Raw genomic sequence first — 57,207 nt, 5'->3', positions numbered from 1 at the left:
CTACGGTGAGGACTAAAGTGGCATTTCGCCATAATTGCAGTTTCATTTTGCTTAATTTTGTTCAACAAAACTATGGCTTAAGCAGGGTTGAATAATAGAGGGTTACCAAAAGGTTAACCATAAATATTTTGTAACGGATGAATTTTGAAGAATTTAAAAACTGCGGACTCAGACGGAGCCTTGATATTCTTTCCGGAAAATGGAAGCCTCTGATCTTCCAGAATCTTTTTGAAGAAGAGCAGGTGCGTTTTATAGAATTGTGGCGTAATATGCCCAGGGTTTCAAAAAAAGTACTGTCTGAGCAGCTTAAACAACTGGAGGAAAATCATATGATTCAACGGATTGAAGTCTATAATTTTCCTCCGGAAGTCTATTATAAGCTTACGGATAAAGCCCGTGAACTGGGACCGATTCTCCAACAGCTGCACCAGTGGGGCAATGAACTTAGTTCCGGAACAGGTTCAAAATCTCAAGAATATGCTGATAAATAAAATCCAGCTCTTCCGAAGTGATGCAGTACGGCGGAACCAGATACATAATATTGCCCAGTGGACGCATGATAATCCCCCGCCGCAGAAATTCATCGTACAGGATTTTCCCGGTCTCATTAAAATAAGAGGTATTCTGATCGGATTTATACTCAAAAGCGAGGATTGTTCCTGTCTGGCGTACATCTCCAACGTTCGGATGTATTTCCAGTACTTTTTTAAAATCCGAATGCTGCGTGCAGATACGGTCAATTGCTGATAAAGTTTCCTCCTGTAATAAAAGCTCCATACTGGCCAGCGCTGCAGTGCAAGCTAACGGATTGGCTGTAAAAGAATGTCCGTGAAACAGGGTTTTATATTTATCATCGGACAGGAAAGCATTGAAAATCTCCTGTGAACAGGTGGTGATTCCCATAGGCATTGTTCCGCCGGTCAGCCCTTTTGAAAAGCACATGATATCCGGCATTTCCGTCAGGTGATTGGCGGCAAACAGTTTTCCGGTTCTTCCGAAGCCTGTGAAGACTTCATCCTGAATCATCAGAATTCCTTTGTTTCTGCAGAATTTCATCAGTTCATCAAGATGCTCTGCTTTATGCATCAGCATTCCTGCAGCGCCCTGTATCAAAGGCTCATAGATGAAGCAAGCCGTTTCGTCCGCCAGATCTTCAAGCTGAATTTTTAATCGATCCAGGTTTTCAGCATTGGGAGTATCAATAAAAACAACTTCAAACAACATGCTCCCAAAAGGTTTTGTCCAGACACTCCTTCCGCTCACAGACATCGCTCCGAAAGTATCGCCATGATATGCCTCTCTGAATGCTACGATTTTTGTTTTTTCCTGTCCCAGGTTATAGGCATACTGGATGCATATTTTCAAAGCTGCTTCCACTGCGGTTGACCCATTATCAGAATAAAAAACCTTTTTCTGGTTCCCGGGAAGCAGTTTCAACAGGTTTTCTGAAAGCTGAACGGCCGGCTCATGGGTAAAACCTGCAAAAATAACCTGCTCCAGGGTATTGAGCTGCCGGAAGACCCTTTCTGCAATATAAGGATGGGCATGCCCGTGTAAAGTCACCCACCATGATGAAACGGCATCAATATATTTTTTCCCTTCGTCATCATACAGATAAACTCCCTTTCCTTTCATAATAGAAACAGGATCTCCCGCGCTTTTCATCTGGGTGTAGGGATGCCAGTTGACCGCTTTATCCCTTTCGGTAAGAGAGGTTTGTGTTAATGTATTCATGTATTGATGTATTAAAGTATTTATGTAAAATGTATTTATGATGATAAGCTGGTTGTAAAATGATAATATAGAGAAGAAGCTCTATTCCTTAGCTATAACCCGAATCCCGGATTTCACAACTAACAACTAGCAACTGGCAACCCAACTCATCACTCATAATTAATAACTTATAACTCATGCCAACAAAACTAGCAACAAGAATTCTCTTTCACTTTCATCGGCTTCAGACCCAGTTTTTCCAGCATCTGCATGTCTTCAGAAACGCCGGGATTAGGAGTGACCAGCAAGGTTTCCCTTTCTCCTGTGAAAATAGAATTGGCTCCTGCCATAAAGCACCAGGCCTGTTCTGTTTCGGACATTTCAATACGTCCTGCACTTAGTCTTACCATGGAGGAAGGCATTACAATTCTTGCGGTAGCAATCATTCTTACCATTTCCCATGTATCCACCTTCTCATTATCTTCAAGCGGTGTCCCTGCTACCCTCGCCAGTGCATTGATAGGAACAGATTCCGGATGTTTCGGCATGGTGGCCAGGGTTAAAAGCATTGAGATACGGTCTCTGTGCGTTTCTCCCAATCCGATAATTCCTCCCGAACACACTGTAATTCCGGCTTTTCTTACATTATTAATGGTGTTAATCCTGTTATCAAAAGTTCGGGTTGAAATGATTTCTTCATAGTATTGTTCGGAAGTATCCAGATTGTGATTATAGGCATATAAACCTGCTTCCTGAAGGCGTATCGCCTGTTCTTCGGTGAGCATTCCCAGAGTACAGCAGACTTCCAGTCCCAATTCATTAACCCCTTTTACCATATCAATTACCCTGTCGAAATCCCGGTTGTTCCTTACTTCACGCCATGCAGCAGCCATGCAGAAACGGGATGAGCCGCTGTCTTTAGCTTTCTGTGCGTGAGCAATAACGGTTTCCGTGGGAAGTAATGCCTGCACCTTGATATTGGTGTGATAACGGGCCGCCTGCCCGCAGTAGGAACAGTCTTCAGGACATCCTCCTGTTTTGATGGATAGCAATGTGGAGATCTGCACTTCTGAAGGGTCGTGCCATTCTCTGTGAACCGTTGATGCTTTATAGATCAGTTCCAGCAAAGGCTGGTGATAAATTTCTTCAATTTCTTCTTTCGTCCAGTTGTTTCTGACGGTTGTTTTTTGATCCATTATCATAAATTTTGTTTTTTTGTTAATTGTTCTGCAGCAGTTGTAATGCTGTCTTTTTCAAGTTGATTCATTTCAGGAATACGGATGATCCCGGTTTCGTTGTTGATAAATCCGGTGATTACTCTTTCCGTATCCGGAGGGAAGTTCCCATTGAGGATCAGGAATTCCAGTTTGATTTTTCTTTGCTGTAATGCCATGACAGAAAGCAAGGTATGATTGATACATCCTAAATAATTACGGACAACCAATGCCACGGGAAGCTCCAGTTTTTCAATCAGATCGATCATGAAAACTTCGTCAGAAAGAGGAACCATAAGTCCTCCCGCCCCTTCTGCAATGAGCTTATTATCAGTTTTCGGAAGGGTAAAATCTTCAATATTTATTTCAATATTTTCTTCTCTCGCCGACTGATGTGGTGATGCGGCGAGCTTAAAACGATAGGTTTCAGGATGGCATCTGGTGTTTTCAGTCCATGATGCTATTTTTTGACTATCGGTATTGTCAAGATCCCCGGACTGTACGGGTTTCCAGTAATCCGCTTTGAAATACTGCACCAGAACAGCTGAGCACACGGTTTTTCCTACTTCGGTTCCGATACCGGTGATGAATAGTTTGTTCATTTTAAGTTATATGTTTTGTGAAAAAAGCAAATCAGCTTATCTGCCTTCTCTGCTTCCTTAGCCCTTTCGCCCTTTTGCATTTTAGCCTTTTAGCCTTCAAAAAAATCCCCTGATAATCCCCGCCATTTCAACAATCTCTCCCTCCGTATTGAAACTGTGAAGGCATATCCTGAGTCTTTCAGTTCCGGCTTTTACAGCAGGACTGTAGACTGCATAGGTCAAAATTTTTTTGGCAGATAACGTTTCCTGTAGGGCTTTCAGCTGATGATTGTCGGGGATTATTATAGCTTGTATTGGGCTTATTTCAGATGAAGGTGTTTCTATGTTTTGATTTCTGAATATTTTTATGTTTTGAGAAAGTTTATTCTCTAATTCAGGTCTTTGTTTTATAAATTCATAGCCGGTTTTGATACTCAGCCACAGGAAATCCTGGGCAGATGTGGTATAGATAAACGGAGAAGCAAAATTCACCAGGTATGATTTTACGGTTTCATTACAAAGGATTGCTGCTCCATGCACGCCTAAAGCCTTACCATAGGTTATTACCGCTGCGAAAACATGATGCTGCAACTGATATTTTTCAATCAATCCATATCCGAAAACTCCAAAAGCGTGAGCTTCATCCACAATCAGCGCGGCATTGTATTTCTTTGCTAAGGCTGCAATATCAAGAATCGGTGTCAGGTCTCCATCCATTGAATACAGACTTTCTATGGCGATATAACATGTAGCCGTCTGTGTTTTTAAGATACGTTCCAGATCTTCCGGATCATTATGTCTGAATTTTATTTTTTTTGCATAAGACATCTTACAAGCATCATGAACCGAGCGGTGGATCTTTTCATCTACGATAATCACATCATGACGGTCCGGCAAAGCTGAAAACAAGGCAAGATTGGCATTGTATCCGGAATAAAAAAGAAGTGCTTCAGAATAATGATGCTGTGCGGCAATATAGTTTTCTACTTCAGTCACCGTATTGCTGTTTCCACTGATTAACCTTGAACCGGAGCTTCCTGTAAGCAGTTTCGGGTTTTCCTGAACCAACTGCAACAGTCTGAACTGAAATTCTTCATTCCTTGCCAAACCAAGATAGTCGTTGGAAAAGAAATCAACACCAGTTAGTTCAGGTTTTAAAGTTCTTAATATTCCGGTTTCTTTTCTTTGATCAAGCGCTTCCTGAAATCTTTTAAGCATAATCCAACGGCGCTACATCCTTTGCAATAGCATTGATCCACTGATCGTGCAGTTCTTTTTCTATCATCAGAATATGTTCAGCGTGCTGTTTCCATTCAGGAGAAAATTCATTGAGCTGATGGATCATTTCTTCAAGGTGCCCTTCTTCTTCCAGAATAATGGATTTTACCATAATTTTTGAAGATTCTCTGGTTAGAATATCCTGATAGACCGGATACAGCTCATCCGCACGAACCTCAATGGCATAGGTCACAAAAAGATAAGCGGCATATTTCAATTCTTCCTGACTTAAATTGAAAACCGTCTGAAGATACCGGCATGCTTTCACATCCAGGGAGTGGAGATACTGTCTGGTGGCCACCGGAGCCAGAAGTTCTTCAGCTTTATACGTTTTGCATAATTCAGGGTCTATTTTTCCGATCTGTTTTTTCAGATAATATGCGTGGCGGTGTTCTTCGGCAGCATGTTTCAGCTGGATCAGGGTAACGGAAACGGGATGCTCACATTTAGAGATCTTTCTGGCGCCTGCATTTTCCATAAAGGAAAGGGTATTCAGCCATTTCGCATGGGTCTGTCCGTCTTTTACAATCTTTTCAAGCAATTGATCAAATTCCATAGATTTATCGATTTTTGATTGGGTTGGGGTTTGGATCTTATCTGATAATGAACTTGAATAATCACACCCGAATCCGTCCCTTTAATTTTATTCCGTTCAAAAGTAGTATCTTTCCGGACCATTAAAAGGTGCCAGTTTTAATATTATGGATAGTCCGGTTAAGATTCCTTATCAAAGTTTTATCGAAATTGACAGAAATTCAGAGACATCAATCTATATGCAGATTGCGAACCAGCTCATCAATGCTATTCAAAGAGGTTTTCTGCCGTACGGGACCAAGCTTCCCGGAACCAGAATGTTCAGTGAAGTCCTGGATATCCACCGGAATACTGCCGTTGCAGTATATGATGAGTTATCGGCACAGGGCTGGGTAGAAAGTCTTCCGAATAAAGGAACTTTTATCATCGGAGAAAATCAGAAGAAGCCTGTCCAGGTGAAGGATTTTGAAAAGAACAGCCTGCAGAATTATCCTATAACCACGGGTTTTCCTTTTAAAACCTCAAATATTTTAGACAACCCTTTTGAACATTCAGACTGTGAATATATTTTCAATGACGGAGTTCCGGACATCAGGTTGACGCAAATCGGCCAGCATTCCAGGTTTTACAGCTCTATTCTTAAACGGAAATCCAACCAGAAAATGCTGGGCCACTATAATCATGACGGAAGTGAATTTTTTAAGGAACATCTTTCCCGTTATCTTAATCTTTCCCGAGGATTGCCTATTTCAAAGAACAATTTGCTTATTACAAGAAGTACGGAGATGAGTATTTATATTGTTTCCGAGATTCTTCTTTCTGAAGGAGATACTGTATTGGTGGGAGCATTAAGCTATTTTTCCGTTAATATGATCTTTCAGAAAGCAGGCGTAGATATTGTGTCTCTCCCTATAGACGAAGAGGGAATTATTGTAGAAAACGTCCGGGAAATCTGTAAGAAACAAAAAATAAGGATGCTGTACCTTACCCCGCATCACCACTATCCTACTACCGTGGCATTAAGCGCCCAGAGAAGGCTCGAACTGCTGGATCTTGCCCATGAATACGGTTTTATAATCCTTGAAGATGATTACGATTATGAATTTCACTATGATAAAAGTCCTATCCTCCCTTTAGCAAGCGCAGATACCCATGGAATGGTAATTTATATCGGGTCTTTTGGTAAATCACTGGCTCCGGGCTTCAGGACGGGTTTTATTGTGGCCCCCGAAAATCTGATGGCAGAAATGAGGAAATACCTCGGAATTATAGACCGGCAGGGCGATATTCTGATGGAAAGGGCTTTGGGAGAAATGATTGAGGAAGGTGAAATCAACCGCTATCTGAAAAAGTCGCTGAAAGTGTATCAGGAAAGACGTGATTATTTTGCAGAGCTCCTTGAAGGGCACCTGGAAAAGCTTGTGAAGTTTCAGAAACCATCGGGAGGTCTTGCTTTCTGGCTGGAATGGAATGTCCCGATTAACCTGATGCAGCTTAGCAGGAATTGTTCCAGAGACAATCTTTTTATTCCGAAAACGCTGCTTTATCAGACGAAGGAGCTTACGGCGATGAGATTGGGATTTGGGAATTTCAATAAGGAAGAAATGGAGAAAGGTGTGGGGATTTTTGCTGAGAATGTGAAACAGCTTTTGATGTAATCTCTCGCGGATTTTGCAGATGGAGCGGATTTTTTCATGCTGAAAAAGAATTAGAAGGTTTGGGAATTTGAGGGGGTAAGATTTTGTTGGAAAATGCAATGGCGCAAGGTTTTTAATATGAGGCTGTTTTAAGGGCGCAAGGAAATCAAAGATTTCCGGCAAGGATGGAATTAGAATAAAACGAGATTACTTCGTTCCTACAATGGCTGCCATATACCATTTTATCGGAGATAAAATCCTTGCGCCTTAATAGCATGAAGTATGTGAAATTTAGCGCCTTTGCGTTTTTTCAACATTATTTATATTATATTTTCCCACAGAGGACACAGATCACACGAATTTTAATCTGTGAAATCACCAAAATCTATGGGGAAATAAAAAAAGTGCAACGAATTACCCTACACTTATCTAAATTATTTTTGTTTTTTTAATTCTATACTTTCACTTTCTTTTTCTTGGGTTTCTTCTTTTTCCGGTTCAGATAAATAATAAATCCTGTAACAGGAAGTGATGCTGCAATTATGCCGGCAAAAAGATACAGGATTCTGCCCGTCAATCCAAAGATACTTCCCATGTGGAGATCATAATTCCTTGCTCTTAATGCACTTCCATATCCGATATTTTTGTCTGTATAGTTTTGATGTTTTAATATCTTTCCCGAATACTGATCAAAATTGAACTGTTCGTTCTGATACTGTTTGTTTCCGTAGGTTACTTCAGCGTAATAGGTTCCTTCTTCCTTTTTTGGAAAGGTGATAAGTGCTGATTCTTTATCTGCCAGGCTTTTCTCCACTCTGTTTCCAACCATATCCAGAATGTTCTTTGCATCTGATAACTTTTCGGCAGGTACGATACTTTTGGCTTTCTGTTCGGTTTTTGCTTTTCCGTTGAGTGTTTTTTTCACCCATTTGTCAAAGCCTTCAAAATTCCAGATCAATGCAGAAAATGTAATCAGAAGTAGAGGAATAACCGCATAAAATCCCAGGACATTGTGCATATCATAATTGATTCTTTTCCATTTTGCTGATGTTTTGATCAGAAACATGCCTTTCAGTGCATTTTTGTTCATTTTGCGGGGATACCAGATCAGCAGTCCGGAAACCAACATAACCACTAATATCAAAGTTGAATATCCGGTGATGGTTTTGCCGATTTTTTCACCGAGTAAAAGCCTCCGGTGAAGATCCATTACGATCTCAAAAAAATCATTTTTTGCATTTTCCACTTCAAGGATTTTTCCGGTATAAGGATCTACATATACCCTGTAATAATGGATGTAAGTTCCCCAATAGGTCAACGCTTCCTCATTCATTTTCAAAGAACGGAACGCATAGCTTCTTGAAGGATCGGAGGATATTTCTACCCTGCTTACTTTCAGGCTGTCCGGTAAGGCCTGTTCAGCTTTTAACTTAAGAACTGAAAAAGGCAGTTTTTCTTTTTTAACGGTTTTAACAAAATATTTTTCAGGGTGTATGGCATGTTTCAGCTCTTTTTCAAATGCCAGAATACATCCTGTTGCTGCCATTATTACAACTATAAGCCCGGACGTTAGTCCGAGCCATAGATGTAACTGATATGCTGTCTTTCTCAGTATAGAATTCATATTAAAATTTAAGCGTAACCTCTGCCACAAAGTTACGAGGCATTTGGGCAACTATTACACCCTGCCCTGCAAAATACTGGGTATTTCCTAAATTATTCATTTTAAATCCTAATCTGTATCTTTCTTTTTCAAGTGACACAGCAGCATTCACTAAAGTATATGCCGGGAAAGTAAACTGTCCGGTAGTTGTATTATCTACAGTAATCTGCTCACCCACACGGTTCACCCCAAAGCCTAAACCAAGACCCGAAAGTCCTTTGATCGGCAGTATGTAGCTCACCCATGAATTGAATACATTGGCAGGACCTGAAGACGATGGACGACGGCCTTCTACGTTGGCGGCAGCTCTTACAAACTTACTGTCGTTATGAGAATATCCAGCGATAATGTTCAGACCCTGGATCGGGTTCATCGTCGTTTCAATTTCGAAACCTTTACTTCTCTGCTCTCCATCCTGGATCGTCACATTGTAGTTCTTTCCGTCACGGGTTATTGGTTCTACTCTTAACATATTGTCAACCAGAATATCATAATATCCTACGGTAAAATTCACTCTGTTTCTCCAAAGATTTCCTTTGAATCCTGCTTCCCACTGATTGGATCTCTGCGGTTTGAAATCTCCGCTATAATCTGCAAGTGGCTGCGCAACAGGAACTACATTGCTGAAACCATTCATATAGTTGGCATAGGCTGACAAATGCTCTTTGATGATCTGATAAGATAAACCTAATTTCGGAGACAGTGCATTCTGATTGAATGTGCCTGTATTGATATTTGTATTCAGATCCAGCTGTCCTTTGCTTTCATAATGGTCAAAACGTAAACTTAGCAAAGCAACCAAACGGTCCGTAATATATACCGCGTCAGAAACATACGCACCATACATATTGCTTGATGCTGTATTTCTCACCAAAGGTGCTGTAGAACTTTGAATTTTCTGTAATGCCAGATCTCTGGATATATTGCCATATGTACCTGTTACCGGGGCTGCTATTGGCGCAGTAGGATTTCTAGGGTCAATGTAATCGAATACAACAATCGGAGAAAGGTTATTATTCAAAGACTGGTTTAAATAATCTAACCCGATAAGCACTTTATTTTTAATGCTTCCTATTTTGAATTCCCCGTTAAAATTCTGCTGAAAGCTGGTAGAGGCTCCTTCGCCATTCTGCCACTGTACATTACGCTCTAAAAGATTATCAGTAGCACCTCTCATGAACTGATACTGGTACAATCCTTCCGTTTTTCTGTAATTTCTCGAGAGTAAAGTCTGTGAAGTCCACTGATCTGAAATTTTGTAATTCACCTCAGCTTTTACATTGATGGAAGGAGCCTTTAAACTCATGTCATTATTGGAATAAGATTTTTTCCAGTCATACCCAAGCTGATCAGGGGTTGTTGCGATGAACGGTCTTGTTCTTGGCAGGAAGATGATCGGAGTGTTCGTTCCCTCATAGGTATAAATCTGTGCCCCAAGATTGAACTTTAATCGGTCATTCACCTGATAGCTGAATGTAGGAGCCACAAACATAGATTTTCTGAACTCAGAATCCCTGAACCCGTTCTGATACTGATAGGCAGCATTCAAACGGAACAATGTTTTTCTTGAATCCGTGATCGGGCCATAAACATCAGCTGTCACACGGTTCAGGTTATAGCTTCCCAAAAGGTATGAAGCCTCCCCTCCGAAATAATCTTTCGGTTTTTTGGTCGTTACATTGATTAATCCTCCGAAAGAGTTCACCGTACCTCCGTACAGAGTTCCGGAAGGTCCTTTAATCACATCGATACGTTCGATATCAGCAGGGTCAATTTCAGAATTCGTAGTAGCTGGAACTCCGTCTACCATGGAAATTCTGGTAGGAAATCCTCTTAAGTTATAATAGAAACTTCCGTCTCCTGCTCTACCCGCGCTTCCCTGCATTTTTACAATTCCCGGAGCGTTTTTTACCGCATCCGAAACATCATAAATAAGCTGCTCTTTCAGGATCTGCTGGTTGATACTTGTGTAGAACTGAGGGTTTTCTATGTTTTTCAACGGCATTTTAGCGATGGAAGTACTGTCCTTATCCAGAAATTTGTTTCTGCTGAAGGCATATACCGTAATTCCTTCGATGACGTTGTTTTCTACTGAAGAAGTATAGATTGCGGGAATTTCAAAGACATCTTTTTCAATGCGGATCTGCTCCCGCATTAATTCAATATCATTCAAAACCACCTGAAGCGTATATTCTCCCGGCGGCACATTATCAAAGTGATATTCTCCTGAATTGTTGGTCTTGGCCTGATACGGTGTATTGACTAATCTTAAAAGTGCGTTCTTCACAGGCACTTTTTCAGACAGCATAATCTTTCCGTTAACGCGTTCACTCTGCTGCGCAGAAACAACCATTGGAAGACCGATAAGAAATAAAAGTAATATAGGGGTTTTAAATATTTTCATGCTGTAAGTTTTGTAGCAGTGGGTAATTGATTTTGCCGTTTTGTGATAATGGGAATGATTCTATGTGCTCTGTGCGTACGTATTGCGGGTTGATGCGCAGCTTATTCTTGATGGTTTCCGTAATGATCTGGGGATCAATATCTTTATTGTCATACAACACAATGATTTTTTTGTCATTGGCATTCAGACAGACAAATGTATTTCCTTCCAGCTCATTTTTAAGGATAAATTCTACCTCATCCAGGTTAAGACGGATCCCGAAAAGCTTCATAATCCTCTTGATTCTGCCTGTAATGTAGTACAGTCCGTTCTGACCTCTTCTGGCCGTATCCCCGGTACGAAGAAGCTTAGACTGCTCATAGTTAGCCAGATCTTCCAGTTTATTGGCATAGCCGCCACTGATGCTGGAATGTAAGAAAAGGAGTTCATCAGTTTCAGAATCAATTTCAAAACTACCTCCATATACAGGAGTTCCGATAGAAGTTTCTTCTTCAAGAAGCCCGTCCGTGGTAAGATAGGCCATTCTTCCGCCTGCCTCAGTCTGTCCGTACTGGGCGAAGAACTGTTTCTCAAACTCATGGCAGTAATTGAAGATGGTTTTTCTTAATTCAGCATTGATCACGCCTCCTGTATGGGTCATATATCTCAGGCTGGCGCTGTCTTTTCTGAAGAACCCGATTCTGTTCAGGTTTTCATACAGGTAAGGCACACCGCCAAGCGTGCTGTAGCCATACTCTTCCATTTCGTCCCAGAAAGCTTTCTGCATGATGTCCTTGTCCGTGCATACTATTCTTCCCGCCCGCATACAGTTGGTGGTAAAAATTGAAAAACCGTACACGAAATTAATCGGTACGTTAAGTGGGACTACGTCTGTTCCCTGGATCGGCATGTACTGGAGGATGCTGATGGCGTTCTGATAAAGGTTTTCATCTGAAAGCTTAACCAGTTTCGGAACTCCGGTGGTTCCGGAAGTGCTCAGCAGGATCTTGATTTCGGGATGAATAACCACCTCCGGCTGATAATCTTTTTTAGCAAAGATCTTCACTGTTTCCGAGAATTCCTTCAGTTCATATCCCTGAACTTCTTCTCTTGAAGGGTCAAAGATATACTTCGGACGGTATTCTGCTTCCAGGCGTTCTTTGAATTCAGGATGCAGCTTCTGTCCCAGAACGGCAATGGCATGCGCTGTTCCATAGAAATTGAGAAGAACCTCAACACTGGGCAGCTGGTTGTCATTGTACAAAAAGATCAATCCTTTTTCTACAGGATTGAGGCCTAAAGACCGGTACAGCGTTCCAACGGGCGTGGTGGCACCGCTGGAAGCATCTGTAAACAACAGGTTCTTGTTGGCAATTACATTTTCTAAAATTTTCATATACTTAGTTTTCTACGAGTACATCGTATTTTTTCATTTTTTCGCGGATCTTTCCGACAGTTCCCATTTCCAGGATGTCATTAAAGTCAAACTTGACACGGTAGAACTGCTCCAGAGCCTCTACAATAAGCAGGTGCGACATGGAATCCCATTCAGGAATCTCCTGATAGGTTAAGTTTTCGTCTACCAGTTCCTTTTTCACAGCGATTGCTGAGGCTATAATTTCGTAAAATTCGTCTGTTGTGTGCATTTTAAATTTTTATAGTTTTCCATTTACCATTTTTGAAAATCATTAAGAATAATACGGCCAATACGATTTCCGAAGAAACAATCGCCGTAAATATTCCTTTCAGCTCCCAGTGAAGCCTTACCCCAAGCAGGTACGCCAAAGGAAGCTGAATAACGTAGAACATGATCATGTACAGCAGCGTTACCTGCATGATATTACCTGCGGCATTAAGCGCACGGCTGATCACCATTGTAAAGCCCAGTAAGAGATAGGCCATCGATACCACATGGATATACTGAATGGCATACTGTGCAACCTCAGCTTCCTGGGTGAAGAAAGTCACCACATATTTAGCGGCAAACTGCCAGAATATGGCAACTGCTACCAGATACGTCATATTGATTCCTCCGGCTCTCCACACGGTTTTTTCTGCGCGGTCCGGATTTCCGGCTCCCAGGTTCTGTCCGGTAAGAACACCGGCGGCGTTTCCTATTCCCCAGGCAGGCATCGTGGCTACCGAAGCAATCCTCTGGGCAATAATATAGCCCGCCAATGCCGTAGTCCCGAAAGTGGCGATAATCTTCACCATAATCAGCCAGCTGGAAGCAGGAATAATGTACTGAACCAGCCCGCCAAAAGTAATTTTCAGTATTTTCCTGATTAAAGGCAGGTCAACGTGAAATTTCGTAAGAATATTGACACTTGTCCTGCGGGTAAGAAGAATAAAGAACTGGTACAGTACCGCCAGCAAACGGGATAAAATGGTGGCATAAGCCAGACCCATCAGCCCGTACGCAGGAATAAAGCCTAGCCCGAAGACCAGGATCACGGCAAAGATCATACTGGAGGTATGACAAAGCCAAAGTGACTTCATCGCAAGATCCGCATCTCCGGCACCTCTGAACAATCCATTAATCGAGAGACGCAGAATCACCAGGCCAATACTTAAAAAGACCAGTTTTGAAAATAAAAGACCGTTCTCCACGATTCCTGTATTGAACCCGAGGAAGCTGATGATTTCCCCGGCAAAAAGGAATGAAAGACCGCCAATCAGTAATGCAAAAGCCGCGGCCAGCAATATGATGTAATGGGCAGTACGGCTCATTCCTTCCTGATCTTTTTCTCCGGCCCTTCTTGCCGTCAGTGTTGCAGCAGCGATCCCTAAACCAATGGCAATTGCATTGGCAAAATTGATGTAGTTGTCTGCAATTCCTACAAGCCCAAGGACTTTATCGCCGAGTTTTGCAATAATCAAAAGGTTGATACTCACAAATACGGATTCCATCACCAGCTCCATCACCATAGGAATGGCAAGGCTGAAGATAGAACGGTTGATGCTGCCTGAAGTAAGCTCGACCTTTTTCCCTGCCATTGCTCCGTACGCAAATACAGAGCCTTCTTTTACAAGATGCAGAAGCTTTCTCATACTTCCGCTACCGAGTTTTTATTCACAATCTGATACAGCGGATTCGGCAGTGCACCATCTTTTTTCGGGATTGCAAATGCCTTATTTTCGCTGTAACCGCCATTCTTCAGTCGCACACTGTTGATGTAAAACCTTTTAAATGCAGGCACATACAGATCATATTTTTCGTAACGTTCGTTCAGATGAGGGTTGTGATTTTTGTAGTTCTCAATACATTCATGAACAAGGGTCCAGAATGTTTCTTCCTGAAAACCGGAATGTGTATGCAGGACATTGGCTAAATACCTGAAGAATGCATCAAAAACGCCCAGAAGAATAGACAACGGTACATTTTCTTTGTTGGAAGACTGGATCAGTCCATCTGCCAGATGATCAGGAAGTTTTTCCCTTGCTTCCGGGGTCAGAACGATATCATCCACGAAATCTTTGATGACAATTCTTTGTGGCAATCCGTTTTTCAGGACGACCATAATGTTTTCCCCGTGAGGCGTCACACAAAGAGAATGGGTATAGTAGATATGAAGCAGCGGGGTAAGATAAGCGTCAAGATAATCTGTAATCCACTGTCTGATGCTGGTACCCGCTTTTTCTGCAAAAGCCTGAACCAAAGGAACTCCATTCTGATCCACAAAAAGCAGTGAAGCCATGGTGAACATTTCTTCATCCTCCTTTAAGTATTTGCAGGCACTTTCACGCCATAAGGCACCCAGGAATTCATTGTACTGGTAAGGAACTCCTGTAATGGAACTGTATTGGGGATGCAGATAGGCAATAGAAGCTTCTTCCCCCAAAAATATGGTTCCTTTGTCTTCCAGATAAGCATCATCTTTGATCAGGCCTTTTACCCAGTCTGTAATAGCAGGAGCAATTTTCATCTGTTTTGGTGATAATCCCCTGATATTTCCCGTGCTTAAAATAGATACTGCAGTTTTAAGGTATCTTTTTTCAGGATGATTAATATTGAATAAGGTACGGATACTCTGCTGCGGACTGTAGATATCATTTCCTTCTCCCAGCAGTATTAAAATACCGCCAGCAATATCCCCTGCAAAATGAATCTTCAGTTTATGTTCCCACTGCCACGGATGCACCGGAATTAAATTATAATCCTGAACGGATTTCCCTTCACTGATCAGCTTTTGCTGGAATTTCTCAAATAATTCATTTCCCATTTCGGAACGGTAGAATTCTTCCTGATCAATATGTTCCAGCGACTGGAAAGCAGATCTGTCTTTGTGGGCTGCCAGCCAAAGCACTTTTAAATCCTGTGCTGCTTCGGGAGCAAATGTTTCAAGATCGGTCGGGGAAAATCCTAATCGGCTTTTGTTTACGATTACCCACGGATGTCCAGTCATCTGATGCTCTACCGTCTGGTAATTGCTGGACGCCAGATCTTTTGAAGTCATCACGCCTCTTGATAAGATTAAAGCATCGCAATATAAAGTATACAGTAATTCTTCTGTATATCTTGCTAAAGTATTGGCATCAAGATCAAGTACGGTCTGCATTTCAAGGAAAAATTCAGGGATATTCAGAACAGCAGACGATACACTGTCCGTGATTTTCTGAATGCTGTCTTTATCAATATGCCAGTAATCCATCATCCTTTCCTGACCGCGGAAGCTGTATTCTATACTTCCAATTCCTGTTTCAAGTTTAAAAACAGTAAATCCCTGTTCATCCTGAAGGATTTCAACAGGTTTCAGCCGTTCTTCATGCATCAGCTCTGCAATGGTTTTGGCCATAAGATCCCTGTTGGCCTGGAGCCATATTTCCTGACTGATGATTGTATTATTTAAATTGGTGTTCATTGTTTCTTATATTTTCGCAGTGGGCATCGCAGCATGTTTTTCAACGTCAAAATCCTGGAATGCTATTTTCTTTTCGATCTTATAATGTTCCCTTCCTAATATGTCATTGATGATATAGGAATTACGGTACGCAGCCATTCCAAGGTCCGTTGAAATATAGCTGTGGGTATGTACTTCCGCATGAAGGACGTAAATTTCGCCGCCGTTATGGTCTATGGAATAATTCCTGTTTACGGCAAATAGCCCGCCTGAATCTCTTTTAATCCTGGGCTGGATATTCTTCAGGAAAGCAGGTTCATGGTAACGGTATCCGGTTCCTACCACCAGATAATCAGCTTCCTGTTCGTAAGGAACTTCCTGCTCCAGTTGTGTAAATTCAAGGGTTAAACGGTTCGGATCGCTGTTATCTACTCTGTCCAGCTGGCTGTTTGGAATAATCGTCAGCTTCGGATCAGCATTATCGATATTCAGGTCGTAGATAAAATCGTAGATTTCATTGATCAGGTCATAATTGATTCCTTTAAACTGTGCCTGCTGCTTGCTTAAAATTGTTTTTCTGGCCGATTCGTCTCTGCCATAGAAATAATCTACATAATCAGGAGAAGTAAGCTCTAAGGTCAATTTTGAATACTCCATCGGAAAGAAACGGTCCGGACGGGAATACCAGCCCAGCTGGGTGTCTTCATCGCGGCTTTGAAGCAGGTCATAGAAAACCTCTGCGGCACTCTGTCCTGAACCGATCACCGCAATTTTCTTACCCTGAGCCAGAAGTTCTTCCTTGCGGTACAAATAAGAACTTGTATGAAGAATACGCGAATCTTCTTTCGGAATAAATGAAGGTATATGCGGCTGTGTTCCTGTTCCCAGAATCAGTCTTTCTGTTCTGAAAACTTCTGTTTCTTTTGTTTTGGTATGTACCGTTGTGATTATATACAATCCGTCTTCATACACAATATCCACAACCTGCGTGGAAAAACGGCACTGCGGAAGCTGGCTTACGACCCACTGGCAGTAACGGTTATACTCTTTCCTCGGGATGAAAAAATCTTCCCGGATAAAAAATTTGTACAATCTGTTCGTTTCTTTTAAATAATTCAAAAGGCTTAACGGATTGGTAGGATCTGCCATGGATACGCAGTCGCACAAGAATGGCGTCTGCAGAGTTACATGGTCAATCATTAATCCCGGATGCCAGTCGAAGCCGTCTCTCTGGTCCAGGAAAAGGGTTTTTAATTCAGAAATCGGGTTGGATAAAGCGGCCAGTCCTAAATTAAAAGGACCAATTCCAATTCCAATCACATTGTATATATTCTCGTTATTCATGTTCAGTAATTTTTACGGTAAATTCTACGTCTTTGTTCTGAGGGAATTTTTCCCAATACCATTCCCTGTAGCAGAAGTTCAGGTTGGCTTTTTTATGAGGCATTTCAATGACTTTATCTACTTTGAAACCCACATGGGCTTTATTCATCATAGAAGCCAGGGAATCCACAGAGCCTTCCCCTACCATTTTTCCTACCTCCGGCTGGGCAAATACATAATCTACCATTGATTGTGTGGATGGAGAAACGAATTTTTTCTTCGGATCTGTTGGTGCAATGAACTGGTGGGTTCCGTAATCGGTAGGCAGCACGTCATAGTAATCTCCTACGATATCCCTGGACGGCCAGTAGACCTCAATATTACAGGTAGGTTCACCGTTACTCATCACAATATAGCTATGGGCTTCATCCCCCGGAAGCATCAAACGGTAATACGTTTCCAGCTCATCAATCGGCCAGTTCATCTGCCAGATTTTGATGGCATGCTCGCGGTTAAACCATTCGTGAAGCATTTCAAGGTCTTCATCTAGATCTATCGGTCTCATGGTAACTGTAACATCATCTTTCTGGAAATAACGGCTGAAAAACACCCCTTTTCCTTTCGGCTGAATCAGCTGGTCAGAGAAATAGTGGTAATGAAGAAGATTAGGAACTCTGGCGTAAGAAATAGCGCCTGCACTGGTAATTCCGTCAATTTCATTAGCTACCGCTTTAAAATTGGTTTTCGTACCCCAAAACCGGTTTTTAAGGGCATAACGCGTGAAATCTGAAGGTTCTTTCTGGTGAATTTTTTCAAATTCGTCATGTAAAATATTGATCAGATCCCTTTCCTTTGCCCATCCGGTTTTCCCTAAAGAAGCAATCAATGCCGCAAGATTGCTCACCAGTACATGATAAGAGATAATGTCCAGAAGACGCTCATCCCTGATGAAAAGATCTTCAATCTCAGGATATTCCTTTGAAAGCTCAGTGTATTGTTCTCTTGCACTTTCTCTCAGTAAATAGCCCTGCGCATCCCTTACAAAAAGAGTCTGTGGCATCAGCTGGTCATCCAGTTGTATCAGAAGGTTCTGCTGGTGCGCTTCAGGAGCCATTCCGTATTGGCTGTAAAGATGATTTAAAGGAGTGATCAGTAATTTAATATACTTCTCAAACCATAATTTCACAGTTTCTTCCGGACCTGTTCCCTGTTTTTCCGAAACTTCCGTAAAGAATTTCTGGATAAAATTCTGTCCTTCCGAAGGCTCATCCTGACAAAGTCTTGCTAATAATACAATTTTGTCCTCCGGTGAAAACGGATTTTCACGGATCAGAAGATTAAGGCTTTCGATATTTTTATCTTCATGATAAACCCCTAATGTTACCGGCTCCAGAAGCAGTCTGAACTGATTAAAATCCTTTTCAAATGATCCTGCGGCATGCTTACGCCATAATGCTGATGCATAGCCTCTGGCCAGATCTTTCTCCGTATTGATTCTTATTGATCCCGTTAAAAGGACATTTAACGAAAATTTAGGCATCCATGGAATATTCTCGCTGTACATGCTACGGATGGAAGATGTGGAATAAAATTCTTCTCCCAAAACTCCAATATGGATTAATGTACGGTTGCTGACCATTTCTGCGCCTTCTTCCGTAGATAAAAGGTAGCTGGCTTCCCACGGATGGCATGGCACGGTATAAAAATCTGAAACAGACTCGCCTTCATTCAGGTATTTCTGTTCAAGGTTTTCCGGTAATGAAATCAGGCTTTTCAAAAACTCTTCATAGGAAATATCCAGCACTGAATTTTCTTTTACACAGCTCTTATGAACCAGAAAATATTCAAGCAGGATTCCTTTATTGAATTCCGGACCGTAAAGAAGCTGCTCTTCTCTGGAGAATCCCATTCTCGCTTTTGTAAAAGGGTGAAGGTTGTGTCCTACAGGAAGCTGCTGTTCAGATTCAAGGAAAGAATACGTTAATGCATCTTTATCTTTTAATCCTTCATTCATGATCATCTGAAGATTCCTGAAGCTGTTTTGAACTCTCTTGGTGAACAGTTCCTGTCCCTGTTGGGTAGCTCCTTCAGAAAGCTCCTGATACACCAAAGCAGTCAATTGATCAAGATCGGCTTCAGAAACCGTCTGATTTTTGTGATCTACGATCCATAAAGGCATTCCATAGTTATGAAACGTACTTTCGGAACGGTAGGAAACGGGAGCAAATAAGAAAACTTCGCTTTTTTTCAGATCAAACCTGATGTGGAGCGGATAAGTACTGTTCTGCAGTGCACTTGCTGTTAAGGTATCATATTTTGGAACTCCCTGGTAAAATTTTCCGTTTCCAAGTTCGCGGAGCATTCCGTTCAGGAGAATACGTACTGTAATTTCCTGTGCCTGTTCTGCCACCTTAGTTTGCTGTACCAAAGTCTTCTCCATGAGCTTTTATTTTGTTTAAAATTTGATGAACGTCTTCTGTTGTTGTAATTGGGTTAAGGAAAGTAAACTTCAGATAAAAATTTCCGTCTACTTTTGTACTGGCTACCAAAACTTCACCGCTGTAGAACAGTTTCATTTTGATGTATTGGTTCAAAGCATTCAGATCTTCAATGTCTTCTCTGATATAACGGAAAACCAGGACGCTCAGGTCCGTATCGGAAAGCAGCTCAAAGTTGGCATTTTCCTGGATCATGGAAGCTACGTCTTTGGTAAGGTCTATCACCGTATCCGTATATTCGGAAAGCTGTTCTTTACCCATCATTCTTAAGGTAAACCAAAGTTTCAGGGCATCAAATCTTCTGGTACTCTGGATGATGGATTTGTTGATCTGTGCAGGGATTTCCTCTTCATCCATCTCCGCAGGATTCAGATAATCTGCGTGGTGTTTAAGGATTCTCAGTTCTCTTTTGTTCTTAACGATAAACGCACTGCTGCTGATCGGCTGAAAGAATGACTTATGATAATCTATTGTCACAGAATCTGCTCTTTCTATACCATTCAGAAGATGTCTGTATTTTTCGCTCAATAACAAAGCACATCCATAGGCGGCATCTACATGCATCCAGATGTTGTACTGCTCTGCAATATTGGCGATATCTTCCAGCGGATCTACATTTCCAAAGTCCGTAGTTCCGGCGGTGGCTACAATTCCAATCGGAATATTCCCCAGCTGTTCTTCCCTTTTAATGTATTTTTTCAGCAAAGTGATATCCATACAGAATCTTTCGTCCGTAGGAACTTTAATTATGCATTTCTCGCCTAACCCCATAATAGAGGCGTTCTTTAAGTTGCTGAAGTGGGATTTATCTGAAACAAAGATTCTGAAACGCCCTGCTTCCTGTGGAAGTCCATCTAATTTGATATTGTGATTGTATCTTTTCTGAGAAAAGCAGTCGCGCATCATCACAAGCCCCATCAGGTTACTCTGTGATCCTCCGGCAGTGAAAACGCCGTCGCTGGTTTCCGGATTGTATCCTAGCTGCTCTGCCGTCCAGTCGATGAGTTTTCTTTCCATAAAGGTTCCACCGGCGCTCTGGTCGTAGGTATCCTGGGAAGAATTGATCGCACTCACAAGAATTTCTCCCGCAAGAGCTGGAATAACAATCGGACAGTTAAGGTGTGCTACATATTGTGGTAAGTGAAAAGCAGTAGCGTGCTTTACATATATAGTATCTACTTCCTGAAGAAGTTCCTGGTAAGAAGACAGTTTTTGATTAAGGTCTATCTGCTGTACCATGCCTTTCATTTCTTTGGCTTCTATTCCGCTGAAGGGTTTATCGTTTCTGTGAAGGAATGTTCCCACAAGGTCTAAAGTTTCTTTAACAGCGGAACGATAATGATCATAATTATCAGAATGAAAAATATTTCCAAAATTCCCCGAAATGTGAGGTAAGGAAGCGCCCAGGATGTCTCCGGCGGGCATTTGATTGTTGTTCATATAAGGTATTGTAAGGTGATTTTTAGAATCAATAAGTTGTGTAAAGTGATATGATATATAGATGTATATACCTGACAGTCAAGTTTTTAATTTTTACATTTTTTTTACTTTTTATTTGGTAGATAATAAATTATTCATAAATTTGAACTCGCAATTGTTATTTAGAATAATTAAAAACAAATATAAAAATTATATTCACACACCAAATATTTTTTTAATGAATTCTTTAGAAATTTTAGATAACGACAGTATTACTGCGGTAAAACTGCTTCCAAGAGTCATTGAGATCACCTCTCAGGAAAGAAGAATGATACAAGATGCAGCGGTGCATCTTCAGAGAAAATATGGCAGCTATGAAAACCGTGAATTTATCACCCACGTCCACCAGCTGGCTTCCTATTTTTTACCGGAAAGAATTCTACATATAGCAGCAGATTTTGCGAGCGATTTTTCAAAAGATCAGTACGGAGCCATTGCATTCAGAGGGCTGATGGATATAGATCAGGAAAGTATCGGAACTACGCCTCCCAACTGGCAGTCTGCGGATTATTCCAAATTCAATATATATGGTTTTGCCTGTGCCCTGCTTCATGGTGCACTTCCATCAAAACCCGTACAATATTATTCCCAGCGTAAAGGTGGCGGCCTGATGCATGCCATTATTCCCGATGAAAAAATGCGGGAAACCCAGACCGGGTCAGGATCTTCAACGGATCTTTATGTACATACCGAAGATGCTTTCCTGAAACATCAGGCGGACTTCTTAAGCTTTATGTACATCAGAAATGAAGAGCAGGTACCTTCTACCCTATACTCTATCCGTTCTCATGAATCTATAGGGGAAAGATTCAGACCTCTTTTTGAGCGTATGTATAAGATCCCGAAGGATGCCAATCTGGAAACAGGAACGGATGAAGAAGAAGTACTGGATGCTATTCTTTACGGAAATTATGAGCTCCCTTTCATGAGATTTGATGCAGCAGAACAGCTGTTCAATCCAAGCATCAGACAGAGCGATGATGCGCACCACCACCTGACTGAATTCTGGGAAGAGGCAAGAGATCTGGTCTATTCAGGTTTTACACCGCAGGCCGGAGATGTCATATTGGTGAATAACCATCTATGTGCTCACGGGAGATCTGCTTTCCGTGCAGGCGTGAGAAATATTGACGGCATAGAATACCAATGTCAAAGAAGAATTATGCTTCGTATGATGAGCAAAGTGAGCCTGATGGAAATGAGAGCTCATACGCTTACTGAAGACCCGTTCTTTGTGATTGAAGAGCATTTGGGTAAAAACTTTGAAAATATTTAAATGTTCCGGTAACATTTAATGCTCAATCATGATAAAAAACCTTTTAAGCTTTGTGCTTAAAAGGTTTTTTTGTAATAATATTTTTTTAAACCATTAAGATGAATTTAAGTTTTTAAGAATATTAAGTTTAGCTTCGCTTTAAATAATATTTGTCTAAAAATCATGGATTTTATCTTAATTCCTTCAGTGCTCTTAATAGTTCAAAAATATTCTCAAAAATCTGTGTCATTAGCGGAAGAAAAAAATTAACCACAAAAGGGACAAAAGTTTTTTAATACTTTAGTTATTTGAAGTTAAATAATGAAAAGCATATGAAGTTCACATAAGTTCTTAAAAAAATCAAAGATTTTTATCTATGATCCTAAATCTGCTCTATCAGTTTAATCTGCGCGAGAAAATATCAAATCATTAAGAGTTAAAATAATTAGGGTGAACTTCGCTTTAAGCAATATGGTTTAAAAAATCTTTAGATTTTTTCTTAACTTCTCTTCTCTTCTTAACTGATTTTAATGTTTCAAAAAAGATTCTAATGATTATTCATCCAGAATTTTCTTCATCATCAGATCGGTCTGCTCATCATCTCCTAATCTGAATGTATGGTTTCCGAATACTTCAAAACCATTTTTTTCATAAAATTTAATGGCTCTCAGATTCTTTTCCCAGACACCGAGCCACAGATAACTTTTATTAAGATTTTTGGCGGTTTCCAAAGCCTGGTCATACAGCAGCTGTCCTACTTTCTGACCATGATGACTTTTTTTAACATAGATCCTTTCTATTTCCAAAGCTGTTTTATCCTGAAGTTCAGTTTGTGCAGCACCGGAATTTAGTTTAAGATATCCTACAGGAACATCTTCTTCCCATGCCAGATAGAAATGAGAATCGAGATTATTTAGTTCTGACTTTAGTTTTTCTGTATTGAAACTCTGTTCGAGATAGGTTTTCATCGCTTCTTCAGGATTACTTTCCGCAAAAGTTTCTGAAAAGGTCTGTATCCCGATCTCCTTAATGGTTTCAAGGTCTTCCAGTGAAGCTTTGTTGATGATAATAGCTGTCATTCTTAGTACTGATTAGTCCCATAAAAATACGGATAATTCACGGATTTCCCACTTGAAACGGCTTATTTCTGCTTTACATGATCCCATTAAGCTCATTGATTAAAGACTCTATGAAGATTTTTGCATCATGATGTTTAAGTAACGGGGCTGCCTGGCCGCTCCAGAATGATTTGAATTCAGGATGGGTTTCTGTATTCGCCGGATAAGCTCCTAATTTTCCGGTAATTTTTCCCTGGAGAGGATAAGGAGCCAGGGAATCCTGGAATTCGTGCAGTTCTTCTGTAAGGCGGTTTCTGATTCCTCTTGACAGTCTTCCGGTAAATACTTTGGTCAATGTGGTGTATCTTGCCTCCTCCGAAAACAAAAGATTCCTGTGGATATTGCTCGTCCCGGACTGTTTGGTGGCTAAAAATGCGGTTCCTATCTGTACTGCATCTGCTCCCAGGCTGAAAGCTGCTTTCACTCCTCTTGCATCAGCAATTCCACCGGCTGCAATCATTGGAATTTTTACATGATCTGCCACCTGCGGGATGAGTGAAAATGTTCCGACCAAAGACTTTTCTGCCCGATCCAGGAATGAAACCCGGTGTCCTCCCGCATCAGAACCTGTAGCCACCACGGCATCTACGCCGGCGTTTTCTATAGCAATGGCTTCATCCAGTGTGGTCGCCGTTCCTATGGTTTTAATGCCAAGCTGTCTGCATTTTTCCAGCATATCAGCAGAGGGAATACCATACACAAAGCTGAAAACAGAGGGTTTAATTTCAAAGATAGCTTCTATCTGTTCTTCAAAACCAGGACTCACCGGAAGCGGAAATGAAGGTGGTTCTATACCGGTTTCTTCAAAATAAGGTTTAAATAGCTGAATTACCTTCTCAAAATCCTCTTTCTGAAACTGATCTGCGCTGTCATCTCTGTCTTTTACCCACAGGTTAACATTGAACGGTTTATTGGTTTCCTGTCGGATTTTTTTTGAAATATTTATCATTTCTTCCCCTGTGAAAGGTTGAAAACCAAAAGAACCCAGACCGCCGGCATTGGAGACCAGCGCTGTAAGTTCCACGGAAGAAAGCTTTCCCCCAAACGGTCCCTGGATGATCGGAAATTCTGTTCCGAAAACCTTTGTGAATTTTGTGTCTTTCCAGCTCATGGTGCTTATTTTTGCCCTATTAATTTAAACTGAAGTACAAATTCATCATGAATTAATTTATCTCCCAGATTGGAAAGAAACTTACCGGAACCATATTTCATATTGTACAGTGTACGGTCTATCACAATTTCCCCAAGGGCATGCAGGAAATCTGTGAAATTTCCACTGAAGCTGTAAAACGAACAGGATTTGTAATATCTTTAATGGTCAGATCGCCACTGATCTTATATTTTCCTTCTGCTTTTTCTGCATGCGTGATCGTTAATTTTGCTGTTTTGAACCGGTCTACGGAAAAGAAATCATCATTGTTCAGGTGATCAAAGAAATCTTTATAGATCTTGGGATCCTGAATGTCTGTGATGACGATGCTGGTCATATCAATCACAATTTCCCCACCTGTAAGGTCTTCGTTTTCAAAACCCAGGTAGCCGCTGTGGATATTGATGGTTCCTGTGTGTAATCCTAAAATCTTTTTGCCTGTCCAGTTCACGGTACTGCTTTCAGGCTGGATCATAAATTTTGTCATTGCTTTTATGTATTTAAAATTTCTATGACAAAATTGGGAAGATATGAGGTCCTTTTAAAAGGATGCAGCTCACATTTAAAGAGTGATCTGGATCACATTATTTTGAAATGTAGAGCCTGCTGAGTGTTTCGCGGGTGACCCCCAGATAGGAAGCCAGAATATGTTTAGGGAGCTTCTGGACCAGATCCGGATAATCTGAAAGGAATTTTTCATAGCGCTCTTTTGCGCTGCTGCTTAATAAGGTGAGAATCCTGTTTTGAAGGGCTACATTTCTGCGGTTGGTTTTTTTCCTGAAAAAATGTTCCACCTTATGTAATTCCCGGCAGAGTTTTTCGCGGTTTTCATTGCTTAAACACAGAACTTCCGTATCTTCTATACAGTCAATATTCAATGTAGCTGCTTTCTGGTCATAGTAGGCCCCATAGTCTGTAATCCACCAGTCTTTCGCCCCAAAAAGAATAATATGAACCTTCCCTGCAGCGTCTGTATAATATGATTTTACACATCCGGACAGGATAAAATAATCATCCGTTACCTGCTGCCCTTCCTGAACAAGAAACTGATGTTTTTTAAATTTTTTATGGGTAAAATGGTTCAAAATATAATCAAATTCCTGATCAGAGATTTCGATGATCTTTAAGAGCTGCTGTTTTAATATTTCGCTCATGGGTATTTTTCGATGATTAGGAGATCGGGGGTATTTAGCCTTGATGAAGACTGGTGTCTTCCGTAAAAAGCAGCTTTCTGAACGCTTCCGAAGCCAGGTGAACCTGTACAGACCAGTCATCAGCTGCATCACTTCCTGCATCATCCGAAATATACTTCAGGCACAGAAACGGAATATTTTCTTTCTTCGCAATCAGGGCAAGCGGATAAGCTTCCATGTCAACAATATTATAATCTGTCTCGGAATGGTTCATTTCAAAGCTGTCACCGCTTCCGCAAATTCCCTGTTCCAGACCATGCATCTGAAGTCCATATTCCAGAACAGGAGGAATTCCTGATAACGGGGTTTCATAAAGACTGAAACCAAGTCCTCTCACATCCATATCACGCTGGATAAATTTTGTACAGCAGACCACTTCACCTTTGCTGAAATTTTTACTCCCCGCAGAACCCAGATTAACGATCAGCTTCGGTTTTCTGGAATGAATTTCCCGGGTAAGTTCTATGGCTGCATTTACTTTTCCTATTCCTGTTACCAGCTTATTTTTTCCGTCAAAGGCTTTTCCCGCTTCTGAATCCAGAGCAAAGACAAACAGGGTTTCTGAAACCGGATACCGGGATTCGGCGTTGATTTTTATCATGAAGCTTAATTATTTGAAACAAAAATAAGCATTGATACATAAAATAACCTGAGTTTGGGATAAGAAATTTCAGATGAATTGGCTGGAAGCTGGGAGAGCGAAGCTGGAAGTTAATACCTGGTATTTATATTAAACACCGGTCATGAAATTTGATTAATCTTGTTTTAAAAATTAATAAAGTTGCTGCAAAGCTCTGTTTTCAGACTTCAAGAACTTCCCTCTTCGGCCTTCAAACTTCCTGACCACATTATAAAAACAGAAATGTCTTATGCCGAACTCATGTTAAAATAAACTTCTTTTCTAGCTTTAGTGGATGCTGTACTAAAAGATTTTTCATTACCCAAATAAAAAAACACCCCATATTGAGGTGTTCATTATGCTGAATAACTGATTTGTATTTTATTAAAAAACACTAATGCACTAATGTTTTGCGCAAATTTTACAATTCTTACCGTCTTTTACTTATGATGTCTGTGAATTAATAGATGATTACTATTGGTAAACACTTAACCCATTTACCCTTCAACCCTCAAACTTAAATACTGCATCCATCCGTATCGCAGGAAGCTCCTCCGTTTTGAGAAAGATCTTTCAACGGACTCACCGTTTCTTTATACGTTTGCTGTAAAGCTTCGGCAAAAACCTCGGCCGGCTGGGCTCCGGATACGGCATATTTTCCGTTTAAAACAAAGAAAGGAACACTGGAAATGCCGTTATTCTGTGCTTCCTGAATATCCTGACGGATTCCTTCATTAAATTCATCAGATAACAAAGCATGTCTGGCCTCATTTTTATCAATACCCAAACTCACGGCAAGTGCAACAAGTTCTTCCTGATCACCTACATTTTTTCCATCCATAAAATGGGCTTTAAACAGGGCTTCTTCCATTTCAGAGGATTTTCCATGTTTTTTGGCAAGATGAAGCAGCTTATGGGCTGCAAACGTATTGATGATCAAAGCTTTTTCAAAATTAAAATCAATTCCGGAAGCTTTTCCCATCCCGGCCACCTGATTGATCATCTGAGATGCCTGCTCGGCGGGGAATCCTTTTTTCTCTTTGAAATATTCAATCGTACTCTGAGGTTTCTCGCTATCCAGGGTTGGGTCCAGCTGGAAACTCTTCCATTCTACTTCTACTTCATTTTTAAACGGAAGTTTTTCCAGAGCCTGTTCAAAATTATGCTTTCCGATATAGCAAAACGGGCACATCACATCGGACCATATTTCTATTTTCATTGTTCTTATTTTTAATTTTTAATGAAATTATTGTATTGCAAATTTACGACATTTATTTAATGTAATAAAATTTGTTACATTAAATTATGAACACGGGATGATACGATTCTCTTTTTCGGTTCTTTTTTCTAAAATACTTCTCCATATGATCATGATAAAAGCCAGGATACCGAATACAAGGCCTATCCACGGATTGTAAGACGCCCCTTTTGAAACAATCATCCATCCTCCCAGCATTGTTCCCAGCGTGACCCCTAAATTTCCAAAAGAGGTCGCCAGACTGTTGGCAAATTCCAGAGAATCCGGGACGGAAGAAATCATGTATGTGGATGCATTCTGAAAACTCGGAGAATAAAGAAAACCCCAGATTGCAATGCTGATAATGTTTGCGGACAAACTGTCTCCTGAAAAATACAGTAGAAATGGCATTATTATATTCCCTGAAAGAAAAAAAGCTGTTGTTTTCGGGACATTCCAGCTCAGCATTTTTCCAGCCAGCCAATTTGAGAACACTCCAATAATTCCAAATAAGAAAAGCATATAGCTCACCATAGTTCCATCCATCCCTTTTGCTTTGTTCAGGTAATCTGCAAAATAACTGTAGGTAGAAAACCAGCCGGTTATCATGAAAAAGTTCATGGCAGTACTGAGGATAAAGGTGGGTTTAGTCAAAATTGTAAGCTGACTTCTGTAAGATTTTTTTTCCTGTACGGGCATTGGCGGAAGTAGAAAGTAAATAGCAGCAATGGCTATTGTACTGACTACAGCCTGGATAATAAAAGAAGATTCCCACATCCACACACTCGCCAGCCACGTTGCAAAAGGAACTGTAGTGACCATGGCCAAAGCCACTCCAATGAAAACAATTCCCATAAGATTATTTGTCTGTTTCTTATCTGCACCAGACACTGCAACGGATAAAGCTGTTGCAATATACACAGGCTGTAAAAATGCCGGCAATATCCGCACCAGCATCAGAAGCCAGAATGGGGGTGACATGGCAGAGACTCCAGCTGTAAAAAGAAAAACAGCAATGGCTGCCAGCATGACTTTTTTACGGTCGAATCCGGACATCAGCAGCGTCATAAAAGGGCCTGTGAGTGCAATAATCAATGCAAAAGCACTGAGCAGCCAGCCCGCTTTATCAATACCGATGTGATAATGTTCTGCAATCTGCGGAAGAATTCCGATCACTCCAAATTCAGTGGTTATTACGGCAATAAACCCCAAACATCCGATATAGGCATACTTTTTCATACTATTTTTTTATGGTTTCAAGGTGGTAATGGGCAAAAACTGCCATTTCATTAACTGCCAGCTGTACTTCATTCAGGATTTCACCCATATGCATAAAACCATGAACCATATCTTTATAGAAGCTGGTTTGAACAAGGATTCCGGCCTCTTTCATATGCTGTGCCAGCTCTAGTCCTTCATCTCTCAACGCATCATGTTCTGCGATTAAAAATAATGTTGGGGGTGTATTTTTAAAATCCTTAATCAAAATAGGAACAGCCAGCGGATTGGGCGTATTTTCACCTTCAGGATGATACCATTTCCACGCCTGAATTCCACCTTCTTTATTTAAAACAGGGCCTGTTTCATAAGTTTTCCAGGATTTTGTATTAAGCTTGTTGTTAGCGGCCGGATAAATTAATATCTGAAATTTAAGAAGGTCTCCTATCTCTGTTGAAATACCTGCTGCCAGTGCTCCTCCGGCACTGTCGCCTGCAATTCCGATCTGATCCGGATCTATTCCAAGAGATTCTGCATTTTCAATAACCCATTTGGTCGTATCAATGCAGTCATTCAATCCGGCTGGAAATGGATGTTCAGGAGCTAAGCGGTAATCCACAAAAATTACTGCTGATCCTGTTTTGTTTGCTAATTTTCGTACCACCGCATCATGGGTTTCAAAACCGCCGGCAATAAACCATCCGCCGTGTATGTAAATAATAGCTGGTGATTTTGGACTCCCCTTTCCCTTCGGACGGTAGATCCGGACCGGAACCAGATGGTTTTCCACCGGTACACGGATCTCCTCTATCATGGTAACTGCTTCTTTTTTTCCACTCAGCTGCATTGTCATGGTCTCAAGGTATTTCCGGGTGTCATCTGATGGATTCTGCGCATTAAAAGACTGTATTTTTTCTAAATGATTAAGTATTTGAGTTATTGGGGATGTAAATTCCATTATTTTCTTATTTCCTGTTAATGATATGTAAAGGGAACATGAGCGCTATTGTTCCGGAACCGATGTTTACTTTCGGTTTCTGTGGACAAAATTAATTTTCAAACCTTATATTTGCACTGTATACAGCTAATTGTATGGTACTAACAAATTTGTAAGCTATGGGGAAAATAAAGGAAAATTCGACGAATAACATCAATAAAAAGTACATACAGGAATGTGATCTGTCTTATGCCGTATGCAGGATTGGCGGAAGATGGAAGCTTCTGATTTTAAACAGACTGAAAGACGGAAAACTACGCTTTAGTGAAGTCCGCGACCGGATTTGTGGAATCACAGAACGAATGCTTACCCTCCAATTAAGAGAGCTTGAAAAAGAAGGTCTGGTGAAAAGGACTGTACACGCCGAAGTTCCGCCCAGAGTGGATTATGAGCTTACCAGCATAGCCCGTGAACTGATTCCGATCTGGGAAGATCTGGAAAAATGGGGAAATAAGCACAAAGACCTGGTTCAAAGTAGCCAGGCTGAAGTTAAGATTTAGGCTGAGATGCATTGACTTTATTGCAAAACAACACGTGAGCTATGATAGCAAGCAATCCGAAAGATGCTCCTACAAAGCAAACTCCTTCCCACTGCGCCAGTTTCCAGGCAATGGAAGCCAGCCAGGTCCCCAGTGATCCGCCGATGAAATAAGAGACCATATACACGGTATTCAGCCTGTTGACCGCATTGGATTTAATTAAAAAATAATTGGTCTGGTTCATAATGTGGCTGGACTGTACTCCAAGATCTACCAGAATAACTCCAACGATAAGCCCCCAATAGGTTTCTCCTGCAAAGTATGTAAAAGCCCAGCTTCCCACAACAATGAGTAACGAGTACAATATAATCCTGTTAAGATCAAGGTATTTCTGAAGCTTTCCCACCTTAGCGGCTGCCAGCGCTCCTACGGCACCGGCCAGTCCAAAGCTCCCTACCACCGAGGAACCGGCATTGAAAGGAGGTTTTTCCATGTGAAATACCAGCGTTGTAAATAAAGCACACATTGACCCAAAGGCCATCGCTCCACGGAACGAAGCCAGCCGCAGTATCGGTTGTGTCTTAGCCAGATGAGCAACAGAACGCATTAACTCCCTGTATGTTCCTTTGAAATTGGGCTGCATTTCCGGAAGCATTCTGTATACGGCCAGCCAAACAATAATCATCAGTCCGGCCGCGATTCCGAACATCGCCCTCCAGCCCCAGATCTCCCCTACAATTCCACCGATAAAACGGGATAAAAGAATCCCAAGCAAAAGACCGGACATGACAAGGCCAATATTGGAAGATTTTTCTTTGTCGGAAGATAATTCTGCAGCTATCGGAACAAACAGCTGGGGAATAACAGATGTTGCCCCGATCATCAGGCTCGCCGCGTACAGCATCCATAACTCCGTGGCAAAGGTCATCCAAAGCAGTGAACCAAAAACAAGAACCAGATCAAATAAAATCAGTTTCTTACGGAAAAATTTATCTCCCAAAGGAACAAGCAACAATAATCCAAGTGCATATCCTATCTGCGTAAGCACCGAGATCCGGCTTGCGGCAGTTTCGGAGACATGAAGATCGTCTGAAATAAGAGCCAGTAAAGGCTGATTATAATAATTGTTGGCTACCACAAGACCCGAAATAACGGCCATCAGCCAGATTACGGTACGGGAAATGCCGGGAGAAGAACTTGCCTGCATGATGCGCTTAGAATTTATTTCAAATTTACGTATAGAATGGATGGAGCGTAAAGAATTCGGATGGTAAGCAATTCATTATTCAGACCAGCAAAATTCAGCATGCTTCTTAAGACTGACAAAGATAATCAATAAAAAAAAGAAACCGTCAGGAAACGGTCTCTTTTCAATCAACTATGGCATTTAATCTTAAAATAATTTCGGCTGGAAAATGAGGGAGTTGTTTTTTCATCAGGTGGCTGTACAGAATGTCAGCCATCTGTTCTGTGTCTATGTTTAACGGAAAAATAGGTGTCAATATTTTATGTCTTTCACTTTTTTTTTGTTATTTCTGATATAGAATATTCTAAAGCCCTTTATTTAAGAGGATTTTTTATGGAATTTCATTTTTTTTCAGCACATTTGTAATAAAACGCATTTCAACTAATTTCCATGGATTTTAAACAACAACTTGTACAGCAGTCGATAGAGGCGAAAGACATTTTTCTGCCCCACATTTCCGCTGATCCCGTTATTTTCGGATTTGAGCATAATGAGCTGAAAGTTCTGCTCCTGAAGACCAATTACAGAAAAATATGGCTGCTCCCGGGCGGCTATGTACGAAAAGATGAAGACCTGGATGAAGCAGTCAAGAGAATCCTTAAAGAAAGATCAGGGATTACGGATATCTATCTTGAGGAATTCGGCGTGTTCGGAAAGAAAAACAGGAGTGAACTGTACTTTGAAGATTTTGATGATACGCTTTTCCAGAAACAGCGTTTTATAACCGTTGGCTATTATGCGCTGTACAGTCCTTCAATGTTTCGCCTGGTTCCGGATGAGTTCAGTGAAACCTGTGAATGGGTGTATGTCAGCAAGCTTCCGGAAATAGAATTCGGAATGGATCATTATGAAATTATTCAGCAGGCCCTGTTTACCCTGAGACAGAAAATTTCCACAAAACCTATCGGCCAGAATCTTCTCCCTGAAAAGTTTACCCTTCCTGAGCTGCAGAAATTATATGAAGCCATTTTAGGAAAAGACCTGAACCGTGGAAATTTTTACCGTAAAATTAAAAATATGGGAATTCTGAAAAAACTGGAAGAACAAAGACGCGGCGGTGCCCACAAAGCTCCGGACCTCTATTCTTTTGATGATGAACACTACGCCCGGGCCATGAAAAACGGACTGAACAGCTGGTGATCGTTTTTTCCGATAAGCCATATTGACAAAAAAGGTTTTTAAATCCTGAAAATAATGGGGAAATTTGCAGCATGAAAATTATTCCGCTTAAAGAAGGCAATTTTTCCGCCAGCAAAACAAAAGATTTTACCTTACTGACCGATGAGAACTTTGATACTGTAAAAGGAATCAAAATGTCTGTACAGCCCTTTCTGATTGTTACGGAGCATGATTTTATACTTCTTGACGCCGGAACAGGCTGGAAAAATAATGCCGGAAAAATGGTAATTTCTGAACTCCTGGAAAAAGAAAATATCAAACCGGAGCAGATAACAAAGCTTCTTCTTTCCCATCTTCATAAGGACCATATTGACGGGAGCATCCGGAAAACAGAGACCGGTTTTGAAGCGGTATATCCTAATGCCAAAATTTATATTCAGAAGCGTGAACTGGATTTTGCTATGGAAAACAAGGGCAACCCTTCTTTTGATTTTGATACGCTGGAACAGCTGATCAGTCTTCCGAATATTGTATGGATGGAGGAAGATCAGGGAAATATCAGTGAAGAAATTTCATTTGAAGTGGTAGGCGGACACACGCCTTTTATGCAGGTGTTCTGGATCCGGGAAAATAACGAAACCGTGTTCTACGGTGCAGATGACCTTCCTCAGGCATCATACCTGAAATACCATCTGGCTTATAAAAGTGATTTCGATGGAAGGAAAGCAATGGAATTAAGGCTGGAATGGCAGGAAAAGGCAGCTGCAGAACATTGGAAGATACTACTTTATCACGATCTGGATAAAGCAGTAATCCAAATATAAGCTGTCGCACAAAATTATTTAAAGTTCATTAAACCATTTATAAATGTCCAGATCAGAAGGGATATTGAGTTTTTTCCGGATTCTGTTCTTTCTGTTCTGGATGGCCTTTGGAGTTACAAAGGTATAGGTGGCAATTTCCTTGGTGGTAAAGTTGAGTTTTAGGTAAATGCAGAAAATCAGTTCAGAATTTTTGAGATTAGGATACACTTTCGCTATCTTTTCAAAAAAATCCGGATATACCAATCTGGCCTTATTCATCAGGCGTGGAGAATTTTCTTTGGCCAGTGCAATGATCTCATCCTGCATTAAAATTTTTTGATTCAAATCTTCTAAATTGGATTGCGGTTTTTCGTTTTTCATAATATTTTTCTCATCTCTACTAATTTCTGATGCAGTGGCACCAGTACAAACTCTTCTTCTATGGCTATATCTTATAGCTGCTTTACGGGGCTTTACAGGATCTGTTTATATTTCATAATTTCTGCCTGAGCAGACTCTCTATATATTTTTTCGGGGGTACGTTATTTATTTTTAAAGTCCACATCAGATTAATTCTTCCGACAGTTTATTAGATCAAACAAAGAAAGAAAAAATGATTAAAATTTCACTTAATTAAAATACCACATATGTACCACGTCATATGCATAAACAGAGTATTTCCTTTATTTTAAAATAAGTCATCCGGAAGAGTTTCCCAATTGCTTATTTTAAACAAATGTAGCAGAATACAGATCTTCTTTTTTATGATCTCAATCAACCTTTTTCAGGATTTTATTATCTGATATAAAGTAAATACGGAAATTTTGGAACATGGCTTATTTGAATTGTGTGGTACTTATATGGTACCCTTTTTTGAATAAACTGATCAAAAATTAGACTTTCTTTACATTATTGAAATTTCGAGTTTTTTTCTTTTTATAAGTGATGAAGGAAATCAATGGTTAAATATTTGTTTAAATTTTAATTAAATCCAATCAAACTATGATCATTGAAGATTTACTGATTTCATTTGGAGCAGAAACGAGAGTCTATAAATCCGGAGATATTATATTCCGTGAAGGAGAATTTTCTTCGTTTTACTACCAGATTGAAAAAGGACAGATTAAACTTAATAATTACACTGAAGAGGGCAAGGAATTTATTCAGAATATCTTCTCTCAGGGTCATAGTTTTGGAGAATCCCTTCTTTTCGTAGACCGTCCTTACCCCATGAATGCCGTAGCAATAGAAGACTCCCGCATTTACAGGCTCCCAAAATCAAGCTTTTTAAATCTGATCAAACAAAACCAGGAAGTTTCACTGACTGTTTACCAATGCATGGCGGAAAGAATGTATTACAAGTACATTATGCTGTATAATCTTTCTTCCCAGAACCCTGTCCTGAAACTTAAACAGCTGATGGATTATCTCAAAAGCTATGCTGAAAACAAATCTCCCTATTCTTTTCAGATTCCACTGACCAGGCAGCAGCTGGCCTCCCTTACCGGCCTCCGCGTAGAGACCGTAATCAGGGTAATCAAACAGATGGAAAAGGAAAAAATCCTGAAGATTGAGAAGAGAAAGATTTTTTATTGAGGGGTTTGAGTCACGAAGAAGGGATACCGGAGATGGAAGTCATATAACTACATCAATATGAATTCGTCACCCGAAACAAACCTATCCTTCTCTGTCCAGCTGCCTTTGAAATTCCTCCAGATATCTCGCAATATGAATCCCGTCTGCCAGTCCGTGATGGGCTTCTACAGACACCGGAAGATATTTTCTTCCGTTTTTAATATTGAATTTTCCGAATGTAATTTTCGGAACAGATTCTGAATTGTTGAAACCGGTAGGATGCAGTAAAGCACTGAAAGAATTCCAGGGAATGGTGGAATGCCGGACAAGATCTTTACCCAGCTCACCATTGTTCATTCTGATCCCTGACGTGCGCTGCACATCTTCAATTTCCTCCTGCATCACTGCATTAAATACTGTAAAATCTTTTGAAAAAGGGATAAAAGCAAAACCAAAAGTCCCGTCTGCCCTTCCTATGGTAGTCCCTGCATGAATAGCATCATATAAAACCACCTGGTTATCGACAATCCGCAGTTTTAATTCATCCACTGCATTCACGGCAACCATCGACCTGTGAAGATAGGTGGCGAAAAAAGAATCTCCTTTGTCTTTTGCATAAGCATATGCCTCCGTACAGTCAACTTCCGTGGTAAACCCGAAATACGGGCTTGCCATTTTTGAGAAGAATTCAAAATGCTCTTTCCTGTTCCATTTTTCGATGTCTATAATCTTCATTACTTTTTGCATGCTGCAAATTTCGGTAAGTTTTGCGGTATTTCAAGGATTAAACTAAAAAATGTATGAAGTATAGTCGGTGAAAATAGAACAGGACTGTACTAATCAAAGCCGGTTTTGGTCAGTTTTTTGATGCATTCTGAACAGTTTGCCGTCATTAAAGCTTACCTTATTACTATACATTACTTATTTCACAGAGCTTCGGTATACAAAGAGAAGCTGTTTATAACAAATTTTAAAATACATTATGAATACAGAAAAAATAGGATTTATCGGATTAGGAAATATGGGCCATCCCATGGCTAAAAACCTTGAAAAAGCAGGATTCCCATTGTCGGTGTACAACAGGTCTGCTGAAAAAGCTGAAGATTTTAAAGAAAAATCCACTGTGTATACTCAAATTCCTGACCTGGTAAAAAATAATGATATTATCCTCACGATGCTGACGGATGACCGTGCTGCCAAAGCCGTGTATGAAGATATTTTAAAATCTGATATCAGCGGAAAACTTTTTATAGACATGAGCACTATTTCCCTGCAGGCTACAGCTGAACTGAGCGGGGCAGTCAGAATAAAGGAAGCCTCGTTCATTGATGCCCCGGTGGCAGGAAGTACAGGTCCTGCCGCAGAAGGAACCCTGATCATTATGGCAGGCGGCGAAGAGAAAGACCTTCAGCGTGCCATGCCTTATTTTGAGAAGCTGGGAAAAGCCGTAAAACATCTGGGAGAAAACGGAAAAGGAATTGCAGGGAAACTGTCGATCAATTATTTTCTGTCAGCCATCTATCAGGGATTGGCAGAAACCATTCTGTTTGCAGATCAATTGGGAATTGACCGTACTGCAATGCTGGAAATTATTAACGAAAGTGCCAGCGGAAGCGGTGCGACAAAAGTTAAAACGCCTCTGCTGATCCATGATGATTACAAACCTGCTTTTGCTTTGGATCTGATGTTAAAGGACATTTTACTGGCCAAAGAAGCCGGAGCTGACTTTCCTCTATCTGAAGTTCTGAGCAAAACCTATCAATCTGCCCATGATAAAGGTTTCGGTAAGGATGATGTGATCGGGATTATTAATTATTTGAAAAATCAGGCTGAAAAATAATACAGGTTTTTATGAAGGAGCTTATTCTTTGCTTTGAACAACTTCATTCTGAGCTGCTGCTTTACTGAAAATAGTTGTCCCTATACTGGCTACAATAACACAGCCGATTGAAATCCATTGTAAAAAGCTCAGTTTTTCTGCCAGGAATACCCAACCCGAAAGGGCTGCAAATGCAGGCTCTAAACTCATAAGAATACTGAAGGTTTTTGCCGGAAGTCTTTTCAGTGCCATCATTTCCAGTGAAAATGGCAATGCGCTTGATAAAATAGCCACTCCTAAACCTTTTACAAAAATAGAAGGTGTAAGGTTAAAAACAGCTCCATCCCATATGGTAAACGGGATGATGACCAGACTTGCGAATACCATTCCGGTAGTAACCGCATCTTTTCCGTCCATAATCTTAGACACTTTTCCACCCATTACGATGTATAACGCCCAAAACATTCCTGCAAGAAAAGCCAATCCAAGTCCAACCAGATCAACATGATCACTCTGCCACGGAACAATGAGTAATATCCCGATACAGGCCAGCAATGCCCATATAATATCCAGTAATTTCCGGGATAAAGCAATGGCCAGAAATAAAGGTCCTGCAAATTCTACCGTAACTGCCAGTCCCAAAGGAATCCTTTGAATAGCCATATAGAAAACAAGATTCATTGCTGCCAGGCCGATTCCATATATCGCACAGTATTTCCATTTTTGTGCGGTAAACTGCAAAAATTTCGGACGGTTAATCAATATAAGCAAAACAGCAGAAAGCCCAATCCTCAAACTAACCGTTCCAATGGGTCCTATCAGAGGAAAGAGCTGCTTGGCAATAGAAGCGCCTCCCTGTACACAGATAATCGCTAATAGCGTTGCAGAAATTGCTATGTTTGAATTTTTCATTTCTAAATTTAATATTCGTAAAAGCAACCTATGGAAATGAATTTCAGGACTTAAGAGAACTTTATTCTATACGGTGTAAGCCCGGTTTATAGTCTGCGATATTTTACCCCAAATATATTAAAACTTTACTTCCCCGGACGCCTGGAATGACCAGTTATAATTTAAAAATTGTTTACATCTTCAAGAAATAAAAGGAACAGCTGCTTACTGTTCCTTTCTTATACTAGTTGTGTTTTTTTATTCTAAATTTCTGTGGTGGTAAGACCGAACTTCTGTTTAAATGAATAATAGAAATGGGACAGATTTTCAAATCCCAGTTCCAGATAAATGTCCGATGGCTTTTCGTTCTTATGCCGGATCTGGAAATAGGCTTCTTCCAGTCTTTTTTCTTTAAGCCACTGTTTGGGTGTCATATGGAATGCTTTGCCAAAATCACGCTTAAATCCCGAAAGACTGCGCCCTGTAAGCCTCGCAAACGTTTCTACTGATACATTGAACATGAAATTTTTATTCATGAATTCCTTCAGATCAATTTTATACGGCTCCGAGAAATCGAAAAGCATATTCTTAAAGTCTTGATTGCTTTGGAGAATGAGTTCAATAGCCTCTTTGATCTTTAAAATAATCAATCTTGAAGTTGCCGTCTTCGTTTTGTCGATATACGGAAGAAGCGAAGTAAAATAACCGCTGAAAAACTGATCAGATTCAAAGAAAAGCTTTTGCGTATCCGGGAATCTTTCAACAGCGGTGATTTTATTTTCTGCCGCATACTGGCGTAGGGTTTCAAGGTCCAGCGTAATCGCCAGGAACTGATATTTTCCATTTTTTGCAGGATGCTTTATCGTACGGATCAGCTGGTTTTTTCTGACCAGAACCACGGTATTTTCCTTAATAACTGTTTTTCCTTTATCATGGAACGCGTGGGTTTCTCCGGACAGCTGAAAGCCCAGGAAATGATCCGGAATAAATTCTTCATGTCCCCTGTATGTTTCAAAAGCACATGAATACACCAGCTTATCGAATATGATCTCAGACGTTTTCTCCATACCTGCAAATATCTGAAATTTAAGATAAAACCGCAGCACCGGCAGCCGCAATCTCTTTATCCTGCTCAGGAGTTCCGCCGGAAGATGCGATAGCCCCGATGATTTTTCCTTCGCTGTCTTTGATCACTACTCCACCTGCAATCGTCAGAAGTCCGTCATTGGAATTCAGCATGCCATATCCATGAATATCCGTTCCGGAAATAATGCTTCCCATCACCTCGCTGTCTATTCCGAACATCACTGCTGTTCTTGCCTTTTTAAAGGCAAAATCAATAACACCCCAGACACTGTCCAGCCTTGCCATGGCCATCAGATGTCCTCCTGCATCCACCACTGCCAGACTTACCTGAATATTCATGGATCCTGCTTTTTCTATAGCTGCATCAAGTACCTTGGCAGCCTGTTTGTACGTGATCTCCATGATTTAACTTTTTGCCGTCCAGGCATCTGCCTGAAGCTGTTTTACAAAATCTTCCGTTTCTTTCGGATGTACATTTCTGAAATTGGAATTTTCATCTAAAGCCACGTTCACAATCACGTCAGCCATAGACTGCGGATCCAGCTGATGAGCTAATGAATCAGCTACTCCATCCAATGCAGAGTCTGGAGTGAAATTCACTTCCGGATTATACCAGCGGAAAATAGAATCTACTCCCCTGTCATTGAATCCTGTTCCAAAAACACCCGGATTGCATGTGGCAATTTTGATATTGAACGGAGCCAGTTCGGTTTTCAAGCCTTCTGCAATAGATTCCATGGCATATTTTGAAGCACAATAGGCTGCTACGTAAGGAACAGTCCATAAACCTCCCATTGAAGTTGTAAATACGATTTTACCCGGCTTCTTCTGCTCAACGAATTTTTTGATAAAACCCTGAGCAAGTTCCAATCCTCCAAAAACATTTACATCAAACATAGAGCGAACGAGCTCCAGCGGCTGTTCTGCAATAGGTCCGCCTTCCATAATTCCTGCATTACTGATCAGGATATCAATATCATATTTTTGATGAATGTAAGCAATATCGCGCGAATCAGTAACATCCAGCTTATCCACTGTAAGTTCTATTCCCTGCTCTTTGGCTTCACGGATTAAATCACTCATCTGTGGATACACCTGTGCTGTTGCAATTACCTTATGTCCTTTTCCGGCAAGATCAAATGCGGCTATTTTTCCGAGACCGCTTGCTGCACCTGTAATTAAAATTGTTTTGCTCATTTTGTTTTATTATTGTTACAGATACAAATTTCAAAGATTCCAGAACGATTTTTATTGGTGAAAAGCTCAATGTTCTATTGCTGAAAAGTTCAGAATACACAAGAGGTGTTTCCGCTGAGTTTTTACATACCATACTTTATTATAAAATTTATTGATCAGCCTATTTTGGTGGGATTTTTGAAGATAACTATTAAACCGATCACACCATTGAAACTAATCACATTTACAAGCAAAGGAATTTATTGTCCGCAGGGGAAATTTTATATTGATCCCTGGAGGCCTGTTGACTTAGCTGTCATCACACACGGACATGCAGACCATGCCCGCTGGGGAATGAAAAAATATCTTTGTCATCACTACACAAAACCTATTCTCTATCAAAGAATCGGGCCTGATATTGAATGTCAGGGTGCTGAATATGGCGAAGTACTTACCATCAACGGAGTGAAAATTTCACTGCATCCGGCCGGTCACATTATCGGTTCAGCACAGGTAAGATTGGAATATAAAGGCTATATCACTGTGATTTCCGGAGATTATAAAGTGCAGGAAGATGGTCTCAGTACGCCTTTTGAGCTGGTAAAATGTAATGAGTTTGTGACGGAAAGCACTTTCGGACTGCCTGTCTACAACTGGCTGGATGTTCCTGATCTAAACCAAAAGCTTCAAACCTGGGTGCTGAAAAACCGGGAAAATGCAAAAACATCTGTATTCATCGGTTATTCATTGGGAAAAGCACAGCGAATTATGAAAGCGGTAGAAGGTTTGGGAAATATATATGTCCATTATTCCATCGGAAAACTGAATGAAGCGTTTGAATCTGTCGGAATTGATCTTCCGGAATATCAGATTGCCGACTTCAGAGAGAATGTAAAAGAAGTCCAGCATGAAATTGTCATCGTTCCTCCGGCACTTTTAGACAGCAATATTATCCGGAAAATACCAGATGCGGCCACTGCCATTTGTTCCGGATGGATGCAGGTACGCGGTGCCCGAAGATGGCGAAGTGCAGATGCGGGATTTGCCATGAGCGACCACGCAGACTGGAAGGGATTACTACAGACCGTAAAAGCTACAGAAGCCGAACTGGTGCACGTTACCCACGGACAGACCGAAATATTTTCAAAATACCTGAATGAAATCGGCATCAAAGCGGATGTTGTACAGACCCAGTTCGGGGAAGATGAGGAAGAAGCTGAAAAAGAAATCATTGAAAATCCGGAGCCATGAAACATTTCGCAGATCTCATCAACGCTTTGGAAACCACCAACAAGACCAATGCGAAAATAGACGCCATTATCGATTATCTGGAACGTGCCCCGGACGAGGATAAAGTATGGTTTATTGCCCTGTTTACCGGAAAACGTCCCAAAAGGAATGTCAATACCAATTATATGAAAGAATGGGCGCTGGAAATCACAAAGCTGCCGTTCTGGCTGTTTCAGGAAAGCTATTCTTCAGTAGGAGACCTGGGAGAAACCCTGTCGCTGATCCTGCCCCCGCCTTCGGAAAAAATAGACCGTACGCTTTCCCAGTGGATGACGGATATCGTTAATTTAAAAGATCAATCTGAAGGTGAAAAAAAAGAATTTGTACTGCAATCATGGAACGGACTGGATTATACAGAACGGCTGATATTCAATAAATTATTAGGAGGAAGCTTCCGGATCGGGGTTTCTGATAAAACACTGATCAATGCGCTGACCAGATTCTCATCCCAGGAATCCAGCACATTGATGCACAGCCTGATGGGAAAATGGATCCCCGGTGAGGTTTCATTTCAGGAACTGATCTCGGCAGAAAATATCAATCCGGATAATTCCAAACCTTATCCTTTCTGCCTGGCCTATCCGCTGGAAAAAGAGCTGGAAGAACTTGGCAGTCCTGATGAATGGCAGATAGAATACAAATGGGACGGAATCCGCGGCCAGATCATCCGCAGGAACGATGAAGTCTTTATCTGGTCAAGAGGTGAAGAGCTCATCACAGAACAGTTTCCGGAAATAAAAGAAGTGGTTCAGGCTATGAAAGGTAACTTTGTTTTAGATGGAGAAATACTTGCGGTAAAGGACTCTAATGTTTTAAATTTTAATGAATTACAAAAAAGATTAAACAGGAAAACTTTAACTAAAAAAATGCTGGCAGATATTCCGATTGAAGTTTTTGTTTATGATCTTTTAGAGCTTGAAGGAACTGATCTCCGGGAGAAACCCATGTCCGCCAGACGGGCCATGCTGGAAGAATTATTGCTGAATGAAAGCCCTGAGAAAATTAAACTTTCGCAGGTTATCTCTTTTGAACATTGGGAAGCCCTCAATATAATCCGTGAGGAATCCAGGGAAATCAACAGTGAAGGTTTAATGCTTAAGCTGAAAAATTCTCCTTATCATGCAGGAAGAAAAAAAGGTGACTGGTGGAAATGGAAAGTCAGCCCGCTCACTATAGATGCAGTCTTGATTTATGCCCAAAAAGGCAGCGGAAGAAGAAGTGCATACTACACTGATTATACCTTTGCCGTAAAAAATGGTGACAGCCTGATGACCATTGCAAAAGCGTATTCCGGGCTTACCGACAAAGAAATTATGGAAGTCAGTAAGTTTGTGAATAAAAATGCAATAGAAAAATTCGGCCCGGTACGAACGGTGAAAGCAGAGCTTGTATTTGAAATTGCCTTTGAAGGTATAGGATTCAGCAGCAGGCACAAAAGCGGTGTGGCGCTAAGATTTCCAAGAATTGTAAGGTGGCGGAAAGACAAAACTGTAGACGAAATTGACGAACTTGAAGAAATAAAAAAACTGATCCAATAATTTGAAAGCATTTGAAAATACCAACGGATTCAGGGTCATTCAGCAGTGGATGGCCGATAAAGGTATTTCCCCATTCAAATTTCAGATCGATACCTGGCAGAAATTCGGAAACGGATACAGCGGAATGGTCGTTGCGCCAACAGGTTTCGGAAAAACATTTTCTGTATTCCTTGCTTTGGTCTCAGACTTTATGAACCATCCTGAAAACTATAAAAAAGGACTGAAGATGGTCTGGATCACTCCCCTTCGGTCACTGTCCAAGGATATTGCAAAGGCTATGCAGGAAGCGGTGGATGAAATCGGCCTCGACTGGTCTATTGGCGTCAGAAACGGAGATACAGAACAAAAAGTAAAACAGCAGCAGATCCGGAATATGCCGGAAATACTGGTCGTTACTCCAGAAAGTCTTCACTTGCTTTTAGGCCAGAAAAACCACGTCCGTTTTTTCCAGGATACAAAATGTGTTGCTGTGGATGAATGGCATGAATTGCTGGGCTCAAAACGTGGCGTTATGGTTGAACTTGCCATTTCACAGTTAAGAAAATATGTTCCCAAAATAAAAATATGGGGAATTACGGCTACTATTGGAAATCTGGAAGAAGCTATGGATGTTTTAATTCCCTATGAAATTAAAAAAACGAAAATTACAGCCAAAGAGCAAAAGAAGATAGACATTATTCCGGTCATCCCCAACGAGGTTGAAATTCTTCCCTGGGCAGGCCATTTAGGAGCAAAATTAGCCGATAAGATTGTGCCTATTATTCTTAATTCGAAATCTACCATTGTGTTCACCAACACCCGGAGCCAGAGTGAAATGTGGTATCAGCTTCTGCTGGATGTTTATCCCGATTTTGCAGGACAAATTGCTATCCACCACAGCTCTATTGATGCTCATCTCCGGATCTGGATTGAGGAAAATTTAAGTTCCGGTAAGCTGAAAGCGGTAGTTTCTACCTCTTCCTTAGATCTCGGAATTGATTTTAAACCTGTGGATACCGTTATTCAGGTCGGTTCCGCAAAAGGAGTGGCCAGGTTTCTGCAGCGGGCCGGACGGAGCGGGCACTCCCCTTTTGAAACGTCTAAAATTTACTGTGTTCCCACCCATTCCCTTGAGCTGATCGAAGTGGCTGCTTTGAAAGAAGCGGTGAAACAGAAGGTTATAGAGCCTCGTGAACCGCAGGTTTTATGCTTTGATGTACTCGTTCAGTTTCTCATGACTTTAGCAGTCGGAGATGGATTTTATCCTGAAGAAACATTCGAAAGGATCAAAAAGACATTTGCTTTCCAGGAAATGACAGACCAGGAATGGAAGAGCATCCTTGATTTCCTGACCATCGGCGGGAGTGTATTGAAAAGCTATGAAGAATTCCATAAAATCGTGATCATGGAAGATGGTCTGTACAAAGTAACGTCAAGAAAAATAGCCATGCTTCACCGGATGAATATGGGCGTAATTGTAAGCGATGCCATGCTGAAAGTGAAATTTATTTCCGGAGGCTACATCGGGATGGTGGAAGAGTATTTTATATCAAAGCTAAAGAAAGAAGAAAAATTTATTCTGGCAGGACGAACCCTTGAAGTCGCAATGATCAAGGATATGACCGTATTTGTCCGGGCAGCAAAAGGAAAGGCCATAGCACCGAGCTATTTGGGGGGAAGACTTCCTTTAAGCTCTAATTTAGGCCATTTTTTAAGAGAAAAGCTTTCGCATGCCCTCAATCCGAAAGCGTCAGAAAAAGAACTGAAGTTTTTACATCCATTGCTGGCCAATCAGGAAAAAAACTCCCATATCCCCAAAGAAGATGAATTTCTGGTGGAGCTGATTAAAAACCGGGAAGGCTATCATCTCTTCATGTATCCCTTCGAAGGCCGTCTGGTACACGAAGTGATGGCTGCACTGATCGCTTACCGCATTTCAAAGCTCGCTCCTATCTCCTTTTCCATGGCGATGAATGATTACGGTTTTGAGCTGTTCAGTGATAAAGAAATTCCGTTAAATGAAGAGAATCTCCACAAAATACTTACCCGCAAAAACCTGATGAACGACGTAATTGCCAGCATCAATTCAGCAGAAATGGCAAGACGGAAATTCAGGGATATTGCGGTGATTTCCGGCATGGTCATCCAGAATTATGCGGGAAAACAACGTTCCAACAAATCCTTACAAAGCTCTGCCGGCCTGATCTTTAAAGTCCTCGAAGATTATGACCAGGATCATTTCCTTGTAAGGCAGGCCTATACCGAAGTCTTTAATATGCAGCTTCAGGAGCAGCGCCTGGTGGAAGCCTTTAAAAGAATTGAACGGTCAAAAATCATTTTAAAATATTCCCATACCTTTACCCCTTTGAGTTTCCCGATCAAAGTAGACAGCCTGAGGCAGACGCTTTCCAGTGAAAGCCTGGATGCGAGGATCAGGAAGATGGTGGAACAGGCGGGAAGGAGGGTTTGAGGGTGTTAGAGTTTTAGAGTTTAAAGTTATAAATTATGAGTGATGAGTTTGGTTGCTAGGTGCTGGTTGTGAGATCCTGGATTTGGTGGCTAGTTGAGGAACAGAGCTTTTTCTTTATACTATAATTTTACACGCAGCTCAACATCATGAATACATTTTACGTTAATACATTAATACATTAATACAACTTACTAATATACATTTTACAAAAATTGAACATCGCCGAAAAAAATATCAGCCTTAACAACGAAATATTCACATTAACCAATCAGCGGGCCGCGTTCTGGAAAAAAGAGAAAGCATTGATTCTTTCTGATCTGCATATCGGGAAAACAGCCCATTTCCGTAAAAACGGGATTGCAGTGGCCAGTTATATTATGAAAAGTGATCTGGAACGGCTTTCCGTTCTTATTGCTTATTTTCAGCCGGAAAAATTTATCGTCGTTGGAGATCTGCTTCATGCCGGCGATAATTCTGATGTGGATGAATTCTGCAGCTGGAGAAACCAATATCCTGATCTGGATTTTATCCTTATCAAAGGAAACCATGACCGTTTGTCTGCTGCACTGGAAAAAAAATTATGTTTGAATGTTAAGAGAGATTCCCTTACCATTGATGGTTTTACATTCATTCATGATTTTGATACAACGCGGTCTGAATTTCAGATTACAGGACACATCCATCCGGGTATTGTATTGAATTCCTCGGTAAAAAGTATCAGACTGCCATGTTTTGTTCAAACAAAAAATCAACTTTTACTACCTGCCTTCAGTGAATTTACAGGATTGGATACGCGGAATATTCCCAAAGGCGGAAAATTTTTCGTGTTTACGGATTCTGAGATTCATGAGATATGAGGGTGAGGCTAAGGCTAAGATTGAGGCTGAGGGTGAGCGGATATAAAAAAGGCTGTCCCGGTAAAGAACAGCTTTTGAAAATATAATAAACAGGTGAAATTATTTTTGATTTTTGTGAAGACGGATGCTGTACACGGTAATCACTACGGTTGCCAGTAAAAATAAAGCCCCGATCCATGGCGTACTTGCCAGTCCCAGTGAAGAAGTAACCACAATACCGCCTGTGTATGAACCCACCGCAATCCCGATATTGAAAGCCGCGATATTAATTCCTGACGCTACATCTTCTGTTCCCGGAAGCTCTTTTTCCGCAATCTGAACGACCAAAAGCTGAAGTCCTGGTACACTTGCAAATGACAGACCTCCCAAAAGAAATAAGGTGATAATACTTAAAATCTGGCTGCCGGCTGTGAAATAAAACGCCAGCAATACCAATCCCTGAGCCCCGAACATCCAGAGAAGTGCTTGTAAAGGGTTTTTATTGGCTGTTTTTCCGCCTAAAAGGTTTCCTAATGCAATGGCAATCCCGTAAATAAGCAGAATAAACGTAACCGTAGACTCCTGAAAGCCTGTGATTTCCTGTAAAATAGGCGATAAATACGTGAAAACAACAAATGTTCCCCCATACCCCATTGCCGTCATTAAAAACGCAAAAATCATCCGTCTGTTTCCTAATACTTTGGGAAGGCTTTTCAAAGAAGCGGTCTGATCACTTTTCAGGTTATTGGGAACCAGGAACATACTCGCCAGTAATCCAATGATTCCGAGAATTGACACCCCAATAAAAGTGGCTCTCCATCCGAAATGCTGACCAATAAAGGTTCCCAGCGGAACTCCCGTCACGATAGCGAGGGTAAGCCCTGCAAACATAATTGAAATGGCAGTTGCCCTTTTCTCTTCCGGCACCAGTGATGCAGCAATCGTAGAACCGATGGAAAAATAAACCCCATGCGCAAATCCTGTCAGAATTCTGGCCATGACCAAAGTGAAAAATCCCGGTGCGATGGAAGCCAGCCCGTTTCCGATCACGAAAAGCATCATAATGGAGATCAGCAAGGTTTTACGTGGTATTTTCCCGGTTAATGCCGTCAGAACAGGAGCTCCAATGGCTACTCCGATAGCATATAAGCTTACCAGAAGCCCTGCTGAAGGAATGCTGATGCCGAGATCTCCGGCTACCGTAGGAAGAAGCCCTACAATAACGAATTCCGTGGTTCCGATTCCAAATGCACTGATGGTGAGTGCCCACAAAGCAGCCGGAAGACCTTTGCTTTTTCCTGCCGACTTTGTATTGATCTGTATTTCTTTTTGATAATTCATTGCGTTGTTATTTGTTGTGTTTTGACAAGGCAAATTTCCGGCGAATTGTTCTATTATGAAAATAATTTAAATTCTAGTATAGTATCAGAATAATAATAGTTTTCTTTTTTTCTGCAAAAATTCCGTTCCTTTGTACTAAAGTCAATATTCATTTATGAAAAAATCAGAAGCTACCCGTCTGAACATCCTGCAGAAAGCCTTTGAACTGATCTATGCGAAAGGGTATCAGACCACCAGCGTAGATGAAATCATTGCGACCACACAGGTCACCAAAGGAGCTTTCTATTACCATTTCAAAACCAAAGATGAAATGGGCCTGGCGATCATTAATGAACTTCTCAAAAATAACTTTAAAGAAACTTTCATTGAGCCGCTCCTGAACACTGAAAATCCTCTTGAAACCATCTACCGGCAGGTATACGGTATTTTAATGGAAAATGATTTCCTGAAAGTAGAATATGGCTGCCCTACCTCCAATTTCACCCAGGAAATGGCTCCCTGGCATGTAGATTTTACAAAAGCACTAAATGAGCTCTCCGGGCGTTGGGAAAATGCTATAATTTCGTGCATTGAAAGCGGAAAGAAACTAGGAACCGTAAAAGACCATGTCAACGGGAAGGAAGTGGCTGTTTTCGTCATGTCCGGGTATTGGGGCGTCAGAAATTTAGGGAAGCTAGAAAATTCAAAATCAGTATATCTCATTTATTTAAAAGGACTTAGAACTTATTTTGATTCGCTGCAATAATTTTTTTCATTAAAACATACTAATTAGTATGTTTTTGTTTTACCTTTGAGGTGTTCAAAAATTTCATCATGTACCAAACCCTTACGTTTCTGCATTCTTTATTCCGGTGGATTGTTCTGTTAAGCCTTGTGTATGCCATCTGGAGATCCTGCAGAGGATACTTTTATCACAAGATATTTACTAAAACAGATAACGGCGTACGCCACTGGACGGCAACCATCGCCCATGTTCAGCTGATCCTGGGCATTTTGCTTTATACCAAAAGCCCGATCGTAAAGTATTTCTGGAAAAATTTCAGTGAAGCCAAAGCATCTTTGGATCTTCTTTTCTTCGGCCTGATTCATATTTTGCTGATGATTACTGCGGTGGTACTGATCACCATCGGCTCAGCGTTTGCCAAAAGAAAAAATACGGACTCCGAAAAATTTAAAACCATGCTCATCTGCTTTGCTATGGCCCTGGCGGTTATTTTTATGGCGGTCCCGTGGCCATTCTCTCCTTTTGTTAACAGACCTTATTTCAGATAATTATGATGCATTTATTTAAAACAAAAATCGGACGCCTGAGAATTCTGGCTATTTTGGAAGGAATCTCCTTATTAACTCTTGTTTTCATTGCAGTTCCCATGAAGTATGGGTTTGGAAATCCTGCCCTTGTGAAAATGATGGGCCCCATTCACGGAACCCTATTTCTGCTGTTTCTTTTTAATACATTAAGTGTAGGAGTTGAGCAAAAGTGGAAATTCCGGGAAACCACCTGGAAAGTCTTGCTGGCCTGTGTTATTCCTTTCGGGACCTTTTATATTGATTATAAAATTTTAAAAAGGCTATGAAAAGCCTCATGTTTTTTTGTGGAATCGTGCTTACCATTTACGTTGTTTACCGGATTTACAGGTATCAGACTTTAGATGACGGTCTGGAAAAGCTTATCCGAAAAGGAGCCGTTATTCTGGATGTACGAACTGAAAGTGAATTTAAAACGGGACATATTGAAGGATCTGTTAATATGTCTCTGGGAACCATCAGGGAAAGATATATTGAACTGGATTCTGCTAAAACCTATATCACCGTATGCTCTCACGGATTACGAAGTGTAAAGGCTGAACATATTTTAAAGGACAGAGGCTTCAAGCATGTATATAATGGCGGTGCGTGGAGTGATCTTGAGGAAGTGATCAGAAAATAATGTTGCTGATTATAAAAATATTTTAAAGGTGTGACGGCAGCCTGTTACGGTTAATAAAGGAAAATTCTGTCTTCGTGTACCACATAACCCCCCGTTTGGTCAGGTTTTTGAATGCTTTAACAGGCAATACATTGATTTTCAAAATCAAAAAAGAATAGCATTTAAAATTTTCACCACCATAAAATATAATATTATGTCAACACAGAATTTAACCCACATCGAAGCCATTAAAAAAATCCAGGAACTCTCCCAAAACGCAAGAATATGTATGTTTTGTACGGAACTTGAGACGGTTCCGGTAAATTCCCGTCCTATGACGCTGCAGGAAACGGACGACAGCGGGAATCTATGGTTCATCAGCAGCGGAACCAGCAACAAGAATTTTGAAATAAAAGAAGACCGAAGGGTTCAGCTTTTCTTTATGAACAACAGTGACTCCCAATACCTTTCCGTGTACGGCGAGGCCTCTGTTTACAAAGATAAAGCTACCATTGAAGAAAAATGGTCGCCCATGGCCAAAGCATGGTTTGACGGAAAAGATGATCCGGATGTCACCATTATCCGCGTAGAACCCAAAGAAACCTATTACTGGGATACCAAAGCGGGAAAACTGGTCAGTTTATTCAGTTTTGTGGCTTCAGCGCTCACAGGTATTAAAACCAACAATGCCGACGGAGTGGAAGGTAATGCCACCGTATAAAACAAAAGGCGCTTCCGGAATCGGAAGTGCCTTTTTACAACATAAAAACTCTCTGGCGGCTTCAGATGCCTCAACCGCCAGAGAGTTTTTTTATTTCTTTACATCCTCCATAGATGCTCCAAAATTGATATGCAGAACATTTCCATTAGGGGTTACCAGTGCCGGTACAGATTTTACTCCTGCCCTTTCTGCTTCTTCAATTTTACTTCTGTCATTTCCAAGGTGCACAATTTCTACGTTGTCTGCACCAATAAGGTTAATGATATCATGTTCTGCACTTACACATACGGAACATCCTGCGTGATAAAAAACTGGTTTTTTCATAAGATTTAAATTAATTAAGATTTGTAAGAATATGTTTTAGTTCTTGTGTTTCTTTTTCAGTTAAAGGCTTTAAAGGGCTTCTTAGATTCCCACCATCTTCCCCTAAAATATTCAGGCCTGCTTTGACTGCTCTGGGCAAACCTTTACTGACAATAAATTTCAACAGATCAAACTGCCTGTAGAAAACATCCTTTGCTTTTTCCAGATCTCCTGTTTCCACTGCTTTATACAGATCCACGTTCAGTTCTGGAATCAGGTTAGGAGCGGCAGTACACCATCCTCTCGCTCCGGCAGTAAAGGCAGCTAATGCCAGAGGGTTGGAACCGTTGTAGAAAGCGGTTTCCTCACCAAGCTCTTTTCTCAGGTAATGCATCCGCTGGATATCTCCCGTGCTTTCCTTGATCATAGTGACATTCGGGATTTCAAGAAGCCTTTTCAGAAGGGCCGGCGACATATCTACCCCGCTGGTTGCCGGATTGTTATAAGCCATGATCGGGATTGAAATTTTGCCGGCTACCGCATCATAATGGCCCACGATTTCATCATCTGTCAGCTTCCAGTAGCTCATGGGAATGATCATCACCGCATCTGCTCCTGCCTTTTCTGCAAACCGGGCGTGGTGGATTGTTTTTTCCGTGGTAAGATTGGATACCCCTACCAGTGTCGGAATCCTGCCGTTGGTCTGCTGGATGGATGCTTCGGTGATCGCTTCCTTTTCATCATCTGATAAATAAGGCATCACACCTGTGCTTCCCAGCGGCGCTATTCCGTGGCTTCCTGAAACAATCAGCCTTTCCACGAGCTTTTTAAACAGAGGAATATCTACTTTTTCATTCTGGTCAAAAGGGGTAATAGGGTACGCAATTATCCCTTTGAATGGAACATTTTTCATTTTTATAGGTTTTAAATTAATGTGATAGAGTTCAGGGATTAGGGATTAGGGATTAGGGATTAGGGAATATCGAAAATTCGTTTCATATTCAACTTTAAACTTTGAACTTTGAACCTTGACCCCCTTGAACTCTAAAGGTCTCTTCCCTCTTCCTCTCTCAGGGCAACTCCAAGGTTCTGCAGCTGCGGTGCATTTTCGCAGGCCAGGTATTTTGCCGGTTCCGTATCGCTGAGGTTCTGGTGCTTGTGCCATGCCCATGAAGGAATGTAAACGGCATCTCCAGCTTCCCAGTATACTCTCTCGTCTTCTACTTCTGTCCATCCTTTTCCTTCGATCACGTATAATACGGTTTCATAGGTGTGGCGGTGTCTGTTGGTTTGTTGTCCCGGAGTAAGTCCTCCGATTGTCATGCTTACATTTTTGCTGGGAAGATCCACGAAGAAAACCGGGTGCTTTCTTTCTGTTGAAAACTGATTGTGAACACCGGCATTTTCAACGTTTTTATGAATCAGATGACTGGGTTTCACATACTTTGGTCTGGCAAATGTTTCGTGAAAATCTTTTGAACTGAAATCTTTCTTGTCCATGATGCTTTAAATTTTAATTGTTATTGCTCTATTGCATGACAAAATTATCTTATATTTGGACTGGTTAAATGATTCAGTTTTCACATTAATTGGTAGTCCAGATGCTCCGACCTTGGAAATTAGAACTTGAAATAGATAAAACGCTTGAAAAAGCGGTCTATCTGCAGATTGCGGACACTTTTATCGCGGATATACGTTCCGGAAGGCTTAAGACCGGCGACGCACTTCCGGGAAGCAGAAACCTGGCAATGATGCTGAAAATCAACAGAAACACCGTTGTAGAAGCCTATCAGGTGCTCCTTAATGAAGAATGGGTGATCTCCAGGGAAAGAAAAGGCATATTTGTATCGGAAAAGCTTCCTGTCCTGCAGGAAAAACTGGACAACAGAAATCCGGAGACTGAAGAAAGCCTGCCGATACTTCACAAGCCAACCATTAATTTTGATGATGGTCATCCGGACAGTAAAATAGCACCCGTAACTGAACTGGCCAGAGCATACCGCCAGATATTCAACCGGAAAGCCAGATGGCAGATGATGGGTTACGGAAATGAGCACGGAGATACTGAATTCAGGAAAACCATCGCAAAGATGCTGAATCACCAGAGAGGCATGCACATTAACGAACATGAAATTTCAATTACCCGAGGAAGCCAGATGGCCATGTTTCTGACGGCTCAATGTCTGCTCAAAGCCGGAGACGCAATTATTGTAGAAAATCCAGGCTATAAGCCCGCATGGAAAGCTTTTGAATACGCAGGCGCAGAGCTTCTTCCCGTTACGGTAGATGATGAAGGGATCCGGGTAGAAGATATCAAAAGGCTTTTAACCCAGCATAAAAATATTAAAGCTTTATATATTACTCCGCACAGACAGTATCCTACCACGGTTACCTTAAGCCTTGCCCGAAGACTCGAACTCATTGAACTTTCCAATCAGTACGGGATTACTATTATTGAAGACGACTATGATAATGAATTCCATTTTGGTTACCGCCCTATCCTTCCGGTTTCCAGCTTTAATGAACTTCAAAACTATGTTTATATTGGCACCCTGAGTAAAGTGGTCGCTCCGGCACTGAGAATCGGTTACCTTGCTTCCAAAGATCCCGAATTCATTCAAAAGATCGGAGATTTAAGGAAGATAATTGATGTTCAGGGAGATGTGATTATGGAACAGGCCGTTTTGCAGCTGATCAAGGATGGAGCTGTTAAAAAGCATATTAAAAAAGCGACGGTTCATTATAAAAACAAAAGGGATTTTGTTTTCAGTCTTTTGGAAAAACATTTGAAAGACATTGTTGATTTTGCTGTTCCGGAAGGCGGTCTTGCATTCTGGATTGTTCCGAAAAAAAAATCAGACTGGGATAAAGTTACTGCTCTGCTGATTGAGAAAAGCATCCACATTATCCATCCGAAGCAGTACAGTTATGACAAAACTATCAACGGATTCAGGTTAAGCTACGGCTCTCTTTCCGAAGAGCTGCTGGAAGAAAGTATACAGACGATTTCTGATGTGTTACGACTGACAGAATAAGGATGTTCATTTAGATTTTGGCTAAAGCTCAGGAATTTTTCATTTTTAGGATGGATTAAAACCGTTCCTATTGAATCGAATATAATGTATGCAATAAAAAATCTGCCTAATCTGCTCAATCCGCGTGAGATTCAATGTTTCTAGCGAATTGAACAGATTAGGCAGATGTGTATAATTAGTAGAATCTTTACTCTACTTCAAAAACAGCCTGTATTTCAACTGACGAGTTCACCGGAACCGATGATGCCCCGAAGGTCGCTCTGGCATGTTTTCCCTTTTCTCCAAAAACTTCTACTGCAAGGTCAGATGCCGTATTCATCAGGTCGGCATGTTTGGTGTAATCATCTTTGGTATTGAAAATTCCGGTTAACTGCACACATTGTTTTACGCGGTTCAGATCACCATCCACAGCTTCTTTTAAAACAGCTATGACATTAAGCATCGTGGCTTTTGTAGCCTCTTTTACCTGTTCTTCATTAACGTCAACGCCCAGCTTTCCCGGATTTAAAATCTTACCGTCTTTTAAAGCCACCTGATTGATAAATACCAGGTTTCCGGAACGTACATAAGGCTTATAGTTTCCGGCTGGCTGCGGAACTTTCGGCAACACGATCTTTTTCTGTTTCAGAATGTGATCTATATCCTCAGAAGACGGTGCTGTAGCTGCTACGCTCTGTTTTTTAGCAAATGTTCCTTTCAGGGCAATTGCTGTTTTTGCAAAATTTCTACCCTGAAGTTCTGCCAGCCCACGCTCGTCTTTGGTAGGTCTTTCCACGTCTTTGAGGGAAGCCATGCTTGTTACACCCAACACTGAATTTCCCTGAGGAATTGCTTTATTAATGTTTTCAGTCCCCCTGATTCCATTGGATACCAGCACCATGCCGTAAACAGCTAATGTATTCCAGAATGCCTGAAGTGCCAGTTCCTTACCCGCTCCGCTTCCCGCTGACATAAAAACTGTGGCGGGCATTCCTTCCAATGCGTGATTCGTCCATAAATCAACCGTTTTGGATAAGAATCTGCTCATTCCGGTACTGATATTTCCAAAATAAACCGGTGATCCGAAAGCAATTCCGTCATACGATGGAAGCTCATCTGCTGTCGCTATGGGAATATTTTTCAATCTGGGATTTTGAGATTCTTCTACGAGCTTAATCACTGCTGAAGCTGTCTTGTTGCTTTCGATCCCTGATGCTATTTCTTTAGCCAGTTCATACGTTCCTCCATTATCTGAATGGATGAGAACCAATATTTTAGCTTTATTGTCCTGTGCCATGATGGTGGTGATTTTTAATAATAGGATTAATACAAAAACCGTACTTAGTTTTTTCATTTTAAATGGATAAATATTACTTTACAAAATTAATACTGTCGTTTTTATTAAATTTGCCAAAAATTCTATGCAGAACGACACTTTAAAATGTGGCTTGACCCAACAAAAGGACAGCCGGTTTGTGGATACTATCGAAAAAGAAGCCTATGTATGGTGTGAAAAAAACTGGAAACATGACGATCATGAACATGCCCATCACCGTGCCCAGCTCACTTTTGTAGAAGAAGGATACCAGTATTTCCATATCGACCGGAAGATCTATCTGGTGCCGCAGTATCACGTCATCTGGATTCCTTCGGGAAAAGCACACAGAATCACTTCGGAAGCTAAGACCGTCAATTTAATGGTCTTTCTGTTTAAAACGGTTTTTGAGGAAGATTTTTATAAAGATGTTCAGGTTTTTGCCGTTCCTCCTGTTTTGAAAGAAATGCTTTTGTATGCGTCCAAATGGAACCAGCTGATTCAGGAAGATGAGGAGCAGGATTTATTTTTTAAAGCCATTCTAAAGAGTCTCCCGAACTTCTGCAGGGAAAGCAGTTATCTGGAAATTCCCGTTCCTTCTGATGTGAGAATTATTCCGGTCTGTACTTATATTAATTCAAATTTTAAGTATAGCCTGGACACTGATTTATTGGCTGAGAAAGCAAAAATGTCAGTCCGAAGTCTTCAGAGAATTTTTAAAAATGAAACCGGCATTACCCTTCAAAAGTATCATCAACTGGTAAGAATTCTGAAAAGCATCGAACTGATCGACACCGGACAGTATACTTTAAGTCAGATCGCTTACATGACAGGATATCAAAGCCTTTCCGCTTTTACAGCTTCTTATTTTGCGATCATGAAATCCAAGCCTAAGGTAAGGAAAACAGCTTAAGGCGTTTCATCATGAGCCATATCCACCGGTTTGGATTCCGGGGAGCCTTTTTCACGGAGCCATATTGAGAGGATTACAATGGAAGCTACCGCTAAAAATTCGCTCTGCCAGTTTTGAAAAGATTCAAACCAGAACCTGGAGTCAGAGGCGTACTGAAATGCGGTTACTGCAGCTTTATTTTTTGACAATTGCTCCTCATTATAATCTTTCAGGCTTCCGTAAAAATGCATTCCGAAGCTGGCCAGAAACAAAACCGCAAATGCAAGAGATAATGAATGTTTATAAACAGCAAGCCAGATTCCGCCTTTTCTTACGGGCCACGGGGCTTTCGGATGTGGTTTTGGATCCCTGTCCACGTCTTCTTTTTCTTCCAGCGATTTAGATTCGCTTGAACCTTTCTGCCTCAGGGAAACCGTTAACACGATGTACAGCATCATCTGGAGAAATTCACTTTCCCAGTTCTCAAAAGTCGCCTGTATGAAATGCCCGCTGTGAATATATTCTCCAAGACTCAATAAGGCAACGCCATTTTCCTGCAGTTCCTTATTTTCCGTCTTCCAGCCTGTAAAAAACTGCCCGATAAGACATGAAAGCATTAACAGAATTAAGACGATACTCAGGCTGTTACGATAGAAAAAGCTTTTTTTAGACATGGGTGTTAATTCAAAGTTCAGAGTTTGAAGTTCAATGTTTAAGTTTAAAGTTTGAGGCTTTAAGAGTTGGGATTGGGATCCCAGGTCTGGATGACATGCTGAAGTTTCTTCACCGTAGGGCCGGTCAGTATTTTTCCGTTGACCCCAAACCTTGAACCGTGGCACGGACAATCCCAGCTGAGTTCTGCACTGTTCCAGCGGACTTCACACAATGCATGAGGACATGTGCTTTTTACAACGTGCATTCTGCCACCGGTTTCTTTATACACAGCATAGGCTTCGCCTTCATACTTCACTGTTTTGGCTTCTCCTTCTTTAATTTCTGTCATGGAATCTATTTTTTCCATGAAAAGTTTATCCTTTACCAGATCAAAGACTACATCTGCTCCCTCTTTGACCAATTCTTTAAATCCTGCGATGGGCTTTATCCTGGAAGGGCTGAACAGTTTTTCGTACCTGCTGCTGCCGTTGATAATCAGATCACTGATAATCTGTGAAGATAAGGTCCCGAATATCATCCCGTTCCCCCTGAATCCTGTGGCGGTAAAGATCCTTCCGCGGCTTCCGGGCAGTTTTCCGATGTAGGGAAGTCCGTCTGCAGGTTCGTAATACTGGCTGGACCAGCTGTAAACGGCAGTTTCTACATTGAAGTACTTTCTCACGTAGTTTTCAAGCCTCGAAAAACATTCACCGGTATCTTCTGCATGTCCTGTCTTATGATCTTCACCTCCTGCAATCAGCAGATTTTCTCCGTTGATTTCCTGAATCCTGTAGTAATGGTAAGGTTCACAAAGATCATA

General features: G+C 41.0%; 56 protein-coding genes (2 of these 56 running past the window's edge). 19 read left to right on the top strand and 37 right to left on the bottom strand.

The features are described from left to right. A protein-coding gene (locus tag B7E04_RS13960; protein WP_080779209.1) for an MBL fold metallo-hydrolase crosses the window boundary here: on the bottom strand, positions 1–46 show its 5' end (the start). 716 nt of this gene lie to the left of the window's left edge; only the first 46 of its 762 coding nucleotides appear in the window; it begins with the start codon at positions 44–46; its stop codon lies off the left edge, out of view. Between the two features lie 91 nt (positions 47–137). On the opposite strand from B7E04_RS13960, the gene B7E04_RS13955 reads away from it, so the two are divergent. After that, positions 138–491 carry a winged helix-turn-helix transcriptional regulator gene (locus tag B7E04_RS13955; RefSeq protein ID WP_080779208.1) on the top strand — a complete coding sequence of 118 codons (354 nt, stop codon included), beginning with the start codon at positions 138–140 and terminating at the stop codon, positions 489–491. Here B7E04_RS13955 and bioA read toward each other — a convergent pair. From bioA to B7E04_RS13930, 5 genes are all read right to left on the bottom strand, one after another. After that, entirely contained in the window at positions 445–1,734 is a 1,290-nt protein-coding gene (gene bioA / locus B7E04_RS13950) for an adenosylmethionine--8-amino-7-oxononanoate transaminase (RefSeq protein WP_080779207.1), read from the bottom strand. The two genes, B7E04_RS13955 and bioA, sit on opposite strands and share 47 nt — an antisense overlap. Positions 1,735–1,922: 188 nt before the next feature. Further along, the gene (gene bioB / locus B7E04_RS13945; RefSeq protein ID WP_080779206.1) at positions 1,923–2,909 is read right to left on the bottom strand and encodes a biotin synthase BioB; all 987 of its coding nucleotides are present in this window, start codon (positions 2,907–2,909) and stop codon (positions 1,923–1,925) included. Positions 2,910–2,911: 2 nt separating this feature from the next. After that, the gene (gene bioD, locus B7E04_RS13940; protein ID WP_080779205.1) at positions 2,912–3,529 is read right to left on the bottom strand and encodes a dethiobiotin synthase; all 618 of its coding nucleotides are present in this window, start codon (positions 3,527–3,529) and stop codon (positions 2,912–2,914) included. Between the two features lie 96 nt (positions 3,530–3,625). Then, positions 3,626–4,726 carry an aminotransferase class I/II-fold pyridoxal phosphate-dependent enzyme gene (locus B7E04_RS13935; protein WP_080779204.1) on the bottom strand — a complete coding sequence of 367 codons (1,101 nt, stop codon included), beginning with the start codon at positions 4,724–4,726 and terminating at the stop codon, positions 3,626–3,628. After that, the gene (locus B7E04_RS13930; RefSeq protein WP_080779203.1) at positions 4,719–5,342 is read right to left on the bottom strand and encodes a hypothetical protein; all 624 of its coding nucleotides are present in this window, start codon (positions 5,340–5,342) and stop codon (positions 4,719–4,721) included. The genes B7E04_RS13935 and B7E04_RS13930 overlap by 8 nt, the downstream gene beginning before the upstream one ends. Positions 5,343–5,487: 145 nt before the next feature. On the opposite strand from B7E04_RS13930, the gene B7E04_RS13925 reads away from it, so the two are divergent. Then, positions 5,488–6,978 (top strand): aminotransferase-like domain-containing protein, encoded by a 1,491-nt coding sequence (locus tag B7E04_RS13925; RefSeq protein ID WP_080779202.1) that lies wholly within the window; start codon positions 5,488–5,490, stop codon positions 6,976–6,978. Positions 6,979–7,411: 433 nt separating this feature from the next. Here the strand turns inward: B7E04_RS13925 and B7E04_RS13920 are convergent, their stop codons facing one another. From B7E04_RS13920 to B7E04_RS13880, 9 genes are read right to left on the bottom strand one after another with little or no spacing between them, the layout of a single operon-like run. After that, on the bottom strand, positions 7,412–8,581 hold the full coding sequence (locus B7E04_RS13920) for a PepSY-associated TM helix domain-containing protein (protein ID WP_080779201.1): 1,170 nt from the start codon (positions 8,579–8,581) through the stop codon (positions 7,412–7,414). Position 8,582: 1 nt separating this feature from the next. Beyond that, positions 8,583–11,024: a TonB-dependent receptor gene (locus tag B7E04_RS13915; protein ID WP_080779200.1), complete on the bottom strand. Its 2,442-nt coding sequence runs from the start codon at positions 11,022–11,024 to the stop codon at positions 8,583–8,585. Further along, positions 11,011–12,399, bottom strand: coding sequence for an AMP-binding protein (locus B7E04_RS13910; RefSeq protein WP_080779199.1), 1,389 nt, complete (start codon positions 12,397–12,399; stop codon positions 11,011–11,013). The genes B7E04_RS13915 and B7E04_RS13910 overlap by 14 nt, the downstream gene beginning before the upstream one ends. Positions 12,400–12,403: 4 nt before the next feature. Beyond that, entirely contained in the window at positions 12,404–12,649 is a 246-nt protein-coding gene (locus B7E04_RS13905) for an acyl carrier protein (RefSeq protein ID WP_062646915.1), read from the bottom strand. A 1-nt stretch (position 12,650) separates the two neighbouring features. Next, on the bottom strand, positions 12,651–14,054 hold the full coding sequence (locus B7E04_RS13900) for an MATE family efflux transporter (RefSeq protein ID WP_080779198.1): 1,404 nt from the start codon (positions 14,052–14,054) through the stop codon (positions 12,651–12,653). Beyond that, on the bottom strand, positions 14,051–15,865 hold the full coding sequence (locus tag B7E04_RS13895; protein WP_080779197.1) for an IucA/IucC family protein: 1,815 nt from the start codon (positions 15,863–15,865) through the stop codon (positions 14,051–14,053). Before B7E04_RS13895 ends, B7E04_RS13900 begins: the two co-directional genes overlap by 4 nt. 6 nt (positions 15,866–15,871) lie before the next feature. Continuing rightward, complete coding sequence (locus B7E04_RS13890) at positions 15,872–17,188, bottom strand: lysine N(6)-hydroxylase/L-ornithine N(5)-oxygenase family protein (RefSeq protein WP_080779196.1); 1,317 nt, start codon at positions 17,186–17,188, stop codon at positions 15,872–15,874. Next, positions 17,181–19,607, bottom strand: a complete 2,427-nt coding sequence (locus B7E04_RS13885; RefSeq protein ID WP_080779195.1) for a GNAT family N-acetyltransferase — start codon at positions 19,605–19,607, stop codon at positions 17,181–17,183. Before B7E04_RS13885 ends, B7E04_RS13890 begins: the two co-directional genes overlap by 8 nt. Then, positions 19,579–21,105, bottom strand: coding sequence for a pyridoxal phosphate-dependent decarboxylase family protein (locus tag B7E04_RS13880; RefSeq protein WP_080779194.1), 1,527 nt, complete (start codon positions 21,103–21,105; stop codon positions 19,579–19,581). Before B7E04_RS13880 ends, B7E04_RS13885 begins: the two co-directional genes overlap by 29 nt. Positions 21,106–21,322: 217 nt before the next feature. Here B7E04_RS13880 and B7E04_RS13875 point away from each other — a divergent pair, with 217 nt between their 5' ends. Then, a complete protein-coding gene (locus tag B7E04_RS13875; RefSeq protein ID WP_080779193.1) occupies positions 21,323–22,420 on the top strand; it encodes a Fe(II)-2OG oxygenase family protein in 1,098 nt (365 codons plus the stop codon). Positions 22,421–22,953: 533 nt separating this feature from the next. Here B7E04_RS13875 and B7E04_RS13870 read toward each other — a convergent pair. The 8 genes from B7E04_RS13870 to B7E04_RS13835 form a co-directional block, all read right to left on the bottom strand. Continuing rightward, the gene (locus B7E04_RS13870; protein WP_080779192.1) at positions 22,954–23,478 is read right to left on the bottom strand and encodes a GNAT family N-acetyltransferase; all 525 of its coding nucleotides are present in this window, start codon (positions 23,476–23,478) and stop codon (positions 22,954–22,956) included. 73 nt (positions 23,479–23,551) lie between these two features. Further along, positions 23,552–24,628, bottom strand: coding sequence for an NAD(P)H-dependent flavin oxidoreductase (locus tag B7E04_RS13865; RefSeq protein ID WP_080779191.1), 1,077 nt, complete (start codon positions 24,626–24,628; stop codon positions 23,552–23,554). Between the two features lie 121 nt (positions 24,629–24,749). Next, complete coding sequence (locus B7E04_RS13860) at positions 24,750–25,154, bottom strand: YceI family protein (RefSeq protein WP_228439925.1); 405 nt, start codon at positions 25,152–25,154, stop codon at positions 24,750–24,752. Positions 25,155–25,251: 97 nt separating this feature from the next. Further along, a complete protein-coding gene (locus tag B7E04_RS13855) occupies positions 25,252–25,821 on the bottom strand; it encodes a Crp/Fnr family transcriptional regulator (protein ID WP_080779190.1) in 570 nt (189 codons plus the stop codon). Between the two features lie 34 nt (positions 25,822–25,855). Further along, the gene (locus tag B7E04_RS13850) at positions 25,856–26,461 is read right to left on the bottom strand and encodes a 5'-methylthioadenosine/S-adenosylhomocysteine nucleosidase family protein (protein ID WP_080779189.1); all 606 of its coding nucleotides are present in this window, start codon (positions 26,459–26,461) and stop codon (positions 25,856–25,858) included. Between the two features lie 535 nt (positions 26,462–26,996). Then, entirely contained in the window at positions 26,997–27,698 is a 702-nt protein-coding gene (locus tag B7E04_RS13845; RefSeq protein WP_080779188.1) for a DsbA family oxidoreductase, read from the bottom strand. 84 nt (positions 27,699–27,782) lie between these two features. Then, positions 27,783–28,955, bottom strand: a complete 1,173-nt coding sequence (locus tag B7E04_RS13840) for an MFS transporter (protein ID WP_080779187.1) — start codon at positions 28,953–28,955, stop codon at positions 27,783–27,785. Position 28,956: 1 nt separating this feature from the next. Beyond that, the gene (locus B7E04_RS13835; RefSeq protein WP_080779186.1) at positions 28,957–29,892 is read right to left on the bottom strand and encodes an alpha/beta hydrolase; all 936 of its coding nucleotides are present in this window, start codon (positions 29,890–29,892) and stop codon (positions 28,957–28,959) included. 158 nt (positions 29,893–30,050) lie between these two features. Between B7E04_RS13835 and B7E04_RS13830 the strand changes: the two genes are divergently transcribed. Then, the gene (locus B7E04_RS13830; protein ID WP_080779185.1) at positions 30,051–30,431 is read left to right on the top strand and encodes a winged helix-turn-helix transcriptional regulator; all 381 of its coding nucleotides are present in this window, start codon (positions 30,051–30,053) and stop codon (positions 30,429–30,431) included. Here the strand turns inward: B7E04_RS13830 and B7E04_RS13825 are convergent. Further along, the gene (locus B7E04_RS13825) at positions 30,421–31,617 is read right to left on the bottom strand and encodes an MFS transporter (RefSeq protein ID WP_080779184.1); all 1,197 of its coding nucleotides are present in this window, start codon (positions 31,615–31,617) and stop codon (positions 30,421–30,423) included. The two genes, B7E04_RS13830 and B7E04_RS13825, sit on opposite strands and share 11 nt — an antisense overlap. A gap of 429 nt (positions 31,618–32,046) precedes the next feature. Between B7E04_RS13825 and B7E04_RS13820 the strand changes: the two genes are divergently transcribed. Next, positions 32,047–32,796, top strand: coding sequence for an NUDIX hydrolase (locus B7E04_RS13820; protein ID WP_080779183.1), 750 nt, complete (start codon positions 32,047–32,049; stop codon positions 32,794–32,796). Positions 32,797–32,867: 71 nt separating this feature from the next. Then, a complete protein-coding gene (locus tag B7E04_RS13815) occupies positions 32,868–33,599 on the top strand; it encodes an MBL fold metallo-hydrolase (RefSeq protein WP_080779182.1) in 732 nt (243 codons plus the stop codon). Positions 33,600–33,617: 18 nt separating this feature from the next. Here B7E04_RS13815 and B7E04_RS13810 read toward each other — a convergent pair whose 3' ends face one another. Continuing rightward, complete coding sequence (locus tag B7E04_RS13810; protein ID WP_080779181.1) at positions 33,618–33,959, bottom strand: helix-turn-helix transcriptional regulator; 342 nt, start codon at positions 33,957–33,959, stop codon at positions 33,618–33,620. Between the two features lie 621 nt (positions 33,960–34,580). Between B7E04_RS13810 and B7E04_RS13805 the strand changes: the two genes are divergently transcribed. Next, positions 34,581–35,174 carry a Crp/Fnr family transcriptional regulator gene (locus B7E04_RS13805; RefSeq protein WP_080779180.1) on the top strand — a complete coding sequence of 198 codons (594 nt, stop codon included), beginning with the start codon at positions 34,581–34,583 and terminating at the stop codon, positions 35,172–35,174. A gap of 81 nt (positions 35,175–35,255) precedes the next feature. Here the strand turns inward: B7E04_RS13805 and B7E04_RS13800 are convergent, their stop codons facing one another. Further along, positions 35,256–35,888 (bottom strand): chloramphenicol acetyltransferase, encoded by a 633-nt coding sequence (locus B7E04_RS13800; protein WP_080780692.1) that lies wholly within the window; start codon positions 35,886–35,888, stop codon positions 35,256–35,258. Between the two features lie 247 nt (positions 35,889–36,135). On the opposite strand from B7E04_RS13800, the gene B7E04_RS13795 reads away from it, so the two are divergent. Next, positions 36,136–36,993 (top strand): NAD(P)-dependent oxidoreductase, encoded by an 858-nt coding sequence (locus B7E04_RS13795; RefSeq protein ID WP_080779179.1) that lies wholly within the window; start codon positions 36,136–36,138, stop codon positions 36,991–36,993. A gap of 21 nt (positions 36,994–37,014) precedes the next feature. Here B7E04_RS13795 and B7E04_RS13790 read toward each other — a convergent pair whose 3' ends face one another. The 4 genes from B7E04_RS13790 to B7E04_RS13775 form a co-directional block, all read right to left on the bottom strand. Next, on the bottom strand, positions 37,015–37,884 hold the full coding sequence (locus tag B7E04_RS13790; protein WP_080779178.1) for an EamA family transporter: 870 nt from the start codon (positions 37,882–37,884) through the stop codon (positions 37,015–37,017). 242 nt (positions 37,885–38,126) lie between these two features. Then, positions 38,127–38,930 carry a helix-turn-helix domain-containing protein gene (locus tag B7E04_RS13785; RefSeq protein ID WP_080779177.1) on the bottom strand — a complete coding sequence of 268 codons (804 nt, stop codon included), beginning with the start codon at positions 38,928–38,930 and terminating at the stop codon, positions 38,127–38,129. A 19-nt stretch (positions 38,931–38,949) separates the two neighbouring features. After that, positions 38,950–39,351: a GlcG/HbpS family heme-binding protein gene (locus B7E04_RS13780; protein WP_080779176.1), complete on the bottom strand. Its 402-nt coding sequence runs from the start codon at positions 39,349–39,351 to the stop codon at positions 38,950–38,952. A gap of 3 nt (positions 39,352–39,354) precedes the next feature. After that, entirely contained in the window at positions 39,355–40,146 is a 792-nt protein-coding gene (locus B7E04_RS13775; RefSeq protein WP_080779175.1) for an SDR family oxidoreductase, read from the bottom strand. 207 nt (positions 40,147–40,353) lie between these two features. Here B7E04_RS13775 and B7E04_RS13770 point away from each other — a divergent pair, with 207 nt between their 5' ends. The 4 genes from B7E04_RS13770 to pdeM all read left to right on the top strand — a co-directional run bounded on the left by B7E04_RS13770 (position 40,354) and on the right by pdeM (position 46,259). Beyond that, positions 40,354–41,376, top strand: a complete 1,023-nt coding sequence (locus B7E04_RS13770; protein ID WP_080780691.1) for a ligase-associated DNA damage response exonuclease — start codon at positions 40,354–40,356, stop codon at positions 41,374–41,376. Further along, positions 41,373–42,953, top strand: coding sequence for an ATP-dependent DNA ligase (locus B7E04_RS13765; protein WP_080779174.1), 1,581 nt, complete (start codon positions 41,373–41,375; stop codon positions 42,951–42,953). Before B7E04_RS13770 ends, B7E04_RS13765 begins: the two co-directional genes overlap by 4 nt. A 1-nt stretch (position 42,954) precedes the next feature. Continuing rightward, complete coding sequence (locus B7E04_RS13760; RefSeq protein WP_139785402.1) at positions 42,955–45,402, top strand: ligase-associated DNA damage response DEXH box helicase; 2,448 nt, start codon at positions 42,955–42,957, stop codon at positions 45,400–45,402. Positions 45,403–45,614: 212 nt separating this feature from the next. Further along, positions 45,615–46,259, top strand: coding sequence for a ligase-associated DNA damage response endonuclease PdeM (gene pdeM / locus B7E04_RS13755; RefSeq protein WP_165439443.1), 645 nt, complete (start codon positions 45,615–45,617; stop codon positions 46,257–46,259). A gap of 99 nt (positions 46,260–46,358) precedes the next feature. On the opposite strand, the gene B7E04_RS13750 is transcribed toward pdeM, so the two are convergent. Beyond that, entirely contained in the window at positions 46,359–47,579 is a 1,221-nt protein-coding gene (locus B7E04_RS13750) for an MFS transporter (RefSeq protein ID WP_080779172.1), read from the bottom strand. 154 nt (positions 47,580–47,733) lie between these two features. Here B7E04_RS13750 and B7E04_RS13745 point away from each other — a divergent pair, with 154 nt between their 5' ends. From B7E04_RS13745 to B7E04_RS13725, 5 genes are all read left to right on the top strand, one after another. Continuing rightward, positions 47,734–48,324: a TetR/AcrR family transcriptional regulator gene (locus B7E04_RS13745; RefSeq protein ID WP_080779171.1), complete on the top strand. Its 591-nt coding sequence runs from the start codon at positions 47,734–47,736 to the stop codon at positions 48,322–48,324. A 68-nt stretch (positions 48,325–48,392) separates the two neighbouring features. Continuing rightward, entirely contained in the window at positions 48,393–48,851 is a 459-nt protein-coding gene (locus B7E04_RS13740) for a hypothetical protein (RefSeq protein ID WP_080779170.1), read from the top strand. Between the two features lie 2 nt (positions 48,852–48,853). After that, on the top strand, positions 48,854–49,156 hold the full coding sequence (locus B7E04_RS13735; protein WP_080779169.1) for a DUF3817 domain-containing protein: 303 nt from the start codon (positions 48,854–48,856) through the stop codon (positions 49,154–49,156). Next, positions 49,153–49,509, top strand: coding sequence for a rhodanese-like domain-containing protein (locus tag B7E04_RS13730; protein WP_080779168.1), 357 nt, complete (start codon positions 49,153–49,155; stop codon positions 49,507–49,509). Before B7E04_RS13735 ends, B7E04_RS13730 begins: the two co-directional genes overlap by 4 nt. Positions 49,510–49,702: 193 nt before the next feature. After that, the gene (locus B7E04_RS13725; RefSeq protein WP_080779167.1) at positions 49,703–50,209 is read left to right on the top strand and encodes a pyridoxamine 5'-phosphate oxidase family protein; all 507 of its coding nucleotides are present in this window, start codon (positions 49,703–49,705) and stop codon (positions 50,207–50,209) included. Positions 50,210–50,299: 90 nt separating this feature from the next. Here the strand turns inward: B7E04_RS13725 and B7E04_RS13720 are convergent, their stop codons facing one another. The 3 genes from B7E04_RS13720 to B7E04_RS13710 form a co-directional block, all read right to left on the bottom strand. Further along, entirely contained in the window at positions 50,300–50,533 is a 234-nt protein-coding gene (locus tag B7E04_RS13720) for a thioredoxin domain-containing protein (protein WP_080779166.1), read from the bottom strand. 10 nt (positions 50,534–50,543) lie between these two features. After that, a complete protein-coding gene (locus tag B7E04_RS13715; protein WP_080779165.1) occupies positions 50,544–51,425 on the bottom strand; it encodes a dihydrodipicolinate synthase family protein in 882 nt (293 codons plus the stop codon). A 131-nt stretch (positions 51,426–51,556) separates the two neighbouring features. Continuing rightward, complete coding sequence (locus tag B7E04_RS13710; RefSeq protein ID WP_080779164.1) at positions 51,557–52,012, bottom strand: cupin domain-containing protein; 456 nt, start codon at positions 52,010–52,012, stop codon at positions 51,557–51,559. Between the two features lie 101 nt (positions 52,013–52,113). On the opposite strand from B7E04_RS13710, the gene pdxR reads away from it, so the two are divergent. Further along, the gene (gene pdxR / locus B7E04_RS13705) at positions 52,114–53,547 is read left to right on the top strand and encodes a MocR-like pyridoxine biosynthesis transcription factor PdxR (RefSeq protein WP_080779163.1); all 1,434 of its coding nucleotides are present in this window, start codon (positions 52,114–52,116) and stop codon (positions 53,545–53,547) included. Positions 53,548–53,734: 187 nt separating this feature from the next. Here the strand turns inward: pdxR and B7E04_RS13700 are convergent, their stop codons facing one another. Further along, complete coding sequence (locus B7E04_RS13700) at positions 53,735–54,880, bottom strand: Atu1372/SO_1960 family protein (RefSeq protein WP_080779162.1); 1,146 nt, start codon at positions 54,878–54,880, stop codon at positions 53,735–53,737. Positions 54,881–54,947: 67 nt separating this feature from the next. Here B7E04_RS13700 and B7E04_RS13695 point away from each other — a divergent pair, with 67 nt between their 5' ends. Continuing rightward, positions 54,948–55,754, top strand: a complete 807-nt coding sequence (locus B7E04_RS13695) for a helix-turn-helix domain-containing protein (RefSeq protein ID WP_080779161.1) — start codon at positions 54,948–54,950, stop codon at positions 55,752–55,754. On the opposite strand, the gene B7E04_RS13690 is transcribed toward B7E04_RS13695, so the two are convergent. Further along, positions 55,751–56,407, bottom strand: coding sequence for a DUF6766 family protein (locus B7E04_RS13690; protein WP_080779160.1), 657 nt, complete (start codon positions 56,405–56,407; stop codon positions 55,751–55,753). The two genes, B7E04_RS13695 and B7E04_RS13690, sit on opposite strands and share 4 nt — an antisense overlap. A gap of 59 nt (positions 56,408–56,466) precedes the next feature. Further along, positions 56,467–57,207, bottom strand: the 3' end of a protein-coding gene (locus B7E04_RS13685) for an FAD-dependent oxidoreductase (RefSeq protein WP_080779159.1). 795 nt of this gene lie beyond the right edge of the window; only the last 741 of its 1,536 coding nucleotides appear in the window; its start codon lies beyond the right edge, outside the window — the gene reads right to left on this strand; its stop codon occupies positions 56,467–56,469.

It is taken from the genome of Chryseobacterium phocaeense, assembly GCF_900169075.1.
Lineage (GTDB): Bacteria > Bacteroidota > Bacteroidia > Flavobacteriales > Weeksellaceae > Chryseobacterium > Chryseobacterium phocaeense.
This window is presented reverse-complemented; position numbering and strand designations above follow the sequence as displayed.

What these genes read in the sequence shown, in the direction of transcription:
- B7E04_RS13955 (WP_080779208.1), top strand. Translation starts at nt 138, where the DNA reads ATGAATTTTGAAGAATTTAAAAACTGCGGACTCAGACGGAGCCTTGAT.
- bioA (WP_080779207.1), bottom strand. Translation starts at nt 1,734, where the DNA reads ATGAATACATTAACACAAACCTCTCTTACCGAAAGGGATAAAGCGGTC.
- bioB (WP_080779206.1), bottom strand. Translation starts at nt 2,909, where the DNA reads ATGGATCAAAAAACAACCGTCAGAAACAACTGGACGAAAGAAGAAATT.
- bioD (WP_080779205.1), bottom strand. Translation starts at nt 3,529, where the DNA reads ATGAACAAACTATTCATCACCGGTATCGGAACCGAAGTAGGAAAAACC.
- B7E04_RS13935 (WP_080779204.1), bottom strand. Translation starts at nt 4,726, where the DNA reads ATGCTTAAAAGATTTCAGGAAGCGCTTGATCAAAGAAAAGAAACCGGA.
- B7E04_RS13930 (WP_080779203.1), bottom strand. Translation starts at nt 5,342, where the DNA reads ATGGAATTTGATCAATTGCTTGAAAAGATTGTAAAAGACGGACAGACC.
- B7E04_RS13925 (WP_080779202.1), top strand. Translation starts at nt 5,488, where the DNA reads ATGGATAGTCCGGTTAAGATTCCTTATCAAAGTTTTATCGAAATTGAC.
- B7E04_RS13920 (WP_080779201.1), bottom strand. Translation starts at nt 8,581, where the DNA reads ATGAATTCTATACTGAGAAAGACAGCATATCAGTTACATCTATGGCTC.
- B7E04_RS13915 (WP_080779200.1), bottom strand. Translation starts at nt 11,024, where the DNA reads ATGAAAATATTTAAAACCCCTATATTACTTTTATTTCTTATCGGTCTT.
- B7E04_RS13910 (WP_080779199.1), bottom strand. Translation starts at nt 12,399, where the DNA reads ATGAAAATTTTAGAAAATGTAATTGCCAACAAGAACCTGTTGTTTACA.
- B7E04_RS13905 (WP_062646915.1), bottom strand. Translation starts at nt 12,649, where the DNA reads ATGCACACAACAGACGAATTTTACGAAATTATAGCCTCAGCAATCGCT.
- B7E04_RS13900 (WP_080779198.1), bottom strand. Translation starts at nt 14,054, where the DNA reads ATGAGAAAGCTTCTGCATCTTGTAAAAGAAGGCTCTGTATTTGCGTAC.
- B7E04_RS13895 (WP_080779197.1), bottom strand. Translation starts at nt 15,865, where the DNA reads ATGAACACCAATTTAAATAATACAATCATCAGTCAGGAAATATGGCTC.
- B7E04_RS13890 (WP_080779196.1), bottom strand. Translation starts at nt 17,188, where the DNA reads ATGAATAACGAGAATATATACAATGTGATTGGAATTGGAATTGGTCCT.
- B7E04_RS13885 (WP_080779195.1), bottom strand. Translation starts at nt 19,607, where the DNA reads ATGGAGAAGACTTTGGTACAGCAAACTAAGGTGGCAGAACAGGCACAG.
- B7E04_RS13880 (WP_080779194.1), bottom strand. Translation starts at nt 21,105, where the DNA reads ATGAACAACAATCAAATGCCCGCCGGAGACATCCTGGGCGCTTCCTTA.
- B7E04_RS13875 (WP_080779193.1), top strand. Translation starts at nt 21,323, where the DNA reads ATGAATTCTTTAGAAATTTTAGATAACGACAGTATTACTGCGGTAAAA.
- B7E04_RS13870 (WP_080779192.1), bottom strand. Translation starts at nt 23,478, where the DNA reads ATGACAGCTATTATCATCAACAAAGCTTCACTGGAAGACCTTGAAACC.
- B7E04_RS13865 (WP_080779191.1), bottom strand. Translation starts at nt 24,628, where the DNA reads ATGAGCTGGAAAGACACAAAATTCACAAAGGTTTTCGGAACAGAATTT.
- B7E04_RS13860 (WP_228439925.1), bottom strand. Translation starts at nt 25,154, where the DNA reads ATGACAAAATTTATGATCCAGCCTGAAAGCAGTACCGTGAACTGGACA.
- B7E04_RS13855 (WP_080779190.1), bottom strand. Translation starts at nt 25,821, where the DNA reads ATGAGCGAAATATTAAAACAGCAGCTCTTAAAGATCATCGAAATCTCT.
- B7E04_RS13850 (WP_080779189.1), bottom strand. Translation starts at nt 26,461, where the DNA reads ATGATAAAAATCAACGCCGAATCCCGGTATCCGGTTTCAGAAACCCTG.
- B7E04_RS13845 (WP_080779188.1), bottom strand. Translation starts at nt 27,698, where the DNA reads ATGAAAATAGAAATATGGTCCGATGTGATGTGCCCGTTTTGCTATATC.
- B7E04_RS13840 (WP_080779187.1), bottom strand. Translation starts at nt 28,955, where the DNA reads ATGAAAAAGTATGCCTATATCGGATGTTTGGGGTTTATTGCCGTAATA.
- B7E04_RS13835 (WP_080779186.1), bottom strand. Translation starts at nt 29,892, where the DNA reads ATGGAATTTACATCCCCAATAACTCAAATACTTAATCATTTAGAAAAA.
- B7E04_RS13830 (WP_080779185.1), top strand. Translation starts at nt 30,051, where the DNA reads ATGGGGAAAATAAAGGAAAATTCGACGAATAACATCAATAAAAAGTAC.
- B7E04_RS13825 (WP_080779184.1), bottom strand. Translation starts at nt 31,617, where the DNA reads ATGCAGGCAAGTTCTTCTCCCGGCATTTCCCGTACCGTAATCTGGCTG.
- B7E04_RS13820 (WP_080779183.1), top strand. Translation starts at nt 32,047, where the DNA reads ATGGATTTTAAACAACAACTTGTACAGCAGTCGATAGAGGCGAAAGAC.
- B7E04_RS13815 (WP_080779182.1), top strand. Translation starts at nt 32,868, where the DNA reads ATGAAAATTATTCCGCTTAAAGAAGGCAATTTTTCCGCCAGCAAAACA.
- B7E04_RS13810 (WP_080779181.1), bottom strand. Translation starts at nt 33,959, where the DNA reads ATGAAAAACGAAAAACCGCAATCCAATTTAGAAGATTTGAATCAAAAA.
- B7E04_RS13805 (WP_080779180.1), top strand. Translation starts at nt 34,581, where the DNA reads ATGATCATTGAAGATTTACTGATTTCATTTGGAGCAGAAACGAGAGTC.
- B7E04_RS13800 (WP_080780692.1), bottom strand. Translation starts at nt 35,888, where the DNA reads ATGAAGATTATAGACATCGAAAAATGGAACAGGAAAGAGCATTTTGAA.
- B7E04_RS13795 (WP_080779179.1), top strand. Translation starts at nt 36,136, where the DNA reads ATGAATACAGAAAAAATAGGATTTATCGGATTAGGAAATATGGGCCAT.
- B7E04_RS13790 (WP_080779178.1), bottom strand. Translation starts at nt 37,884, where the DNA reads ATGAAAAATTCAAACATAGCAATTTCTGCAACGCTATTAGCGATTATC.
- B7E04_RS13785 (WP_080779177.1), bottom strand. Translation starts at nt 38,930, where the DNA reads ATGGAGAAAACGTCTGAGATCATATTCGATAAGCTGGTGTATTCATGT.
- B7E04_RS13780 (WP_080779176.1), bottom strand. Translation starts at nt 39,351, where the DNA reads ATGGAGATCACGTACAAACAGGCTGCCAAGGTACTTGATGCAGCTATA.
- B7E04_RS13775 (WP_080779175.1), bottom strand. Translation starts at nt 40,146, where the DNA reads ATGAGCAAAACAATTTTAATTACAGGTGCAGCAAGCGGTCTCGGAAAA.
- B7E04_RS13765 (WP_080779174.1), top strand. Translation starts at nt 41,373, where the DNA reads ATGAAACATTTCGCAGATCTCATCAACGCTTTGGAAACCACCAACAAG.
- B7E04_RS13750 (WP_080779172.1), bottom strand. Translation starts at nt 47,579, where the DNA reads ATGAATTATCAAAAAGAAATACAGATCAATACAAAGTCGGCAGGAAAA.
- B7E04_RS13745 (WP_080779171.1), top strand. Translation starts at nt 47,734, where the DNA reads ATGAAAAAATCAGAAGCTACCCGTCTGAACATCCTGCAGAAAGCCTTT.
- B7E04_RS13740 (WP_080779170.1), top strand. Translation starts at nt 48,393, where the DNA reads ATGTACCAAACCCTTACGTTTCTGCATTCTTTATTCCGGTGGATTGTT.
- B7E04_RS13735 (WP_080779169.1), top strand. Translation starts at nt 48,854, where the DNA reads ATGATGCATTTATTTAAAACAAAAATCGGACGCCTGAGAATTCTGGCT.
- B7E04_RS13730 (WP_080779168.1), top strand. Translation starts at nt 49,153, where the DNA reads ATGAAAAGCCTCATGTTTTTTTGTGGAATCGTGCTTACCATTTACGTT.
- B7E04_RS13725 (WP_080779167.1), top strand. Translation starts at nt 49,703, where the DNA reads ATGTCAACACAGAATTTAACCCACATCGAAGCCATTAAAAAAATCCAG.
- B7E04_RS13720 (WP_080779166.1), bottom strand. Translation starts at nt 50,533, where the DNA reads ATGAAAAAACCAGTTTTTTATCACGCAGGATGTTCCGTATGTGTAAGT.
- B7E04_RS13715 (WP_080779165.1), bottom strand. Translation starts at nt 51,425, where the DNA reads ATGAAAAATGTTCCATTCAAAGGGATAATTGCGTACCCTATTACCCCT.
- B7E04_RS13710 (WP_080779164.1), bottom strand. Translation starts at nt 52,012, where the DNA reads ATGGACAAGAAAGATTTCAGTTCAAAAGATTTTCACGAAACATTTGCC.
- pdxR (WP_080779163.1), top strand. Translation starts at nt 52,114, where the DNA reads ATGCTCCGACCTTGGAAATTAGAACTTGAAATAGATAAAACGCTTGAA.
- B7E04_RS13700 (WP_080779162.1), bottom strand. Translation starts at nt 54,880, where the DNA reads ATGAAAAAACTAAGTACGGTTTTTGTATTAATCCTATTATTAAAAATC.
- B7E04_RS13695 (WP_080779161.1), top strand. Translation starts at nt 54,948, where the DNA reads ATGCAGAACGACACTTTAAAATGTGGCTTGACCCAACAAAAGGACAGC.
- B7E04_RS13690 (WP_080779160.1), bottom strand. Translation starts at nt 56,407, where the DNA reads ATGTCTAAAAAAAGCTTTTTCTATCGTAACAGCCTGAGTATCGTCTTA.